Origin of the sequence: Exiguobacterium sp. s145 (genome assembly GCF_018618835.1) — a bacterium.
Lineage (GTDB): Bacteria > Bacillota > Bacilli > Exiguobacteriales > Exiguobacteriaceae > Exiguobacterium_A > Exiguobacterium_A artemiae.
Genome location: NZ_JACSMV010000023.1, coordinates 1 through 50,542 on the forward strand (window position 1 = coordinate 1; position 50,542 = coordinate 50,542).

Consider the following 50,542-nt stretch of genomic DNA (forward strand, 5'->3'; position numbering starts at 1 on the left):
AATGGGAGACCACGAAAATGTCTTAACTGGAAAACTGCATACGAGGTCTTCACGGAAGAAGTGTTGCACTTAATTTGACAAACCGTCATGTAAAAAAGCTGTTCCTTCATTATATGAGGGAACAGCAACGTGAGCACCTATTGAATTTCTAATCGAAGGTCGCCCATCTTTGTCCAACCGGCCATCGTCGTCATGCGGTAAAAGACGAGCGTCAAGACACCGGGAAGGACGACGCCGGTTGCAAAAAAGATCAGGAACGCATTAAAACCCTGATTAACGAAGATGTTGAGTGGGGCAATCATTGAATTTAATCCGAGACCCGCAAGTTCATAAGGGACTTCAAGTGAAAGAACAAGTGTGGCGATGGGTGCCGAGATCATCGCGGCCAGGAACGGAGCGACGACAAGTCTTGGATTCTTAACGATGTTCGGAAACTGAACCTTTGGTGTGACGAAGAACGAAGCAATCAAACCGCCGGGATCTGTTTGACGATATGCCATCAATGTAAATCCGACAAACTGAGCTGAACAACCGATTAAAGCAGCGGCACTGGCGACCGGGTCGAGTTGAAGGGCGATTGCGAGTGCAGCCGATGAAGCGGGTGACATCAATAAGACACTAAAGATAAGAGCAATAACAAGTGATGTTGCAATCGGTGAAGACTCGACGGACGCAGTAACCATTGCGCTGAATCGTGTGAGGAGAGGTGTTGTGACGGCAGCGGCACCAAGACCGGTAAAACCGCCGGCGAGAACAGCACTGACCGGGATGACCATCATGTCGAATTTTGTTTTCCCTGTCATCCGTTTTCCGACGAAGACGGCCACAGCAGCTGCGAGTAACGCACTGATTGGTTGACCCGGTACGAGGACAAGACCGGCATCCGTCGGTTGAAGTGCGGCTCCGCCAATCGTCGCGGCAATCATCGCACTGAATAAGACTAAGGTGTTTCCGCCAAGCTGATAAGCAATTCCGGCTCCGAGTGCGGGGGCGAGTAAGACTTTGGCGACGCCGCCGATTGTCAGTAACATTTCAATATGTAAGAGATTTCCGAACGTCTCAATCAATAATCCTACCCCTAACGTCACTAACACGGCATTTGCCATCCCGGCAGATACTTTCACCATTCGATCCATCGCATATTCTTTCAACTCACTCATCCTCTCTCTATTTCGCTTTGCCATGAAAAAAACCTATCCGGTATCGGATAGGCGCCAGTATTCCTGCGGGCGCCTCATTCGATGCATCGAAAGGAGGGCCCAAAATCAATTCCGAAAATCAGCGGAAAAGGTTTCAGTCCCTCGAGCATAGAATAATCAGTCGGCCAGCAATGTGGTTTACATACATAAAGTGTATTCCCCTCTCCGTGAATTTTTCTAAGCCTAACACGGGTAAGATGAATAATCAATATTTTCTGACAATTTATTTTTCGTGATTTTTGAACTTAAAATCAGGGGAAAGATAAGAATGGCATAAGTTGAACATTGGAGGCGGTTTCATGAAATTTGCAGTCATTACGGATATTCACGGCAATGCAACGGCATTAGAAGCAGTTTTAAAAAGAATAACGGAAGAAGCAGATGTCTCAGAAATTTTCTGTCTCGGAGATTTGATTGGCATCGGACCACAAACGAATGAAGTCATCGAAATTGTGCGATCGACACCACACATGACGACCATCAGCGGAAATCATGACGAAAATGTCCTTGCGTTGATCCATAGTCAAAAATATCCGGATAGTTACCGTCATGCGAAAAACCATCATCAATGGATTGCCGATCAGTTAACACCGGACAATCAACGTTTTTTGGAGCAGCTCCCAAGAACCGTCCGAAAAACATTTTCGGAACAGGAAGCATTGTTTACACATTATGCGTATCTGGATGAAACAAAAGCGATTGGAGAGGAACCGTTGGCAGATACGGTGGACGGAACAGAACAATCCCTGCCCGAGCTCTTTAAAGGCGAGCAGGCGAGTCTGATTTGCTTTGGGCATCATCATCCGAAACAGTTGGTCCGGGCGATGGGGATAACTTACCTGAATCCGGGGGCGCTAGGCTGTCAGCCGGAAGCTGTAGCACCATTTGCGGTAGTCGAACTGAACAGCGGAGAGTGGAACGTGAATGTCATTGAAGTGAAGTACGATGACCGACCGTACCTTGAAGCGTTTAATGCGGCACCGATGCCGGAAAAAGAACTGTTGCGTAAACTGTTTTTAGGCGGAAGAACATGAAAAAACGATCCGCTTGAATAAGCACGGATCGTTCGATGGATGACACATGTGATTATAAAAAACGGCTTACAAGAACGAGCATTAAAGGGACGGCGATAAGTAAAATCCCGATGATCCGTTTCGTCCGGCTTCGTTTCCATTGAAAGGCAAGCGCAAGGAAAGGGGATACAAGAAATCCGATAAATAAGGTGATCAATGTTAAAATGAAAAACAGAAAATCTGTTTTGGAGCTGGTGCGGGTGTACGATTTCCACATATCAACGAGCGATACAATGACGTAGACCAGCAAAGCTAACGTGAACAGAAAATTGGACAGTAAAAGCTGGGACAAATAAAACACTCCATTCAAGTACGAGTAAGGATCGATCACGCAAAAACAGCCTCTCCATTCATCGAGAGGCTGTTTTCATTATAACAATTTTAACATCGCTTGACTGATTGTTTTTAAATCAAGCGGTTTCCCAATCAGCGGCCATTCAGAAATCAAGGCAATATACGTCTTGAACAGTAAGAACGCAGTTACTTCGACCGGAACGGCCGGAGAACGTTTTTCAAGTTCCAACCGTGTTTCCAGCAGATTCTTTATATATTCGACGATATGCTGCTCGATTCGAATCCGTAGCTCCGACATCTCCTGAAGTTTCAGTGTCTGGGTTTCTTGTGTGATTTGTAAGATAAACAGATGCTGCTGTTGATGATTGACAATGGCATCAATCATCGCCTGTTTATTTTCTTCGACAGAAGCTGTCGTCGTATAGGCGTTTTCCGCTTCTGCTTTCATCTCCTGCAAGACCCGTGTGACGAGGGATTCAAACAAATCAAGTTTACTTTCAAACAATTGATAGACAGTTGGTTTTCCAACATGAGCTCGTTTGGCAACCCGTTCGATGGTCGTTCCTTTATATCCGAGTTCTGAAAAGCAGGACATCGCTGCATCTAAAATGAGATGTTCTTTATCAGACAGTGTCATGGCGTTTTCTCGCTTTCGTTGAGAGTAAGATTCGTTTTCCGCCTAAAGCACCAGCGAAGCTGATAACAAGTGCAGAAAACAGAATCAAACCAAGGATTTGTCCGTTTGTGATGAGTGTGTCAGTAACGCCGATTCCAAGTGCCTCACGGAAACCTGTGACTGAATATGTCATCGGCAGGAAGCGGTGAATCGATTGGAAAAAGCTTGGTGTCATTTCGACCGGGAATGTTCCGCCGCTGCCGCCAATTTGCAGTAACAACAGTAGGAAGGCGCTGAATTGTCCGACCCGACCAAAGAGCATTGTTAACGTAAAGAGTAACGTAATGAAGGTCATACCTGTTAAGGCGGCAAATCCGTACAGCGCAGGCGTACTTGCGACATCGGCATCGAGTACATAGACGATAGCGACGGAAGCCGCAATCCCTTGTAGCGCACCAATCGGTAAGATGATCGATAGTTTACCGACGAGGAAACGCCATGTTAATGTCTCGCCGTGTTCAGGACGGATCTGGTAAACGGAAGAGAACATCAACGCACCGGCGAATAAAGCGATGCTGAGAATGTAAGCTGCAAGACCGGATCCGTAGTTGTTGACGGTTGAATAATCGTGTTCTTTTAAGACGACGGGCTCAGCGAGCATATTATCCCGGGCATTCGATGGTTTCACAGTCGCATCTTTTGCCCCTTTACCGAGTTCCGTTTTCAATGTGTTGGCTCCGTCTGCAAGTTTAGAGTTACCGTCTGCGAGACGCGATGCTCCGTCTGTCAGTTGACCGGCACCGGAGGAAATGGCAACGGCACCGTCCGATAACTGTCCGAGACCTGAGGTCAATTGACCGGATGCTGTACTGGCATCGTTCGCACCGGTTGCCAGCTGTTGTGCCCCAGCTGTTAACTGGCTGCTTCCGGCAGCTGCTTTATGCACGCCGTCTGTATAAGCCGTCAAACCTTGCGTGAGCGTGCCTTGTCCTTGTTCGAGACTTTTTGCACCGGCAAGTAGTTGAGTTTGTCCTTGCTCTAATTGTTTTGAACCAGCAAGTAGTTGGGTTTGTCCTTGTTCTAATCGTTTTGAACCGTCAAGCAGTTGTGCTAGCCCACCATCGAGTTGCGAAACAGCAGAAGCGATACTTTGACCACCAACTGCAAGCTGATTGATTTTTTCTGTGGCGTCATTTGCTTGAGCAAGACTGGCATCAAGAGCAGATTCTTGCTGTGCTAAATTTTGAACGTTTTGTTCCATCGTTGCGATGGATTGAAGCAAAGCACCTTTTTCTTCTTCCGTTAACGTTTCAGATGAAGCAATGACGTCCTTGATGCTCGCGACGTTTGCTTCAAGCGCTTCACGACGTGAACTCAACTCTTGTTTCAGCGTATCCGCTGCCGCGTTGACTGCTGCCAGCGAGGCATTGGCTTCTTGAGCCCGGGCGTTCAATTGGTCGAGACCGGCTGTGAACTGTGGCAAGTTCTTGTCGAGCTTCGACGCACCGGCCGAAGCTGTTTCGAGACCTTGACGGAGTTCCGTCGATCCGGCAGCTGAACTCTCGAGACCTTGACGAAGTTTCGTCGATCCGGCAGCTGAACTTTCGAGACCTTGGCGAAGTTTCGTTGATCCGGCCTGCAAATCGGCTGAACCTTTCATTAACTTCCCGCTGTTGTCATCGAGTTGATTGAGGCCGCTCGATAATTCACCAGATTTCTCAGCTAGTGTTTGTGTTCCACCGCTTAATGTGTTGAGACCGCTTGTCAGCTGAACGGAACCGTCTGCGGCTTTTGTTAAGTTTGTGGACAACTCATTTGTCCCGCTCGTTAATTTACTGAGATTCGTCGTCAGTGTTTTGGCGCCATCTGTTGTTTTCTTCGCTCCGTCCTCGAGTTTCGCCGAACCTTCGGATGCATCTTCGAGTCCTTTGGCAATTTTTTTAAGGGATCCGAAAATCGCACTGCTGTATTGTTTCGTGACGGATTTACGGATTTTTTCGTTTAATTGTTTGGCAGCGGCGCTGGAAATCTGCGTACCGGAATAGTTTTTGGCCGGATTCAGATAATACTCCAGCTCAATTTTTTTCGGGTGATCGTCGAGTAACGTAGTCGCATTATGAGAAAACTTCTTCGGGATGACGACTGTCATGTAAATATCACCGGCGCGAAGCTTTTTAGCCGCATCTTTGCGTGAGAGATACTGCCAGTCAAAGTCATCATTTTTTTTCAGTTTTTTGACGAACTGATTTCCGATGTCAATTTTTTCTCCTTCGAACTTCGTCGCCTTGTCTTCATTGACGACTGCGACCTTGATGTTTTCTGTCTTACCATACGGATCCCAGAAAGCAGATAAAAAGATCGAGTTGTAAAGAAACGGGACGAGGATAAGTGCAAGAATCACGATGATCATCATCGGGCTTTTTAATTTTTTCCATTCTGAGCGAAACATAAATCAAATCTCCTTCTTGAAACTAAAAACTAATTTAAGTTTCTGGTTTTTATGAGATTTACTTTACGCTCTTTTAGGAAGGAAAGCAACTACTTAAGTCGATGAATTTCTGATATGAAGAATTGTTTCTCTTTTGTAATCATTCCAGACGAAAAACGCATCCAACCAATAAAGGAAGGATGCGTTTAGACTTAGGGAATCAATAAAATTTTTCCGGTGCTCTGACGGCTTTCCAAATAATCATGAGCCCGTTGTCCGTCCGAGAGGGAGAAGATAGTCGGAGAGGCGATTTGCAGTTGACCGGATTCCAACCAACTGAACAGTTCACCGGCCCGACGGATACGTTCTTCACGAGTCGTCAGGACGTTCCATAAGTCCCCGCCGGTCAATGTTTTCGAAGTGTCCATCAGGAACCGTGGATCAACTGAGACCGGATCCCCGCCGGCCATGCCGTAAAAGACGACTGTTCCGTGGATTTTCGTCACTTCGAAACTGTTCATCAACGTCGATCCGACCGATTCGTAGACGACATCGACGCCACGCTGATCCGTCAGTGTTAAAATCTGTTCGACCCAGTTATCCGAATATAAAAAGACATGTTCGGCACCGGCTTGTTTAGCGATATCCGCCTTTTCCATCGATGACGTTAAACCAATCGGAATGGCTCCGTGTAATCGGACAATCTGTGTCAACAATTGACCGACGCCACCGGCTGCTGCGTGGACCAATACCAAATCTTTCGGCCGGATGGTATAGCTGTCCCGTGTCAGGTAGTGCGCAGTCAAACCTTGTAATAGAACGGAAGCCGCTGTTTCGTACGAAACAAAATCCGGTAAAGGAATCACTTTATCGACGGGTGCGGCAACGAATTCGGCATTCGCGTTCGGGACGTCGGCAAAGGCTACCCGTTGCCCGACTTGAAGATCAGTCACAGCAGCACCGATTTGTGTGATGATCCCTGAACCCTCGTAACCGAGCAGGTAAGGCGGCGTGCCTTCCAAATGATAATTGCCTTTCCGGCGGTAGATGTCGGCAAAGTTTAATCCGATAGCCTTCATTTCAATTAATACTTCATTCGACTGGATTTCAGGAGTCGGGTGTTCTTCGTAATGCAGTACACTTGAATCTCCGAAGGTACGAAATGTGAGAGCTCGCATAGTAAATACACGTCCTTTTTAGTAGTTGTCAAAGGTAGTATAATTCACTTAAGCAGAAAATCCTTTTCATATGCGTTAGAGTAAGGAAAAAGAAGGTGACACTATATGAAACAAATCCTGCTCGGTGGGATTCATTTTTATCAAAAAGTGATTTCACCGATGAAACCGGCGACCTGCCGATTTTATCCGACCTGCTCGCATTACGGAAAAGAAGCAATCGAGAAACACGGTGCCTTAAGGGGCGGTTATTTGACGACCCGTCGTTTGTTACGTTGCCAACCGTTCCATCCGGGCGGACTCGACTTTGTACCGGAGACATTTGACTGGAAAGCGCCGTTACAACGGGAAAACCCGGCAGAACATCAAAAGTAATTCAAAAAGAGTCTGAGCTCGTTAAACGAGTTCAGACTCTTTTTTTGAATGTTACAGATCACCGGTTAAAAATTGTGCTTTTCCTAAACCGAAACTCCAGTCAGCTGCATCATTCTCGACGATTGAGACCATCAGATCAGCAGGCGAGAGTCCACATACAGCTTCCAACCGTTCAGCCAGTAAACGATAGAGTGCCTGCTTTTTCTCCTCTGTCCGTGTTTTACTTGTCACGCTGATAACGACGACTTGATTGGAACGTGTCAACCCGAGTCCGGTATCCTCAATGATCATTTCGTTCGCTTTATGCGTATGAACGATTTGATAACGATCCCGTTCCGGTACGTCAAAAGCTTCCAGCATCGCCTCATGGGCAGTATCGAGTAAAAGTTTCAGTTCTTCATCCGAGCGCCCTTCAATGACATCAAAACGCAGTAGTGGCATAGTCATCTTCCTTTCTATCTATATGTAGAAGTACGGGAAACCCCGTACTTCATATTTAAGCTTATCTTATTCAAAGAATGGTTTGTACTGACGGCGTTCGTGCATGACAGACAACCACTGCACAGTCGAGAATTCTTCAAGGACCCATTCTCCGTTGAAGCGGCCGAGACCTGAGTCTTTTTCGCCGCCGAACGGCATATGCGGCTCATCGTTGACGGATTGGTCATTGATGTGAATCATGCCTGTTTCGACTTGAAGTGCAAATTCTGTTGCGCGTTCAATTGAAGAACCGTGAACAGCACCGCTTAATCCGTAAGGAAGTGAGTTGGCGAGTTCAAGTGCCTCTGCGTCGTCTTTAAATGGAATGATGACAGCGACTGGTCCGAAGATTTCGTTTTTAGCAAGCGGCATATCGTTTGTAACGCCTGTTACGACCGTAGGAGCGATGACGTTTCCGTCTGCTTCACCGCCGACACGGACTGTTGCACCCGCTGCTTTAGTTTTTTCGATTTCTTCCATGATGCGGTCGACTTGCGATTGGTTGATCAACGGTCCGACTTGTGTGCGTCCGTTTGATGGATCACCAAATTGAAGTTCTTTGACACGCGCAACGTATTTTTCAACGAATTCATCATGAATGGATTGAGCAACCAAAATCCGGTTCGTCGACATACAAATTTGACCTTGGTGATAGAACTTGCTGTAAACCGCTGATTCGACGGCACGATCAAGATCAGCATCGTCCAGTACGACGAATACATTGTTTCCGCCGAGTTCAAGCGCTGTCTTTTTCAAGTGTTTTCCTGCAAGTTCACCGATGTGACGGCCGACTTCAGTAGAACCCGTGAATGAAATCAAACGTGGAACCGGATGCTCGACGATGGAGTCGCCGATTTCTGATCCGCGACCGACGATGACGTTTAAAACACCTTTTGGTAAGCCGGCTTTTTCAAAAAGACTGGCGAAAATCAAACCGCCTGAAACCGGTGTATCAGTTGCCGGTTTGACGACGACCGCGTTCCCGATAGCGATAGCTGTTGCGATTGAACGGACAGCAAGGTGGAACGGGAAGTTCCATGGGCTGATGACGCCGATGACACCAAGCGCTTTCCGGTAAATCCGGTTTTCTTTGCCAGGTACGACAGACGGACGAATTTCGCCGTGCATCCGTAATGGGAAAGTAGCAGCTTCTTTGACGATCAAGACAGAGGCAAGGAACTCGCCTTCAGCTTTAATGCGTGTACTGCCGGACTCCTTAATCAGCCAATTGACGATTGTTTCTTTTTCTTCGTACATGACTTTTAAAAATTCTTCAATCAATCCTTGGCGTTTCAGTGTCGGCACTTTTGCCCACTCTTTTTGGGCGACTTTGGCAGATTGGTAAGCATCATCCAAGTCATCGTTGTTAGCTGCTGAAATCTCAAACAGCGTTTCGCCCGTGAAAGGATTCGTATTTGTCATATTGCTGTCACTTGCGCCTTTGCGCCACTGACCGTTAATGAAAATTTTAGTGAAATCTGTGTTGAGTGTTGATTCAGTATGCTCTGACATAGCTTTTCATCTCCAATTCGTTTTGATAACACTTAAGTTATTCACGTTATGTGAAGAAGTAAAACACAAACCGACACTTTCACAAAGTGAATTGACTCGGCGGATTTTAATAAAGATGCCTGAGGACGTTTTACTAGATGAAGAAACAGGAATTAAAAATATATCGATATATTAGAGTGGAGTGGATGGAATGTGCAAAAGCTGAAATTGGTTTACCGGGAAACGAATTGGTGGTGGCCGCTCCTTTATGGGGTAGGCGGAGCAGTGTTGACGGCGGTTGTTCTGATGGTGGATTTGTATGCAAAAGAACTGTTTCCGAATGACTGGAAAACAACACTCGGTTTGGCTCAGACCATTCACAGTGCAGTCTTTACCGGATTATTAACGATGATGACATTTACGTTCTCGACGATTTTGGTCGTCCTGACAACCTATTCCTCACAATTTTCTCCCCGTACCTTACCGAACTTTATTGAAAATCGACAAGTTCAACATATTTTCGGGATTTTTATCGGAACCGTCACGTATTCGATTACGATGTTGTTCTTCATGCGACCGTCATTGAAAGATAGTGTCGTCGCTTCTGCCGTCGCCGTTATCGTTGTGTTAATCGCGGTCATTGCCTTTGTCGCATTCGTGCATATCGTCAGTCAATCGATTCGGGTCACGACGCTACTCGATCGTTTACATGAAGAAGGCTGTACGCTGATTGAAGAGCATGTGGAAGCGATAAACGGAGGTCAGTATCAATTGGTGCCGGAAAACCGGTCGACGTATTCATTCGGACTTACCGCTCTACAAACCGGTTATTTACAGGCAATTGATTATGAATTACTGATGAAGTCAGGTGAACGCGTCGCGATTGAGGTGACGATCGGAAGTTACGTCACGCAAGGACAACGGATCGGCAGTGCCGAAAAAGAGAACGTGGAACAAGGAATTCTTGTCGGCCCAACGCGTTCGGCAGAACAAGATTTTGCGTTTGTGATTCAAAAGCTGTCTGAGGTGGCACTTCGGGCGATTTCACCCGGTATCAATGACCCGAATACAGCACGCCATGCGATGCGGCAAATCGGTGATTTATTCAGACGGTACACCATGCTTCCGGACGGTAATCTCCTGGTCAACGGGGAAGGGTCGGTGACAGTCAAGCGGCTCGCGTTTTCTGAACTGTTGTACTTGACGTTTTATCAACTGCGGCATTACGGCGAAGAGGATATTTCAGTCCTTTCGACGATGCTTGAGTCACTTGAAATCATGAAACGGAATGCTTTACCGGAACATAGAGCGAGCATTGACCGGTTCATTCCATTTGTCTGCTCGGAGGTCGACTGGTCGGCATTAAACGACTGGGACCGTCAACATTTGGAGCAGGCTCAAAAAAGGGCACTTTCATGAAACCAGTCGCAGCTTTTTAACGTAATCAAGAGAAGAAAGAACAGCAGAAAGTAGGAGATTGGCATGACTATCATATTATGGAGTTTGATTGCAGTCTGTTTTTTGGCTGCGTTCGCAGGACTTGTCTATCCTGTCATTCCAAGTGCACCGTTACTCATCATTGGATTTTTGATTTATGGATTTGGATTCGGTTTTACCGAGTTGACCGTCAGTTTCTGGGTCATTCAAGCTATCTTCGTTATCCTGTTATTTACCTTAGATTATTTGGTCAGCTCTTATACCGTTGATCGACGCGGCGGTTCACAGGCCGCAAAAATCGCGACGACCGTCGGTTTGATTGCCGGTCCCTTTATCCTGCCTGGGATTGGATTGTTGATTTTCCCGTTCGTCTTTGCGATTTTAACGGAAAAAATCATCAGTAAGAAAACATGGAAGGATTCTGTTTCAATCGGAATCGGGACTGTGTTGGGCATTCTGTCTAGTGCCTTATTAAAAGGGATCGCCATGCTGTTAATGATTGTCGTATTCATCCTGTATGTCGTGTAAGGGAAAAGAAAGATTATCTGCAAGTACACATTTTCCGAGAGTTCCGTTATAGTATGAATATGAAAAAGTAGAGAAGCTTGTTCATTAAAAACAAGCTTCTTTTTGGTGGAGAAGACCGATGAGAAGCTGATCGGCTTAATTTAAATGGAGGTGAATCCCCTTAGTTTGGGGAAACGATTGGACAGTACACACGCAGTGGAGACATTCGATACAACAACGATTATCATTCGGCTTTTGATTATTGCACTTTTAATTGTGCTGACCGCTTTTTTTGTCGCAGCAGAATTTTCAGTTGTCAAAATGAGAATGTCCCGAATCGATCAATTGATTACAGAAGGCAGTAAAACCGCGAAGACGGCGAAAAAATTATTAGACAACCTGGATTATTATTTATCTGCCTGTCAGCTCGGGATTACCGTGACGGCCCTTGGACTGGGTTGGTTAGGCGAATCGACGGTCGGTGCGATTCTCGCGATGGTATTCAAGGAGATTGCACTTCCGGAATCCGTCTCGACGGTCGTTTCCTTTACGTTAGCCTTTTCCGTCGTGACATTTTTACACGTCGTCCTCGGGGAACTGGCACCGAAATCACTGGCGATTCAAAAAACGGAAGCCATTACGATGTTGCTTGCCCCGCCGCTTTATTGGTTCGGGAAAGTAATGAAACCCGTCATTTGGCTGCTCAACGGCTCAGCACGGGTCTTCTTGCGCCTGTTTGGTGTCGAACCCGTTGGTCATGAAGACGCTCACTCGGAAGAAGAAATCAAAATCATCATGACACAAAGCTACAAAAGCGGTGAAATCAATCAAACTGAGTTGTCGTACATGCAAAACATCTTTTCGTTTGATGAACGGATCGCGAAAGATATCATGTTGCCGCGGACGGATCTGATTACGATCTCAAACGATGCATCGATGGAGGACATCATTGCCCTTGTTGAAGAATACCAGTTCACCCGGTATCCGGTTGCAGAAGAAGGCGACAAAGATAAAATCTTAGGATTTATCAATGCGAAACAATTGTTCACGGATCATATGGCGAACAAAGGGAAAGCACTGAGCTTCTATGTGCACAACCTGCCGATTGTATCGGAATATTCTCCGTTACAAGACGCGATGCTGAAGATGCAGGTCGAACGTACACCGATGGCGCTTGTCATCGATGAGTACGGTGGAACAGCCGGCGTCATCACGATGGAAGATATCCTGGAGGAAATCGTCGGTGAAATTCGCGATGAGTTTGATAAAGATGAAAAAGCGGACATCGAACAGATTCATGAGCGCTTGTACCGGATTTCAGGTCGTGTCTTGATTGACGACTTGAACGAACGGTTTAATCTCGGAATTGAAGAAGAAGACATTGATACAATTGGCGGCTGGGTCATGGCACAGGATACGGAAGTATCGAGCGGTCAGGAATTCCGTTATAAAAACCATACGGTCAAAGTCATGGAAGTCGACAATCATCAAGTTAAATCGATTTATCTACAGTTACCGGAAAAAGAACCGGTGACGGAAGAAATCGTTTGAATGTAAGACGGAAGACTACACTTCGGTGTAGTCTTTTTTTGTGAAAAAGAACACCTTTCATTGTTTATTCTTGTCGAGACAGTGGTAATACAGTTTATGTGGCCGAAACAAGCTACTAAAATTAGCGGATAAAGGGGTTCTTATTCATGACGAAAACAATTCTTACTTCACGTGCAACTGCAGTAGGGGGACGCGATGGAAAGGTCGCCTCTGACGATAACGTAATTAATTTAGATCTTGTCATGCCAGGTACGAAAGGCAAAGAAGATATTCCTACTTCAAATCCAGAACAATTATTCGCAGCAGGATACGCTGCATGCTTTGACGGGGCATTCAACCTGATGGCTCGCCAAGATAAAAAACGTGTTGAGACACGTACGAATTCTGAAGTCAGCTTACTTGAAGACGAAGAAGCAGGCGGCGTCAAAATTGCTGCTAAACTTGTTGTCGAAGTAGTTGGCGTAACAGAAGAAGAAGCACAGGACTTGCTGGAAAAAACGCATCAGTTCTGCCCGTATTCAAAAGCAACACGCGGCAACATCGATGTGGATTTGTCAGTAAAAGTCGTGGATTCTTTAGACAACTAAAATTTTATCCTCGTTGAAGGAGGGGAAGCAGATGGCTCCAAAAGAAACGGAACGACCAAACGAACAGTTTGAAGACGAACGAAAACGTTTGACGGACAAGGAACGTGAGCTTTCACCCGAACAACAGGAAGAAGTATTAAAAGGAAAAGACGAGATGCCGGACGATCCGGTTTCACCGCGAGACCGGGGAATGGACAAGTAACAAAAACTTTAATTTGGGGGATGAGCAACAATGGGTAAAAAAGTAGCAGTCGTGCTTGCTGATCATTTTGAAGATGTCGAGTTTACAGGTCCTGTCGATGCGTTAAAAGAAGCGGGTCATGAAGTAACAGTCATCGGAACAGAAAAAGGTGCAGAACTCGTCGGGAAACAAGAAGAAGCAAAAGTAACAGTCGATGTAACGATTGATGAAACATCTTCTTCAGACTTTGACGCACTATTGATTCCAGGCGGTTTTTCTCCGGACTTACTCCGTGAAGACGATCGTTTCGTCACATTTACGGAAGAGTTTGATACATCTAAAAAGCCAATCTTCTCAATCTGTCACGGTCCACAATTGATGATTAACGCGAAAATCGTCAAGGGACGCAAAATGACAGGATATAAATCGATTCGAATCGATTTAGAGAATGCGGGAGTGTCGTATGAAGACAAGGAAGTAGTCGTCGATGACAACTTCGTGTCGAGCCGTCAACCGGATGATATTCCGGCATTTAATCGCGAAATGCTAGCTAAATTAGGATAACTGCTTAAAGTGAAAATGAGCGCCCGCTGACTTCGATCAGCGGACGCTCATTTTTTAGTTTTCCGGATAATCACAAAGTTCCGTAATGACCCCATGCGAATGACGGGGGTCCATATAGATTAATCGTCGGCCGAGCGGAGTTTGACGGTAGGTGTCCTCTAAAAATGTAATTCCCCGTTGTTTTGCTTCCAAAATGGCTTGGTCCAAATCATCAACACGATAGGCAATATGATGAACGCCTTTTCCCCGTTGTTTTAAAAAGCGGGCAATCGGACTTTCCGGACTTGTCGGAGTCAACAATTCAATATGCGCATCTTCAAATTCAATGACAGCAATATTAGACGCAACCCCCGGTGTCGGATTGCTGTACTCACGAATTAACGTTCCTCCTAAAACGGTCGTATAAAACGTAATCGCTTCCTGCATATCCCGAACAGCGATGCCGGTATGATCTAAATACATAACAGTTCCTCCTTTACTTCGATAGTCATAGTGTGTCAAACTCTTTTCCAACACGCAATGAAGAAGATCCGGTTGGGGTGTCTGGATAGGAGCGAAAAGAGAACTTATCCAAAATGACATCTCACTGAAATATAATACAAGGAAAATGAATGCTATAATCAAAAACGTTCTTATAATTTTTAAAAAGTATTACTAAATTTAAATATCATCACTCGATTACTTATATAAACTACACAGAAAAAGAGGGAATACTACATGAAAAAAACGTTCGCGTCGCTCATCGTTTCGGCACTTATTCTTTCATCGACTCCTCACTTCGTAGCAGCAGATGACTTAAGTGAACAAAAAGCTAAAAACGAACAGAAGCAACAAGAAAATGCCAAAACACAAAAAAACTTAGAATCGTCCGTTAATCAAGAAGGACAAAAAATTTCCAAGACTCAGCAAGAAGTTAACCGCTTGGACGAAGCATTAAACGAAAAAATGTTTGCAGTTGAAACAAAAGACCGTCAGATCAAAGCAACTGAAGCAGAAATCGTTGAACTTGGAAAGCAGATCGAAAAGTACAAAGCGAAATTAAAACGCCAAGAAAAACTGCTTGGTGACCGTCTTCGTGTCATGCAAGAAAATGATGGGAACTCCATTAAATGGGAAGAAGTCATTTTTGGATCAAAAGATGTCGGGGATCTGGTCAGCCGCGTTTTAGCGGGGAAATCCATCTCACAACAAGATGATAAAATGATTACCGATTATCAAAACACACAAAAAAAATTAGCAGCTGCTCAACAAGAATTAAAAGATAAAAAAGCAAAACTTGTGACGGAGAAACAAGAGTTGAAACGTCAACAAGCGGAACTTGAGCAACAGCTCAAAGAACGTAACAAACGCTTAAAAGAACTCCGGAAACAGAAAAAGAAATTTGAAACTCAGTTGATGGATGCAAAAGAAGTACAACAAATTTTGATCGCGCAAGAGCAAGCAATTGCAGCTGAAAAAGCAGCTCGCGAACGTGAAGCACGAATCGAAAAAGAGCGTCAAGCGCAAGCGGCACGTGAAGCAAAAGCACGTGCAGAAGCACAGGCAGCACAAGCAGCAGCGGCTCAAAAAGCAGCAGCTGAACAACAGGCGGCAGAAGCAGCCGCTGCTAAAGCAGCAGCCAAAGCGGAACAAAAATCGTCAACACCTGCTACGTCGACGAAACAATCTACGCCATCTGTGACTGTGCCGAAAGCAGCACCGGCACCAACACCGGAACCGGCAGCACCAACACCTGCTCCATCATCTTCTTCTATGTTTATTCACCCGACAAGTGGATCAATCACACAAGGATATGGTTCAGCAAGCGGTTCGAACGGTTATTCTTTCCACAATGGAATTGATTTCGGAGCGCCGGTCGGTACGCCGATTGTTGCAGCAGCAACAGGAACGGTTATCACTGCATCAAGTGGTGGTCCGTACGGTAATCATGTCATGATCGCACACCAATTAAATGGAAAAACATATACAACGGTTTACGCGCATATGAGTTCATTAAATGCACATGCTGGACAACGTGTCAGTCAAGGACAACAAATCGGTGCCCTTGGCAGCACAGGGAATTCAACAGGCCCGCACTTACACTTTGAAATTCATGTAGGTGGTTACAGCTACAGTGCTTCAGGACCGGCGAATTCTGTAAATCCAATGTCGATGTTATAATTACGGAAAAAGCGATTGCTATGGCAATCGCTTTTTTTTGTGTGTCTTGATCAAAATGAAAAATGTTATATTACAAAAAAACGCTTTCACTTGAAACATAAATGAAATTTTACTGAAACTATTACGATGCTATAATCAATCTCAGACATAAATACTTTGAATTAACTACTTTTCAAATAAGAAATCATACATAAGTGAGGAAATGAGACATGTTAAAAAAATTGTTGTCAACGGTATTGTTAGGAGTGTTGCTCGTATCAACTGCGCCGACTTCTGGTCATGCTGCAACGATTAAAGAAAAGAAATCTCAAAATGCGACAGAACAGCGTCGATTGGAAAAAGCCATTAAAAAGCAAGAAGCCAAAATATCGGCGGAACAACGCGAAATCAATAAAATTGATGCAGCGATTAATGAAAATATTTTCCGGATTTCCGAAAAAAATAAGCAGATTAAACAACTAAACCTTCAGATTGAAGATCTGGAAGCGGAAATCGTCCGCTATGAAATCATGCTCACACGTCAAGAAGAGTTGCTCGGAGACCGGTTACGTGTACTTCAAGAAAACGACGGTAATTCGATCAAATGGGAAGAAGTCATTTTTGGTTCGAAAGACCTGGGGGATTTATTCAGCCGTGTCATGGCCGGTAAAAAAATCGCCGAACAAGATGATAAAATGATTTCTGCTTATTTGGAAACACAGGAAAAGCTGGCGGAAATGAAAAAGAACCTCATCACTAAAAAAGAAGAGCGTGTTCAAGAAAAAAAATCATTGCTCATTCAAAAGAAACAATTAAAACAACAGATGAAAGAACGGAGCGCAACCCTGAAAAAATTACGTAAAGGGAAGACGAAGTTTACGACAAAACTGTTGAGTGCCAAAGAATTACAGGCGACTTTAGAAGCTCAAGAAAGAGCGATTGCGGCAGCAAAAGCAGCAGCGAAAGCCGCCGCAGAAAAAGCGGCGGCCGAAAAGGCAGCAGCGGAAAAAGCAGCAAAAGCAGCAAAAGAAGCAGCAAAATCAAAGCCTGAATCAAGTGAATCAACGGTTGTTCCGACTCCTGTCAGCAGTGGACCGACCGGATCGGCGAAGTTTGTTCGTCCGGCTTCGGGTGGTGTCTCACAAGGATTCGGACCGGCCAGTGGAGCGAACGGTTATACTTTCCATAACGGTGTCGATTTCAGCGGACCTGTCGGATCGCCAATTCGTGCGGCGGCTTCCGGAACAGTCATTACGGCCTGAAGCGGCGGACCTTACGGGAATCACGTCATGATTTCCCATTTCCTTGACGGTCAAGTGTATACAACGGTGTACGGTCATATGAATTCGTTATCGGTTTCAGCAGGTCAAACGGTCACTCAAGGTCAAAGGCTTGGTACTCTTGGGAGTACGGGTAATTCGACAGGACCGCATTTGCACTTTGAACTGCATATTGGTGGATATCAATATAGCGCGTCAGGACCTGCTAACACGGTTAATCCACTTGGATACTTGTAAAAACGAGCTTCGGCTCGTTTTTTTGATGGTGCTGTGATACAGTGAAAAAGAATTTAAATTACGAGCAACTAGGGGAGCTGGAGGAGTCCGGCTGAGAGGAAAACCATTCTGTTTTCGACCCTGTCACCTGAACTGGATAATACCAGCGTAGGAAAGTTGAGATCGAAGACATGATTACTTTAACCGGTGAACCTGGTTATTCATGGCGTCGTCTGCTTTTTTACAGCGGACGGCGCTTTTTGTTGTCCGTTTTCTCCTTATTTGCTCACGGGAAAGTGAGGAATTGGAATGAAACACGTATTAACGATCGCCGGATCCGACTCCGGTGGCGGAGCGGGAATTCAGGCGGATTTAAAAACATTTTCAGCACTTGGTGTATATGGCATGAGTGTCATCACGGCGATTACGGCACAAAATACATTGGGTGTTCAAGCGGTTGAAGACGTCTCTCCCGAACTTGTGGAGGCACAGTTAACCTCGATTTTTTCAGATATCCGTGTCGATGCCGTCAAGATTGGAATGGTTTCTAATCAGGAAACGATTCAAGTGATTGCCCGACAACTGGAAAAGTATCCTCTGCCGATTGTTCTTGATCCGGTCATGGTCGCAAAAGGTGGCCATGCTTTGTTACAACCGAATGCGGAACAGGCATTGCTCGAACAGCTGTTACCACTTGCGACCCTTGTGACACCGAATATTCCTGAAATCGAGCGGATGATCGGTGGAACCGTCCATTCACTTGCTGATATGAAGCAAGCAGCGGTCAAGCTGATTGAACGACAAACAGGAGCTGTGTTGCTCAAGGGCGGGCATTTGGAAGGGCAAGACGCCACTGATCTTTTATATACGGACGAACGGTATGTTGTCTTTGAACAAGAACGGATTGAGTCCCGTCATACGCACGGGACAGGCTGTACGTTGTCCGCTGCTATCGCTGCCAACCTGGCTCTTGGTCATTCACTGGAAGACAGCGTCCGTTATGCGAAACGTTATGTGACCGAAGCGATTCGTCACGGTTTTGCTCTTGGACACGGAATTGGACCGACACATCATTTTCATGAACTTTGGAGGGATACACATGCTACGACGCATCCATGATAAAAAACCATTAATTCATCATTTAACGAATACCGTCACGATCAATGATTGTGCTAATATGACACTTGCGCTTGGAGGATCTCCTGTCATGGCAGAGGACCTGCTCGAAGTCGAAGAGATGGTTGGTCTTTCAGACGCCGTCGTGATTAATACAGGAACCATCAATCCGGACATGCGCAAAGCACAGCTGCTAGCAGGGAAAACGGCTAACCGGCTGGGGAAACCGGTCATTTTGGATCCGGTGGGCGCGGGAGCCACGACATTAAGAACGGATTTTATGAAACAACTGATGGAGGAAATCACCTTTACGGTCATCAAAGGAAATGCTTCGGAAATTAAAACGTTGCTTGGACAGGCTGCTCGAACGAAAGGGGTCGATGTGGCGGAAGGAGAATCACTCGATCTTCAAAGTGTTCACGCCTTCGCTTCCCAGACGAAACAAGTCATCGTCGTCACCGGACCCGTTGATTTTGTGACAGATGGAGTCCGTCAACATCATTTGGACGTCGGAACAAAACGACTCGGCCAAGTGACGGGAACAGGATGTATGACCGCTTCCTTGATTGCGACTTTTTTGGGAGCAGGATACGATCATTTCGACGCAGCTGTATTTGGGACGTACGCCATGGGAAAAGCAGGGGAAACGGCCGGAAATCGTCCTGGTATCGGCAGTTTTCGGACCGGATTGTTTGATGCGGTCAGTCTGATGACAGAGGAAAGTTTGCCGGAGGTGCAGATGAATGGACAGTGAATACTTGATTTATGCAGTGACGGATAGACGTCTGCACCCGCATCTTCCCTTGGAGGATGCTGTCGAAGCAACGATTAAGGGCGGTGCAACGATTGTTCAATTACGGGAAAAAGAGATGTCGGGTAAGAATTTTCTCGAATCAGCCGTTGTACTGAAGGATCTGACTGCCAGTTATAATATTCCGTTGATTATCAATGACCGGATCGATATCGCTTTATTAGTCGAAGCGGGCCTGCATATCGGTCAAGATGATATTCCTTTAACGGAAGCACGTCGATTGTTACCGACGGCGACGATCGGTGTTTCCGTTTCAACGGTCGAACAGGCTGTGGCAGCAGAGCAGGACGGTGCAGATTATTTAGGAGTCGGGTCACTTTTTCCGACGGCGACGAAACAAGATGCGACATTCATGTCACGTGTGACATTAGAGCAAATCAGGAAAGCCGTTCGCATCCCGTTAGTAGGCATCGGTGGAATTAGCGAAACAAATGTATCGTTACTTGATTCTCTCGTAGATGGATATGCCGTGGTGTCCGCTTTGTTTGCCAATCCGGAAATTGAACGAACGACGAAAAAGTTTAAACAGACCGTCGAACAAGTGCGTCAGAGCGTTTCAGACAGGGTATAATCCTTCTAGAGGTGATGGTCGTGAAATGGCAGTCTGTTCGATTTCGAGGACGATGGATTCGATATAAAATCGAACCGCAAATCATTCGAGTCGAAAATCGCGGGAAATATCATTTAGGGGCAGCTCTATTTCCTTTCCCGAATCGTTATTCCTATCAACTGGCGGTCTTATTAAAGAATAAATACCAGCAACAGTATAAACGTTCCTTACTCATTCAAACGAGTTCCATCGCAACGGAAATCTGGGGACACACACATCTGGACATTTTTTACCGGATGCTGCTGCCGCTTCCGTTACCCCGTTTTTTACGGAAACGTTACCAGGAGCGTTTGAAAAGTACAGGTGTGATTGATATCGGTGTACGTGCCGTCGATTCCAATCGTATCGTATGGGATATCGGAAATTTTTTGGGCGGTTGGTTCTTTTATGCCGTCTCAAGACGAAACCGTGACAAATGAACAGGTCTGCTTTCCGCTTTGGATGAACGGGAAGCAGACCTGTTTTGTTTTTCGATGTTCAGTTACCGGATTTAAAGGAGTCAGTCGTTGGAGTCTTGGAGTGATTTCCTTGCAATTCATTTGAAACGATGGTGGAATTAAAGGGAAAGAGGTGATGACTGTGGATGCACCACGTTGTGAAACGATTGCGATTGATCAGGTACGTGCGCAAGAGATTGAGCAAGTCGTCGATACGATTCCGACGACAGATATCGGAAAGTTATTCAAAGTCCTGTCAGATGCCACGCGTCTGCGGATTGCTTACGCCTTAACGGTAGAAGAGGAACTTTGCGTCTGTGATGTCTCGGCTTCGGTAGATTGCTCGATTGCAACAGCTTCTCACCATCTCCGCACCTTGCTGAAACAAGGTTTGGTGAAATATAGAAAAGAAGGTAAGGTCGTCTACTACTCGTTGGACGATCACCATGTCTCATCGCTCGTCCATCTGGCCATGGAGCATGTAAACGAGGGGAAAGCGTCCTCATAAGTCTGCTCCATCACAAAAACAAACACGCATCGTTCTTACGGACGGTACGTGTTTGTTTTGTTTTCGAGAATTGGTTTGGACCGGTGAAATAAAATAATGGTCGTTGCGATTAACAAAAAAGCTAAAATGGATAAGCTGAAGCACATCCGTTTATATTCTGCCGTCATTTCAGTAGTCAATTCCAGTTTTTGCTCCAGATCACGATATAATTTGTCTTTGATCTGCGACAGATCTTCAAGAATTGTTTGAGTCGTTTGAGTCGTTTGTTTCGCCAACTTTTTCGCACGTTGCGGATGATCTGTTTCGTAGACGGTAAACACCTCTTGAATCTCTTCTTCCCACGCATTGTTGCGTGACAATAAATCTTTTACTGCCCCGGGGGTCTGATTGGAGGAATTCAGTAATCGTCGTAAATCATGAACTTTAGAGGTGGAAAAATAGTATTGTTCGATGTAACGATCATCTTCGTATAATAGCAGTCCCCGAACAGCATTCGCCCGGTCGCGATTATGCTCTATCAGTTGGTCCACTTGTTTAATCATTGGAATGTCCTGTGTATGCATCTCTGCCGTCAGCTTCGAAATCGTACGATACCCGCTGAGAGCGTAGAGGAGGGGGATCGAGGCAAACAGGCTGACGACTAGAATAAGGATGATGCGGTGACGCCATAATTGATTCATACAATTCGTCCTTTTTTTTACAAAACGTAATGTCATTAGCTTAACCACTATTTCCCAAAAAGTGAAGGATTCTTCAGAAAAATGTGGAACATTTTCTTTGGATTCGCGTATTATACACAAAAAAACCGCTACAACGAGTGTAGCGGCGACAGAATTAAGGCTATTAAAAAGAATAGGAATGCTCTTTATAGTTACCGAAGACCGTGTGAATTTCAGAAAATGTAACAAAGGCATTTGATTCGACGGAGGAAACAATTTCCTGAAGCTTAAGAATTTCATTGTTCTGAACAACGACATAGACCATCTTTTTCGTTCGTTTCGAATATCCGCCGCGGGCATCGAGAATCGTTACACCGCGCCCAAGTTCTTTTGTAATGACATCATTGATTTCATCGGCTTTTTCACAAATGATGATACATTGTTTAGAAGCAGAGTAAAAACTGTATACTGTCTGAAGTGCTTTTGCTCGAACGAAACTCATGATTAAAGCATACATGACATGTTTTAAATCAAACACGAACCAGACAAGTACATAGATGACTAAATCCTGCATTAAAAAAATACGCGGAAGCGGCCAATTGTGGAAGCGGGCATAAAAGAACTTTCCAAGAATATCAAGACCGCCAGTCGAGGCGCCACCAAAGAAGATTAAAGCCATTGCCAAACCGGAGACAAGTCCGGCAAAAATGGAAGCGACCAGTGGATCATTTAAAGATTCCGGAACGATTTGAGTCGGAATCCAGTCAATCAGGAATGATGAAGCCAAGACGATGAGACCGGATAAAAACATAAAACGTTTTCTCAAAAAACGAAATCCTAGTAAAAAAAGTGGAATATTCAAGACCAGTTGTGTCAAGCCGATTGGCGTGTGGAATAATTCCTGAACAATAAGTGTGATTCCCATGATTCCGCCGGATCCGATATCATTCGGCGATAAGAGAAGACTGATGTACAACGAGTACAGCAACGTCCCGATCAAGAGGAAACCGATTTTCTCTGTACGTTTTTTCTTTGCGGGCTGTTTAGTTTTCATGTTGATTGATGAGTAATCTCATGCTCCTCCTCCATAAAGTATCTGCCTGCAAGAGTACGCTGATATGAGGATTAATTCAACCCCTGTTTTGAAAAAAGAACAATCAAACCATCTGTTTTTCAGAAAGGAGACCATTTTTTTGAAAAAAATCATACTGGTCATTCTCTGCATTGGACTCGGATTATCGGCAGGATCATGGTTTGTTCTGAATTTACAGCAGCCACCGGAAGAAGAGCGTTTTAAGGATGGTCAGGTGATTGCGCGTCATGTCGGGATATCGGTTTCCAATACGGCTGCGATTGAAGAGCTAGTTAAGCAGTTGCCATTTTCCGAAGCGTTGACTGCTGTATCGATAGAGGGGACGTCCGTGAAGATGACATACGAACCGGCCGGAAAAGAACAGGCGGACTGGACAGGCAGTAATGAAAAGACGATCCGGTCTGCTGGCACTTCTTTTCTCGAGAGCCGATTATCCAAGCTGATCATGCATCATACATTAGCACTTTTTTTAAGTGTCTCTGATTTATCTGAACTTCAAATCCGTTACACCGACACAGTTTCTGACGTCACGTTTGAGACGGACCGACAACGGATTGAAGACTATACACCGCGGGATATTGAACGGGCTACTTCTTCCGCAACCAGATTTAACCGCGTCGTTGTCGAAGACTATGTACTGGTCGAATCCAGACGGTCGGTATTCTTTAAAAAATTTGAGGATGCGTTGCAAATCCTTCCTTCAAACTAGTTGTATTCACCAAGAAAAGGCACTTTTCACAAACTTGACACAATGGTATCGTTTACATCCTGCTCTTTTAATAAAACGTTAAATAGTGTCTATTCATGACTTGAACATCTTATAAGATGGAAGTATGATAATAAATGAACAGACATTGTGAAGTGTTGAACAAAAGAAAGCGGGGTTTCTACAATGAATGAAGTAGAAGCATTAGAAGGGTTAAGAAAAAAAGCTGTCAAATCGACACAAATGCTACGGATGCGTCCGCTGGAATATTTGGTTCGAGCGATGTTAGCTGGAGTATTCATTGGTTTTGCCATCATATTTACACTCAAAGCAATCAACGGTTTATATTTAAATGAATCACCGGTTACGACGCTTGTCGGTGGATTGACATTCGGTGTCGCACTCGTCTTGATCGTCTACGGCGGAGCAGAATTGTTTACCGGAAACACCATGTATTTCACGACGTCGACCATGCGTGGTTTTACTTCGAAAATGGATACATTGAAAGTATGGACACTATGTTTTATCGGAAACGGTCTTGGTGGACTTGCCTTCGCCTTACTCTTTTCACAGACAGGAATTATCCAGGAGCTCGGAATGGAGAACTGGTTGTTTGCTGTTTCCGAAACGAAAATTCATCATACGACATGGGAGATCTTCACACGAGCCATCTTCTGTAACTGGATGGTCTGTCTAGCGATTTTCATTCCGAAAAATATGAAAAACGAACTGGCACAAATCATGATGATGATGATTTTAGTTGCTGTGTTCTTTGCCTCCGGTTTTGATCACGTCATTGCCAACATGGCCTTGTTCTCACTGGCTTTAGTCGTTCCGCATCCGGAAGCGATTTCCTTTGCCGGTGCGATCCATAACCTGGTTCCGGCATTGCTTGGAAACATCATCGGCGGAGCATTGTTCATGGGGATGGTTTACACATGGCTTAATAAATCAAAGCTGGAAGTAGAACAGTCAAACGAACAGGCAGCGACAATCAACATCGCTTCCAAACAAAAAGCTTAAAAATCGTTAAGGACGTCGTTATAAAAACAAAAAAGAAGGATTCGATGAAAAATCGGATCCTTCTTTTTTGATGTCTGTCATTATTCGAGATGTTGAAAACGATCGACATCTGCTGCTAGTTCTTCATAAATGGCTTCGACGATTTGAGCATCATCGAACAGGCCTAAAATATTTTCATCGGACAGGGCATCAACCGGAGACGTGAAGTACAAAACGGCCGTCAATAAAAGTTGTTCCTGTTCTGGTTGCATTTCGAAACGTTTGTTGTACAAAGCACGTAACATCTCGAGCAACTGCTTGAGCTGGAAGTAAAGAACAAGTTCTGCTTCGCGTTCGACATCCGAGCCGTCCTCAGAGGCAAGATCTGTCGTCAATCGGGCTAATCCGAGTTCCCCTTGAATCAATAAGTCTTCTTGCGCTTTTGCATTTCCGACCGCGTTTAACGCTTGGCGGTGAAAATAGGTGTAAGCGGATTTAAAATCGCCTGGTGTAAATTCCATCATCAACACTCCTTCTGTATCTCTAGTTTCACCTTATTTCTTGCAAAATTGCAACTATTTCGTGAAAATAAGAGTAATAGTTGAAAGGGGATTACATAATGCCGACTCAAGAACAATTAAAAAAATATGCCGCACTTGCGGTACGTACAGGAATTAACCTGCAAGCCGGTCAGCAACTCGAAATTCGGGCGGGGATTGAAAATGCACCGCTAGTCCGTGAAATCACACGCGTTGCCTACGAAGTGGGCGCTTCGAATGTCTACGTCCAATGGTCAGATGACGAAATGACGAAAATCCGTTACTTCGACGCACCGGAAGATTCATTTGATGCGTTCCCGGACTGGCTGAAAGCCCGCTTTGATCAGTTGGCAGAAGAAAAAACAGCCTTCCTGTCCGTTGTCAGTGAAGATCCTGACTTATTAAACGGCGTCGAATCCAGCCGGATTGCCCGGGCGAATAAAGCTGCAGGGGTGGCATTGGCAAATTGGCGTAAGTTCGTCATGAGCGATAACGTCAGCTGGTGCGTCATAGCCGCGCCGTCAGATGCCTGGGCGGCAAAGGTATTCCCAGACTCGGAACACGCTGTAGAAGACCTGTGGGAAGCTATCTTGAAGGCGACACGTGTCGATCAGGACAATCCGGTCGCGGCGTGGGAGCAACATGATGCGAACCTGCGGACGAAAGCAACCTTCCTGACAGAAAAGAAATACAACAAGTTGCATTATTCAGCACCCGGAACGGAACTGACGATTGAACTGCCGGAGCGTCACGTCTGGTTAGGTGGCGGCGGACCAAACGCGGATGGTGTTGACTTCATCGCCAATCTGCCGACGGAAGAAGTATTTACGTTACCGAAGAAAACAGGCGTCAACGGTCATGTTTCGAGCACGAAACCGCTCAGCTACAGCGGGAATCTGATTGATGAATTCACATTATGGTTTGAAGACGGAAAAATCGTCAAAGCCGAGGCAAAACAGGGGCAGGCAGCGCTTGACGAACTCATCTCATTGGATGAAGGCGCCCGTTATCTCGGAGAAGTGGCCCTCGTACCTCACCACTCACCGATTTCAGATTCGGGTATCTTGTTCTACAATACGTTATTTGACGAAAATGCTTCGTGTCACTTGGCAATCGGTCGTGCGTATTCAACATGTCTCGAAAACGGTCCGAGTTTATCAAATGAAGAATTGGCGGCACAAGGCGCAAACGATTCAATGACACACGTCGATTTCATGATCGGTTCAGGTCAGATGTCGATTGACGGTGAGTTGTCTGACGGGACACGCGAACCATTGATGCGTGACGGAAACTGGGCAATCTAATGCAGGAATTTTGACGGAAAGAAAAACAAGGGAGCACCCGGGCAGAATTAACATGCCGCGGTGCTCCCTTGTTTAGTTCGATGGGATGAACAGGAATCAAGCTTCTTCGCCGATGATTTTTACTTCCGGCTCCAGTAAGATACCGAACTTTTCCTGGACGGTTTCCTGAACGTGGCGGATGAGCGAGATGTAGTCGGTCGCTGTGGCATCCTTGATATTGACAATGAAACCAGCGTGTTTTTGTGACACTTCCGCGCCACCGATTCGTGCACCTTGCAAGCCGCTGTCTTGAATCAGTTTACCGGCAAAATATCCTTCCGGACGTTTGAAGACACTCCCGCATGAAGGATACTCGAGAGGTTGTTTCGTCTCACGTTTATGCGTCAGATCGTCCATCATTTCCTTGATTAAAGCAGGTTCGCCTTCTGTTAATGAAAAACGTCCTTCGAGAATGATGTACTCTTTTTTCGAAAAACAGCTTGTCCGGTACCCGAGCTCAAGTTCTTCGTGTGAGATGTTTAACAGCTCACCTTTACGTGTCAAGACCGTTGCACTGTGGAGGCAGTCTTTTACTTCTCCGCCATAGGCACCGGCATTCATGATGAGTGCGCCGCCAATCGTTCCCGGGATACCGCAGGCAAACTCAAGACCGCTTAAGGCGTGGTCGTAGGCGATACGTGAAGCCTGGATGATGGCCGCACCGCTCTGCGCGATCAGTTCATGTCCTTCAACCGAAATATCCGTTAATTTTTCAAAGGATAAAACGATGCCGCGGATACCGCCGTCGCGGACAACGAGATTCGAACCGTTTCCAAGCATCGTCAACGGGAGGTCATGTTCATAGGCATACCGGACAGCGAATGCAGTTTCTTCGTATGTCGACGGGATGAGGAATAAATCTGCCAGTCCACCCATCTTGGTGTACGTATGGTTTTTTAAGGGTTCATTAATTAAAACAGCTTCTTTTGCAATACCTTCATATAATCCAGCTAATAATTGCTCAGTCATCATGTCTCAGTCCTTTTTCATAAATTCCATTCAGCCAAAAAACGCTCAAAATATATTTTACACTAATTCCGTGATTGATGTTTAGCATACTGTTCCCAAAATACAGAGTTGACAGATAAAAAGCAAGCTGTTCGTGAAGAATGTAATCGAATCAACATGTAGATGTTGTTTTCTTTTTATAAAAAATGAGCGGATTGTGAATGAATAAAAGTAAAAAAGGGAAAATTAAAGAAACGACTGTCATCCGGAAAGAGGGGATTTAAATGGAAAGTGAACGACTGGAAATGCGACCGTTCGTAGAAGAGGATTTTACGTTTTATAAAACCCTTGTTCAAAATGAGCAGGTCATGCGTTACATCAACGGCGGTGTCGTCTTAGACGAGGATAAGGCGCGGAGTTGGTTTGAGCGTCAACTGGATCGCTACAAGGATGAGCGGCAAACCGGATTTTTATTGTTAATCAAAAAAGAGACGAATGAACCGATTGGATTTGCCGGACTGCTTTTACAAACAGTCGATGGAATCGAGGAACTCGAAGTCGGCTACTGGTTGACGCCGATTCATTGGAAAGTGGGATATGGCCGGGAAGCAGCCAAACGACTGATGCGCGAAGCATTCGAGCGGGGACATGACCGTCTCATTTCCATCATTCATCCGGAAAATCATTCTTCGCAAAATGTTGCGCGGGCGAATGGGTTACAATGGGAAAAAGACACGTTGTTCAACGGAATTCCGGTCGTTATCTATTCCTGCCGGTTGTCCCGATTGTTCAGAGGTTGAATTTAGAAGCCAAGAGGAGCGAATCAGGTATGTATCAGACAAAGTGGATGGGGTTCAATGAGTTGGATAATACAAGCTTGTATCAATTATTGAAATTAAGAACAGATATATTTGTCGTGGAGCAGAATTGTCCGTACCCGGAACTCGATAACCGTGATCAAGATGCCCTGCATGGTCTCGCATATGACGGCGAACGTTTGATTGGTTGCCTGCGCATTTTGCCGAGGAAGTCGTCAGGCGCCGTTGCAATCGGTCGGGTAGCGGTCCAAACGGATTACCGGTCAAACGGCGTAGCAAGAAAACTGTTGAACGAAGCGATTACTCACATCGAGAAGCAAGGGGAATCATTGATTGATCTCCAGGCTCAGGCACATTTGAAACGGTTTTACGGTTCCTTTGGTTTTAAAGAAACGTCCGATGTCTATTTAGAGGACGGAATTCCTCATCTAGACATGCAAATGAACTTGGGGGAAGATTCAAAAAGACTTCAGGAATAGGACGTACGAACCGATGAAGAGAGCAGGAAGAACTTTGTCTGGAGGTGAGTCAGTCATTGAAAAAAGTACTGGTCATTCTCGCGTTAAGTTTGATTGGCGTATTGTCGTTTGCTGTCGGAATTTCCTACGCTGAACTTCAAAGTAGTCAACGCAGTGCAGAAGAACAGTTGACGAAGATGTTGCAGACACAGCACAACATCGATAAAACGTCACTACTGGAAGTGAAGGCTTCTTTTTCCATTCAACATCGTCAAGTGATTAAAGTACGTTTGCGCGGTGAACCGGCAATTACTTATGAATTCATTCAGCCTAAACAACAGATTGAATACAGCGGCTCGGTTGGAACCAGTGTTGAAAAAACCGGAAAACAGGATGAAGCATTCCGGAATTCACATCTCCAGTTAAGTAAAAAATAAAAATCTTGGTGCTTCTTTCTCCATAAAGAAGCTGCCAAGATTTTTTTTGAGCCTTTCAAGACGATTCAATATTGCGTACACTACGAAGAGAGACATCATGCAGGGGGACAATAATTTATGAAAAGATTTGTTAAAAACGAAGCCATCGCTCCGGCGCTGAATGCTTTTCTTACACTTGAGAACGAAGCCTTTCAAACATATAATCAATTGCTGACAGCACAGGAGCGGCAAGCTTTGAATTTTGTCGGACGGGCCGTCGCGCTTCAATCGGACAAACATCTCGCGTTAGCTCTTGAGACGAAACAGCCGTTGATTGAGATGGACCGTTTACTGATGAAATTGACGGAAATCGAGCAGGGCGCGCTGCTGTTTCGACAGTTGCTTGCATCCGGTCTCGATCTGAATCAACTTATCACAGTCGAAGGTCACCGGTCGCTTGTCAGACAGCCGTTATCTTTTCCTGTAGGCTTGTATACAGTCTATGACCACGTCTTGTTTCAACTTGCCGTCGATTCGGGGTTGGACCTAAACTACACAACGACATTGCAACGGAGTGACCGTTTTCTTGAAACGGATGAAATCAATACCCTGGACATCGTGTTGTTGTTGACGCATGAGCAGGCACCGGATGAACAGAGTCTTCCGTTGTTTCAACATCCGGCGACAGTCGGTCTGGCAGAACGGCTCCAACGAGCGAAGTTTGAAAGCCTGCAATCCATCATTGAGAACACCCGGTATGTTACAACATTTCGATATGCCAAACATTTTCCGCTTTTTTATGCGATCGTCGGTCGTCAGACGGAACAATTCCCGAAGATGCTAGACGATGTTTTGATGGAACAAAATCAGGAGGAAATTCTAAAGGATGCCTTATTGGCATTTCATAATCATCAACCGGGTCTTGCAACAAGTATGGGAACGGATTATTACGAAAGTTTATTTGTCATCGGCGACCATTTAAAGCGGCAGGCGGGTATCGATTTCAATACGTTGGATGATCAATATATACTCAGCGAATACTCGGAAATCGTTCAACGGTTACGTAGTTAACGAAACCGGTTCACAGGAATAACGGTGCCAATTCGAAAAAATTTGAATATCACAAAAAGTTGTCGGTTGATACAGGCGAAGAGCTTCTTGATGGGTCGAAAAACAATACACTTCAAAAGATAAGATATTTTTCTTATGTAATTTCATTTGGAACGTATCGAGAATCCGGCGCCCGTATCCCTGGTTTTTTAATTGGGGTAAACACGTGATTTCCAAAAGGCGGACGACCTGCTTATGCTGTTCAATCAGAAGGGTTCCAACAACAGTGTTCTTGTCGTAGACGAGGTAGGGCAGGACACCTTGATCGACTAAATAATCGAGATGGATAGCATCATAAGGGAAAAGAAAGTCGGAATAACGGATTGCGTCATTGCGAATCGTCAAGAACAACTGACGGTTGCGCAAGGAAAGTGGTTTAAATTGAACGGAGACGGGTCGGCCACGCGTCAGACCAATCAGCCGAAATTGTTCACAGGACAAAGAGTACCCTAAAGCGTTCCAGGTCGTGATGAATCCAAAGTCGTTCGGCGGTATGATTTGGACATCGATATGACGGGGAGAAAACGAGAGTGCCTGCAAATGGACATGGTGAGCGAGAATTTGAAACGCCTGTAGATCGGTATAGGAAGCATTTAAAAGTTGAACGGTATGTTCGAAAACATGAAATCCGAGAGTTGCCTGGACATGATCTTCATGCCAAATCGTCCATTGCTGGTGTTCGATCGGTGGGTAGGAAAATGATGACGGGGAAGACGGAGTGGTACGGAGTAAGCGATGGACCAAACGCCGTTGTGGATGAGATAATTGGTCGTACGATAAAATGTTCAACACGTGCACGTCCTTTCAGAAAAAATGAAAGCCAGTGCATTTAGTATAACAAAAAATATGGTATTTTAATGTATTAAATTGAAATTAAAGGTAAATAATCAGGTGGTGATGAGATGACGAGACTACTGATGGCGACAGGTCTTTTTTTGATCCTGATCGGTATGAATCCTGTTCACGCACAGGAAATTGAAAAAAAAGAAACGACAGTCCGGCAATCTACCACATACGGCAGTTACGGGACGATGGATGAGATTATCACGGATCAAAAGGAACCGACATATGACGGATTCGACTCTCCAAACGATATGGCTTTTTTATTCGCCTGCATTGCTTTGCTTGCGACAGTTGGATTAGGAATCGTAAATGCGACAGATTAAAGAAAAAGACGATTAGTTCTCGGGACTTGCCGAAGAACGTTTCGTCTTTTTTTGCAGGGATTTCAGCTTAAAAGTGAATATGTTTACGTCGTCCGACCCGTTCAATCCGATCATGTTCATCCTTTAATCCGGCTTGTTCAAGCAAACTAAGATAATACCGGAAGGGCGTCGAACGATGTGAGAAATAAGGAATATACTCCGTAAACAACATCGTTTCAGCACGTTCGAGTTCACGTAAAGCGATCAGCGCATGCAGTTCGGCAAAACGGATTTCTTGATACAAGACCAGCATGTCCGCATCGACACGAACTTTCGCCCGGAGTTTTTTGGCATGCGTGTTTAATAAGGCAACATAAGCCTCCCGTTCACTGACGTCCGTACAATGTGTGAGGACGGCGAGGAAGAGGTCGCTTCGTTCCGTGTCGACATCGATCGGTACCTTGACGGCAGTATAGATGGCGCGTTGCATCCAAGTCTGATCCGATGCGTCCAGTTTGTAATAACCGACCAGTTCTTCGAACAGTTCGACTTGTGTGACCTTAATCAATCGGAAGGGATCGTTACTTAAAAAAAGCGGTTCTTCTCCGGCGGCTGAAGAAAGTAAAAAAAAGAATTCCTCAAAAACAACCCGTGTGCCATTTTTTCGACCGATATAATGGCGCAAGTGTTTCAGCAGGCGTTTTGCCGTCACGTACCAATTTTTTTGTTCGCGGACGGAGACCAGCTCATTCGGCTCCAAGTACTGTAAATCATATGCGAGTTGAATGAATTGTTCTGTTTGCTCGATCGCCTGTTCGACAGTCGGTTGATCCTGTTCTTTCTGTAATCCTTTATACTTCGCAAACTGGGATAACATCAAATCAAGATCTTTTTCTTCGATGACTTGTTTCGGAAGTTGACGATAGATTTCTACGATGATGTCGCGAAGGGTCGTATCGCCATATTGTTCAAGTAAAAGACGCAGTTTACGAATTCTCATGATCGCCCTCCTTCGACAAAAAAGACACAATAGTAGTTCTATCCTTTTCCCGATTTTTTTAAGAAGTAATCGGCAGTGCATGGAATTCAAAAATGATTGTTTCGGAACACGGGTAGCTAACATTTGCACTTCCGGAAAGGTTTGCCTATCGTTAAGAGAATCATTAACAAAAAGGAGCGATTATTCATGAATGAAACAATCGAACATTTACTTAACCACCGGTCTATCCGTAAATTCAAGCCTCATCAATTAGATCAAGAGACAGTCGAAACGCTCGTCCGTTCGGCCCAGTCTGCCTCTACGTCTTCTTATCAGCAGGCCTATGCCATCATCGGCGTGGAGGACGAAGCACTGAAACGCCAATTGGTCGATGTAGCGAGCGGTCAATCTTACGTCGCTGAGAACAGTTACTTTTTCGTTTTTTGTATCGACTATCATAAACACATCCTGGCAGCGGAAATCGCATCCGGTTCCGTGGACCGGACGGTCGAAACGACGGAAGCCTTGATTGTCGGTGCGGTCGATGCCGGTTTAGCCGCCCAAAATCTAGTCATTGCAGCGGAATCGTTAGGATACGGCACCGTCTATATCGGTTCATTACGAAATGATGCTGCCAAAGTGAGTGAACTGTTGGGCTTTCCGGATCATGTCGTTCCGTTATTTGGAGTCGCAGTCGGTATTCCCGACCAACAGCCGGGGAAAAAACCCCGCCTTCCGATGGATGCGGTCTTCCACCGGAATACGTATACTAATGACGACACGATGCGTGAATTGTTGTCGCAATATGAAGAAGAAACGTCTACGTATTATGGAGAACGAACAGATGGACGCCGGACGGAAGGATGGATCTATCAGATGGCTGCTTCGATGAAGGAGCCGAAACGGACGTATATGCGTGACTTTTTACAGGAAAAACACTTAGCCCGAGATTGATACGGAGGTAACTTATGGAAGAATTTCATTCAGGACGTTCCCGTTTAGAGCGCAGACGTCAGGAAGAATTGCGTGAATCAGAGAAGATGGATCAGGAGAAAGTATCCCACGAATCCATGGATCAAAATCATGAAAGCGAACGATCTGCCAGTCAACGGTATTTAGATGAGCCGTCGGAAAGAACGCCTGCCTGGAAAGAGGTATCAAGACCATCTGCAAAGCGCTTGCAGGCCGGAGCCGGAATCATCGTGCGTTCAGGAACAAGACTGGCGAGTATGGCCTTGAATCGTTTCAGCCAACGTCGTGCTTCAAGGAGCAACAGAACGAAAGAGCCGGTGCGTGAAGCAGAAGCTGAACAGCGGTTGAAAAAACAGCCTGTTCCGAAAAAGAAACGTCGCTTCAAGTCAAAGCTGTTCGGTTTATTATTACTCGTCCTGATTGCAGCCGTTCTTTTTAGTTCACAACCGTTTACGTTTCTTCTGATCGGAAGTGACGCCCGGCCGGGAGAATCATTACGCAGTTCGAGATCAGATTCACTGTCCGTCATGCAATTCGTACCGCTCTCACGGACGATTCAATTGACGTCGATTCCTCGTGATACGTATACGCCGATTGCCTGTGAAAACGGCAAAAAGGATAAGATCACCCATGCCTTTGCATACGGCGGCGAAGATTGTACGAGCAGTGCAGTCAGCGGACTTCTCGATCAAGACATTGACAGTAAGATTGTCATTTCATTTGACAGCTTCATCGGATTGATTGATGAAATCGGAGGAGTCGATTTAGTGTCGACAGGAACGTTCTCGGAACAAGATGCGAGTGGAAAAGCCAATCAGTATTCGTTCCAAAAAGGAAAAGAATATCACATGGATGGGGCAATGGCGTTAGCCTATTCCCGTCACCGTAAAACGGATACAGACGTGGCACGGGCAAACCGACAGTCGGAAGTCATCCAAGCCGTGGCGACACATTTGATGAAACCGACGGGATGGTTGAGTATTCCCGGCGCACACCGGTATATGAAGGAAGAAATGAATCTCGATGTCAGCGTCCGTCAGATGATGACGGCGGGGCTATCGCTCGCGTTGTTCTCGAAACGGGAACACCTTGAAGTCGAAGGTGTCAGTGAGCGGATGAATGGTATTTTCTATGACTTCCCTAAGGAAAAAGAATTGAAGGACTTGCGTGCGAAACTCGACACGACGTTTTATGGGACACTAAAAAACGATTAATTTTTCAAAACGGGTTTGTTCTTTCTCGAACAGTGGAAATTAGTAAAGGTGACTAAACTATCGAGGAGGGACCTATCATATGAAAGTATTAGTTGTAGGTGCATCAGGTACAATCGGAGCTCGTGTCGTCAAGTCGCTCGCTAAAGGTCATCAAGTCACGGTTATCGTCCGCCATCAGCATTTAGTGGAACGATTTGAAAAACTTGGTGTTAAAGCGCACTATGTCGATATCGAAACAGAACTCGAAAAAGTCATCGAACAGGGTGTTTCCGGTCAAGACGCTGTCATTTGTGCAGCGACAGCCGGTGTTGACGGGGAACCGACTGAAATCGAGTTACTGGACCGGACGGTTGCTTTAAAAACGATTGATGCTGCGAAAAAGGCGCGTGTTCGTCATTTCGTCCTCCTCAGTGCCTATGGTGCTGATCGTCCGAACCAATTTAAAAAAGAGATGTATCCGTTCTACGCTGCCAAAAATGCAGCCGAAGAACAGATTGAACATAGTGGACTCACATATACGATCATTTGTCCGGTTAACATCGTTGACGGAGAAGGACGCGGATTGATTGAGGCCGATGAAGACTTGAAGGATGTCAAGGAAGCCACGATTTCCGAAACGGATGTTGCTTCCATCCTGGTCGCAGCCGTCGACAATCGGGCACTCTTTAATCGCCGACTGGAAGTCAAAGAAGGTAAAACCACATTAAACGAAGCACTTGGCGGAGATGAGGCGGTTGGCAGCGTTAAAGATAACCGTCAGGTCAAAAAACAATTACCGCGTTATAATTAATGAATGAAACGATATGAAAATCGTTGACAGGAGTTGGAGAACATCCGATTCCTGTTTTTTTTGTACGTCAAATATATTTCATCCGAGCGGAAAAAAAGTCAGCACCAGTCTGCCTTTTTTGTCACAAATCAAGCGGGCGATTCTGCTACACTACATACATAGAGGAGTGACGAAATCAGTGAAAAAATATGTAGTGTATCTGATGGCGGCAATCATCATTTCGGGAATTGCCTATACAAGTTACAGCGCCTATCAGACGAAACAGGACCAACAACAAATGAAAGCAAAACAACAAGCAGAGGGTGGACTTGAAACAGGAATGAAAGCGCCTGACCTCGAAATAGAACAAGACGGTCGAATGATTCATTTGTCTGATTTAACGGATCAGCTCATCGTCATTAATTTTTGGGCAACCTGGTGCCCCCCTTGTCAGCAGGAAATACCGGAATTAAATGCCTTTGCCAAATCGACATCAATCCCGGTGTACGGTATCAACGTGACGACTGCGGAAAGACGGTTGAGTGATGTAAAACAGTTTTTGAAAAAAACGCCTATTACGTACTCGGTACTTTATGATACGAAAGGACAATCGGAAAAAACGTATCAGTTAGTGGCGATGCCGGCGACTTACATTATTGATCAAACAGGGACGATTGTCGGAAAACATGTCGGACCTGTTACGCAAGAGATGCTGAAAGAGATGGTACGGAAGATCGGAGGATAACCGGATGGAATTATATTGTGCGGTATGTACGTATCGTCAAATCATTGAAATCGGTCAGCAGGAAGAGTGGAAAGGATTTCCGTCGGTGTTGACGTATGGGATGGAAAGTTATGCATCAGCATTGCCTTTTTTATTTGTTCCACCGTATCAAGAGCCGCTCGTCAGTCGCCAAAAAATTGATGACCGGATACGGGCCGAGTTGATTCGGACGTACCATGCCCATATTGAGGAAATTGAAGACGGATGGGTACCGCATCAATATGATGTCTTTCAGTGTTTGACCTGTCAGCAAATCTCCACCCGGTTTTGGTGCGCCTTGTTTTTGAAAGGGGCAATTATTGAACCGGTCCATCGTTGTGAACAAGATAATTCTGTTTTGGTTCGACTTTCTTTGGATGAACTCACCCAAACGCCCTGTCCAAGCTGCGCTGAACAGACGCTCCAGATTCGTTAACAGACAAAAGCCATCTGTCGCAAGAAACGACTATTCGAGACAACGTGTCTGCTAGTCATTTTAAGCGGTCAGATGGCTTTTTAAGTGTCAACCCATTTGCCGAAACGAAAACGTTTGAAAGGAAGACTGGGTAGAGTTAGTTGCATCAATTGAATAATTAGATCCGTCGAATAATATTGTATCACCAAGCCGTGCTTCAGTAGGCAAATAGCGGCGTGGGATGAAACTTGAGCCATTCTCCCAGAGAAGAACAGCATATTTGCCATCAAGCCGTTCCAGTGTGCCACGTTTGATCATAATCGAACTCCTCCTACAAAATTACATCGAACGCATCCTTAGGATCAGGTGCAAGTTTCTCTTTTTATAATTCGCTGTAATTTTTTAATCTTATGTTTGGTATATTCCCATTTCCTTTTGAATTTACACATGTTTATTTGCAATTGCTGAATTCTGTACAATATTTGTCAAACAAAGTGAAAAGAAATATATTTCCAAGCAATCTTCAAGAAAAAAGCTCCTTTCAAAAGTAAACAGTTTTTCTTATTTCAACTGTCTACTTTTTGAGGAGCATATCACTGACAGCGCAACATGCGCTTTTTCCTGTAGGAGTGGCGGAAACAAGTGATTCCTATTTAAACGAGATCAAGGTGGCAGAATGATCATCTGCCACCTTGATTTTTGAAGGGACTGACTTTTGAGTCAGCCCCTTCAGGAAATCCGTCGATTAAGCTGCCAAATCTTTTGCGGCTTGTTTGGTAGGGCGGGTAAAGGCAAAAACAAAAGTGAAGAAAGGCGACAGTAACAAGAAAAAGGCGAATGGAACATACGCAGTAACTGGGACACCGAGTGTCGAGGCGAAGAACGCACCGGATACACCCCAAGGAATCAACGGATTCACAAGAGTTCCACCGTCTTCGAGAGCCCGTGAGAGAAAACGCGGATCAATCGAACGGTCTTTAAAGATCTGTTTAAACGCTTGACCGGGTAACAGGATAGACAAGTATTGTTCACCGGCCATGAAGTTGACGCCGATTGAAGCGAGTGCAGCCGATGAGATGATGCTGCCGTCCCGTTTTAATTTTGAAACCGTGTTTTCGATAATGACATCGATGACGCCAATTCCACGAAGGACACCACCGAAAGCTAGGGCAAGCATGACAAGTGAAACGGACCACATCATCGACTGGAGACCGCCTTTGCTGACGATACTTGCGACCGTTTCGTTGGCTGTTTCAATCTTTAATCCGTTTTGGATGACGCTCATCCATTGTCCGATGTTCCAGTTGCCTTGTGTTAATCCAGTCAACAGGAGACCGCTCAGGACGCCGACAATCAGAGTCGGAACGACGGGTGTTTTACGTAATGCAAGAATCATTACGAGTAACGGTGACAGCAGTGTCCATGGTGAGAGATTAAACAGACGCGTCAATTCCTGTTGGGTGGAGCCGATAGTTTGTGAATCAATCGAACCGTCTCCCCGTCCGAAGATAAAGAACAGAATGAACGTGATTGTAATGGCAGGAATTGTTGTGCCCATCATAAAACGAATATGATCAAAGACCGAGACATTGATGATTCCAGGTGCAAAATTTGTTGTATCGGATAAAGGGGACATCTTATCTCCGAAACAGGCACCGCTGATGATGGCACCGGCGGCAAGGGCCGGATTGACACCAAGTGCGACTGCGATTCCCATCAAAGCAACACCGACCGTTCCGATTGTTGTAAAGGAACTCCCGGTAAACGTCGAAACAATCATCGTAATGATTAAAGCACTTGGTGCGAACCATGTTGCAGAAAGTGTTTCCAGTCCGTAGTGAAGGAGTGTCGGAACAGCTCCGCTCATCATCCAGACGGCAATCGTCATACCGACAAGCAACATGATTAAGATCGGTTTGATGGCTTCACGAATTCCGTTAATCATATGTTGTTCAAGTTCTTCATAACGGAAGCCGCGGACAGCGGCACAGGCAACGACAAAAATCAAACTGGATAAGATAGCGAGATGCGGTTCGGCTTTGGCACCGAATATGACGGATAATAAGATAATGATACTAATTCCTAGGACAGCTGCGGATTCACGAAAAGACATACGCATGCTTCCACCTCCTTAAGTTCTATGTTGCGTTTATGCTTGTTTGCTTTTACGTGTGAAAGTAAAGTGAAGAACAGTTGTTATGTTAAAGGATATGAATTCATTCGTCAACTATCTAGATTCCACTAAAAACGACAAGATAAATAGAAAATGTGACGAAAATTTGTCGTAAACGCTTTCTTTTTCGGCAAAAATCTTGCACAATAAGAAATAAGAGATGTCGATTTTGTGAACAGGAGGAGATACATATGTTTACTGCAATTTTTGTCGTAGTCATTGCGTTAATGGGAGCCAGTGTTTACGGAATTGATCACATGGTCGCTCAACGGGCGGAAAAAAGATAATTTCATTTCGGATAAAAAAAGGCTTTAATCAGTCACATCTATTGAGATGTCATTGATCAAAGCCTTTTTTCTATGTTTAAAATAAATAAAAATTCATTTGACAGTATAAATATACATATGTTTAAATCGAATTATCATTTAAGGGCAAAGGGGTTTCGACGATGAAATGTACGATTGTAGGTGCGACCGGATATGCTGCGATTGAGCTGATACGCCTGATTGAATTACATCCTCATTTGGAAATCGTCTCATTGATCAGCGATTCGCAAACCAATCAGGAAATGAATGATTTATACAGTTTCATGAATAATAAACAATTTCCTGTACTGACAGCATTTTCACTGGAACAAATTGAAGCGGTGGAAACAGATCTTTTATTTTTAGCGACGCCGAGCGGAATTTCCACGAAATATCTGAAACAGCTGGATGACTGGAAAGGAACGGTCATCGATTTGAGCGGAGACTTGCGTCTTGAAAAATCATTGTATGAAAAATGGTATCCCCATGAAGGCGTCGATGCGGTTCTCCAGAAAAAAGCAACCTACGGACTGACGGAATGGAAGCGGGAGCAAATCAAGGACAGTCGTTTAATTGCCAATCCGGGTTGTTATGCTACGGCTGTCTTACTTGGGTTATTACCGTTATTAGAAGAGCGGGTGATTGATCCGTCGCAAATCATCATTCATGCGAGCTCCGGCTTGTCGGGAGCAGGAAAAACATTGACGGAACAAACACACCACGTTCGATCAAGCGAAAATGTCCGATTGTACAAAATGAACCAACATCAACATATTCCGGAAATCGAATCGATTGCTGAAGACATCACCGGACAACAGATCACCGTGTCACTTGCTACGTATCTCGTGCCACTCAACCGTGGCATCATGGCGACGATGACGTTGCAGCCCCTCGTTGAAAAAACGGAAGCCGAGTGGCGGACATGGTTCATTGAAAAATATAAGCAGGAATCCTTTATCCGTGTTGGACAAACGGATCCGGAAATCAAATCGGCAGCCGGAAGCAACTATTGTGACATTTCGGTCTATCTGGATACACGTACGGGAAGACTGACGGTCGTATCCGTGCTGGATAACATGCAAAAAGGCGCAGCAGGACAAGCGATTCAAAATGCCAATGTCATTGGCGGATATCCAGAAACACTAGGTCTGACACAACAGCCATTCTTTATATAGAGGGGACCATGAATATGTTAAATATACAACTGACATCACCATTGACCGTGACGACACCAAAAGGATTCAAGGCGACGGGAGTTCATGTCGGGCTCAGACGCAAACGGAAAGATTTAGCTCTTTTATTATGTGAAGCGGGTGCCGATGCGGCAGCTGTCTACACGACCAATCAGGTCCAGGCTGCACCGATTACTGTAACGAAAGAGGCGATGGCGAAATCGGGTGGAAAAGTCCATGCCGTTTTAGTCAACAGCGGGAATGCCAATGCCTGTACAGGTCAGCTCGGACTCGAACATGCCTATGCTTCCCAACAAGCCATTGCCGATCAGTTTCAATTGGCACAGGAACATGTCGTCATCGCTTCGACCGGCATCATTGGACAGCCGCTCGCAATCGATACGTTACTTCAAGGAATTGAACAGCTACAGCCGGATGAAGGTGAAGAACAAGCCGATGATTTTGCCCTGGCTATTTTAACGACCGATACCGGTACGAAGACGACCGGACGTCAAATCTGGTTAAACGGCGAGTTGGTTTCGGTCTGCGGAGTGGCCAAAGGTTCGGGCATGATTCATCCGAATATGGCGACGATGCTCGGTTTTTTAACGACGGATGCCTCAATTCCTTCACCGTTACTACAGGACATCTTGAAGTCTGCGGTCAACCGGACGTTTAACTGTATCACCGTCGACGGTGACAGTTCGACGAATGACATGGTGATGATTCTTGCAAGTGGAGCCGCACAAACACAGCCGCTTCAACCGGAGACGGACGAAATCGAGCAGTTCCAACAAGCGGTCGAGGAAGTATGTCAAGATTTAGCGAAACAAATTGCACGTGACGGAGAAGGGGCGACGAAGCTGATTGAAGTCAACGTCCATGGTACGGCGAACGAATGGACTGCCCGGAAAATTGCCAAACAGATTGTAGGGTCTTCCCTCGTGAAAACAGCGATTTTCGGTGAAGATGCGAACTGGGGCCGGATCATCGCAGCGGTCGGCAGTATCGATGAACCGATTGATGTCGGACAAATTGATATCCGGATCGGTTCCCAGTGGGTTCTGCGTCACAGCATGCCGATTTTATTCGACGAATCGTTGGCTTCCCGTGAACTGGCGCAAGAGGTTGTGGAAATCGAAGTGAATTTAAATCAAGGACCTGCCAGCGGTCATGCTTTCGGTTGTGACTTGACGTATGACTATATCAAAATCAATGCGAGTTACCGGACATGACGAAACGTAAATTGATCAAACTGGGCGGAAGTGTCTTCGAACAGCTGGACCCGCGTTATTACGAAGAATGGGGTCAGTGGCTTGCCGAGAAAAATGAATTGATCATCCTCCACGGTGGTGGACCGGCTTTATCGGCTTATTGCCGGGACATGAATATTAAAGCGGAATTCAACAACGGGATCCGGGTGACGACAGAGCAGGTTCTGCTGGGAGCGGAACGGGTGCTTGGAGGAGAAGTGCAATCAAAAATCGTCTATGCATTGAATGAAAACGGGCTGCCGGCAATCGGCTTGACGGGAATTGACGGAGCCAGTATTCGGGGGGAGCAGCAACCGACGTTCGGAGCAGTCGGAGAAGTGACACAGATTAATCCGAAGTTATTTACGACATTGATGGCATCGGGATTCCTTCCTGTCGTCACCTCCCTGATTACAGGGACGGAAGGGACGTTGAATTGTAATGGGGACACCTGTGCGATTGCTGTAGCGAAAGGACTCGCTGTCGATGAATTCGAACTACTGACGGATGTATCTGGTGTCCGGCTGAATGGCACCTTCCAGTCAGAGGTGACGGTCGCGGAACTGGAGGAGGGAATCGAATCAACGGAAATCAACGGAGGAATGATTCCGAAAGTCGAAGCCGTCATCGAAGCGGTCCGACAAGGGATACATCAGGTCAAGATTCGTTCCGGACACGACGTGACGAGCCAAGGGACACGGATCAAGGAGGAAACCAATGAGCGCTTTACTACCGACGTATTTACGTCATGACATTGAATTGGTCGAAGGGAACGGATCGTTCGTACAAGACAAAGCAGGCAAAAACTATCTGGATTTCGTGATGGGAATTGCCGTCTGCAACACCGGTCATCGACACCCGCATGTGGAACAGGCGTTACAAGAACAACTTCAAAAATTATGGCATGCGTCTAATTTATTCATGAGCAGTAAACAGGAACGTGTTGCCGCGATGTTGACGGAAAACAGTCATTTGAGCCATGTGTTTTTTTGTAACAGCGGGACGGAAGCGAATGAAGGGGCATTTAAGCTGATTCGGAAATGGACACAGAAAAAAGAAATCCTGACGTTCAGTCAGTCGTTTCATGGAAGAACCTTTGCCATGATGGGAGCAACGGGTCAAGACAAGATTAAAGCCGGGTTCGGAGAAATGGTTCCGGATTTCAAGCATCTGACCTTTAACGATTTTGACAGTCTTGAAATGATTACGAATCAGACGGCTGCCGTTTGGCTTGAAGTGATTCAGGGAGAAGGCGGTGTCATCGTAGCGGAAAATGCCTGGTTGGAAGCGTTGATGGAGAAAGCTCGACAGTATGATGTGAAGGTAGTCATCGATGAAGTCCAGACAGGAATCGGAAGAACCGGATCCCGTTTCGCTTTTGAACAGACGCCGCTAAAGCCGGATATCATTACCGTGGCAAAAGGTCTCGGAAGCGGATTCCCGGTCGGAGCCATCATTACAACACCGGAAGCAACGGCTGTTTTCACACCGGGTACCCACGGATCGACGTTCGGAGGGAATCCGTTGGCAATGGCAGCGGCAGAAGCGACACTGGACGTCTTGCTAAACGAGCAACAAATGAAACAAGTTCAACAAAAAGGACTTTATTTGATGCAACAACTGAAGCAATTGCCGGAGACGATGGTCGTTGATGTGCGGGGACGCGGACTAATGATCGGAATTGAATTTCATGAACCGGTTTCATCCCTGATTACAGCGTTGCAACAAGCCGGAATGCTCGTCGTCAGCGCGGGACCGAATGTCATTCGGTTGTTACCTTCATTGTGCGTCACGGAACAGGAGCTTGATCTCGCGGTCGAAAAAATCAAAACAGTATGTCAACAGGAGGTCATGATGTGAAAGGAACAGGGGCATTAACATTAGCGGATGGACACGTATATCCAGGTGAATTGATTGGTTCCTCGTCCGTTCAAGGAGAAGTTGTATTTTTCACGGGAATGACCGGTTATCAAGAAGTATTGACCGATCCTTCCTACCGGGGACAAATCATCGTTTTTACCTACCCGCTCATTGGACAATACGGAATTTCAGAACAGGATTCAGAAAGCCGTCAGATTCAAGTATCCGGTGTAGTCGTTCAGACCTTAGCGAACAACGGATTACGGTCAGACTTGGCGGATTGGTTGGCAGCATCGGATATCCCAGTTTTAACACAAGTCGATACACGGGCATTGGTCCATCATTTACGCAATCAGGGGGATCAGATCGGTATCCTCACATGCGGGACATCATCTGTTGAGGAACAGTCGAACTTGATTGCCACTGTCTCGACCAAACAGCCGGAGATTTATCCAACCGATTACGAGGCCGGACATATCGTGTGTCTCGATTACGGGGTGAAAAAATCGATGATTGAAGCCTTGCAGGAGCGTCAGATGAAAGTGACGGTCGTGCCGTTCGATACACCGAAAACAGTCATCGATGAATTAAAGCCTGACGGGTTACTTTTTTCGAATGGACCCGGAGATCCGAGCCAACTCGATCACTTGATTCCAGAAATCAAGAAACTGGCACTTGCCTATCCGACGCTTGGCATCTGCATGGGGCATCAACTGATTGCCAAGGCCTTCGGATGTCGAATCGAAAAGCAACACCATGGTCACCGCGGGGCAAATCATCCGGTCCGTCAGTTGAAAACCGGACGTGTCTTAATGACATCACAAAATCATGGTTATGTCGTTCAAGCGGACAGCGTGCAAAATTCTGAACTGAACGTCGCTTATGAACATATCAATGACGGCTCGATTGAAGGACTGCTTCATCCGACGCATCCTATTTTGACGGTTCAGTTTCACCCGGAAGCTCATCCCGGTCCACTGGAAGCGATGGTGATATTTGATCAATTCGTAGCGGGCATCTTAAAGCAGGAGGTAGCATATGCAGGAAGTTAAAAAAGTCCTGGTCATCGGATCAGGTCCAATCGTGATTGGTCAAGCAGCGGAATTTGATTACTCGGGTACACAGGCATGTCAGACACTTCGGGAAGCGGGATGCGAGGTCATGTTGATGAATTCGAATCCGGCTACGATCATGACGGATCCCTCAACAGCGGACCATATCTATATCGAAGCAATGACGCTTGAAAAAGCGACAGCCATTATCAAACGTGAACGCCCGACCCATTTACTGGCAACAGTCGGCGGCCAAACCGCCTTGAACCTAGCACTATCGCTCGAAGAAGCAGGAGTACTGGATCAGTATCAAGTCAAACTGCTCGGGACATCCCTTGAAACGATCCGAGACGGGGAAGACCGTGAACGATTTAAACAGCGGATGCTGGAACTGGATCAACCGCTCCCGATCAGTCAGACGATCGAGACGTTGGAGGAACTGGAAGGGTTCATAGAAAAAGCGGGCGTCCCGCTTGTTGTCCGTCCGGCGTTTACGCTCGGTGGAACCGGTGGCGGGATTGCTCAAACAAAAGAAGAAGCCCGTAAACTTGCGGCGAATGGACTTCAGGCCAGTCCGATTTCACAATGTCTCGTCGAAGCCAGCATTGCTGGTTATAAGGAAGTCGAGTACGAGGTGATGCGGGATGCCTTTGATACGACAATCATCGTCTGCAATATGGAAAATATCGACCCGGTCGGCGTGCACACGGGAGATTCGGTCGTCTTTGCACCGATCCAGTCGATCTCTGATAAAATGAATCAAATCTTACGGACGGCATCGCGGGAAATCGTTTCTGCGCTCGGTGTCGTCGGTGGCTGTAATATCCAATTTGCAATCCATCCGACAGAACAGACCTACTATGTCATTGAGGTCAATCCCCGCGTCAGTCGGTCTTCTGCTTTAGCCTCCAAGGCGACGGGATATCCGATTGCAAAATTAGCGACCCGTCTTGCGCTCGGTGAGCGTCTTGATGACTGCATCAATCCGGTGACAAAGGAAACGATGGCCAGTTTCGAACCTGTCCTGGATTATGTCACGGCTAAAGTGCCCTGTTTCCCGTTTGATCTTTTCCCGGGAAGTGACCGGTCGCTCGGTACACAGATGAAGGCGACCGGAGAGAGCATGGCAATGGGCAAGACACTCGAGGAAGCCTTGCAAAAAGCATGGCGGGGTGCCGGAATCGAACAAGCGCCGTTATATCCGAATTGGATGAAGCAGGCCGATACGGAGGTCTTGTGGCAGGAAGTCAATCAAATCACGGATCGCCGGTTATTGGCCATGCTGGCATTGCTCGATCGAAAAGCGGCGACGCACGAAGAATTGGCTGAAAAAACGCAGATCCAGTCTCTGTTCCTCACGACGCTTGAGACATTGATCCTGATGCAGGAATCATTGGATCTGGAATCCAAAGAATCGCTTCAACAGGCAAAGCGATTCGGATTTACAGACCAGCAGATCGCACAGATTACCGACGTTCCACTTGAAGTCGTGCAACAGCAACGGAATACTTTTTTAATTCAACCAAGTTTTCAAATGATTGACACTTGTGGGGCGGAATTTTCAAGTCTGACACCGTATTTTTACGGCAGTTGGTCCGGCCGAACGGAAGTGACTCCGTCGAGCCGGAAAAAGGTTGCCGTTCTCGGCGCCGGACCGATCCGGATCGGACAGGGAATTGAATTCGATTATTGTTCGGTTCATGCTGTTCGTGCTTTACAGAAAGCCGGTTATGAAACCATCATGATCAACAACAATCCAGAAACCGTCTCGACCGACTTTGAAGTGGCGGACCGTCTTTACGTTGAACCGCTGACGATTGAAGATGTTGTTCATGTACTGGAAGCAGAACAATGCCGGCAGGTGCTTGTCCAGTTTGGTGGACAGACAGCCATTACGCTTGCTGCAGAACTCGAACAGTTAGGATACCAGCTCTTAGGAACGACAGCCGACACGATTGACGAAATGGAAGACCGTGATCGTTTTTATCAATTCTTGGATCGACTTCAGATTGACCGTATACCGGGTCAGGAAGTGTCGAACGAGGAAGAATTGACGGCAATCGTCAAGGAACTGGGGTATCCGCTGATGACCCGTCCATCGTACGTCATTGGTGGAAAAGGAATGCACCGGTTAACGACAGCAACCGATTTAGAAAAACTATTGCCGGAAATGGTGTTTCCGATTTTGGTGGATGCCTATATCGAAGGACACGAGTTCGAAGTCGATTGTATTTCAGACAAGACGACGACCTACGTACCGGTCATCATGGAACAAATCGAAGCCGCCGGTGTTCACTCCGGCGACTCCACGATGATTTTGCCGCCTGTCTCAGCTCCGGCAAGCTTACAGGATGAAATCGAACGGATTGCGCAAACAATCGGTCAACATCTGGATTACCAAGGTGCCTTCAACATCCAGTTCGTCGTAAAAGATCAAACCGTCTACGTTCTGGAGATTAATCCGCGGGCTTCGCGTACCTTGCCGATTGTCTCGAAGGTGACGGGACAACCATTGCTCGAGTGGGCGGTTCAAGCCGCCATCGGGATGAAAGTTGAAGTCTTGCCGGCAAACCGGTTGACGTTACCGTTCCATGCGGTCAAGACACCGGTATTCTCGACGCTGAAGCTGCGTGGTGTCGATCCGATGACCGGTCCGGTCATGCGTTCGACCGGGGAAACATTGCAGTGGACGGAAGCGGGACTTGCCAAAGAACGGTTCGTCTTCGACCAGACGACTAAAACAGCGATGGCCAAGCGAACGCTTCGAATCTGTGGAGCGGGAACAGACGCGTGGTCAGAAGGAGCGGCAGTTCAGCCGGATACCGAGTTTGATACGTGTCTTGTGTTCTTCTCGAAATCAGAATCAGAACGGGAACAACGGGAAAAAGCGCTGGCCCAAGGAGCGATTGTCATTACTGAAGAACATCTTGCCCGATACTTCGAATCCGTCCAAACGATACCGATGTGTACCGTTAAGCCGTTATCCGAATGGACGACACAAAAGGAGCGAATCCAATGACGACTACACAACGATTAAAGCATTTGCTGACACTGGAAGAACTGACAGCAGAAGGACTGACCGATCTATTGGAACTGGCGAAAGATGTTAAAGCTTCTCCAGCGACATATGCCCAAACACTTGCCGGAAAAAAAGTCGCGTTGCTGTTTGAAAAAGCATCGACGCGGACACGGATTTCTTTTGAGGTCGGTGTCGTCGAATTGGGAGGATATCCGGTCGTCTTAAACGGATCGGATATGCAGATTGGTCGCGGAGAGTCCCTCAGCGATACGATTCAAGTCATGAGCCGTTATGTCGACGCCTTGATGATCCGGACATTTGCACATGAAACGGTCGAGACGTTGGCAGCGCACGGAACGATTCCGATCATCAACGGATTGACGGACCTTCATCATCCGTGTCAGGTCTTGGCTGATTTACTGACGATTGAGGAGCATTTTGGTCAACGGAAGGGAAAGATATTGGCTTATATCGGGGACGGAAACAACATGGCTCATTCATTGCTGTTAGGCGGCGCGTTAAGTGGAATGACCGTTCGAATTTGTAGTCCGGCTGCTTATGCACCGGATCAAACGATTATTGACCAGGCGAAGATGCTGGCACAACAATCCGGAGGACAGATTGAACAATATACGGATCCTGTTCAAGCGGTTGCCGGTGCTGATGTCATTTACAGTGATGTATTCGCCAGTATGGGTCAGGAAGAGGAGTCGGAAGCACGTCTCAAGGCATTCGAAGGCTATCAAGTGAATCAAACGTTGTTGTCGTCAGCAGCAACGGATGTGATTTTCCTGCATTGTCTTCCGGCGCACCGCGGGGAAGAAGTGACAGCGGAAGTCATTGACGGCAGTCACTCCCTTGTATTTGATCAGGCGGAAAACCGCCTTCATGCGCAAAAAGCTTTAATGATTGAACTGATTGGAGTAATGGATTAACAGAAAAGACAGGCTCTGTTCCTTTGTGGAAACAACAGCCTGTCTTTTTGTTTTAATCGTATTGCCGCCGGGCGAGTTGCTCGGTCTGTTCTTTCGTAATCTGGCGTTTATTTTTTTCGTGCAGACGTCCCATGAAGGACGTGCGTTGCCACGACGGCGACCAGTCCGACTCTTTGTGTGCACGTAAGGCCAAGATGTAGTCGTAACTCAAATGAAGCCGCTCAATCATTTCCGTGCGAACGTCACAAATATGACCATGTCCCGGAATAAGTAACTTTACCTCATATTCATAAATAAAGGATTCGAGTAATTCAAGGGTCGTTAAGTATTCACTCGAATCATGTTCAATCAACGGAATTTCGACGTCGGAGGCATAGTCACCACAGACAAGGAGATGAAGCGGCATGACGACAAAAGACAAATGGGTTGATTCATGACCGGGAGTCAGGAAAAAAATCAGTTTGGTTTTACCGATCGTCAACGTCGTTTCGAATTCTTCGATGACATGTGTGATATCCGGAAACAGAACGGGAGACTCGATGTAGTACTCGTCATTAAAGTTCTGCACTTCTTCAAGCGCTGCTGTCCGGTCGACATCCACGAAACGACGGGAAGCAATCGCAATTGCATCTTTAAAAGCGTAAGCTCCTAGAATATGATCAAAATGAGCATGCGTATACACGATATAGAGAGGCCGATCGTGCCGGATGATTTCCACATCACGGCGGATCGTTGCGATCTCGTCCGGTAACCAACCCGGATCAACGACGATCAGACAATCGGGAGTCTCAATCAAAGTCGAGGTCGTTTTCATTAATGTACTTTGGTAGACCATGACGCCGGGCATCTTCATTTGAATCATGAGAGTCCTCCTCTTTTCAGGATGTAACGTTTTATATCGAACTATACCCGAAAGCAGGGGAAATCTATCCTGGAGACAACAAAAAAGACGACTTGCAAGTTGCAAGCCGTCTGCCCTCGAAGGCATAAAAGTCATTGACCTATGTGTCGTGACCTATGTTATGTCATAAATTGGAGCGGGTGAAGAGAATCGAACTCTCATCATCAGCTTGGAAGGCTGAGGTTTTACCACTAAACTACACCCGCAAGAGTTGCTACATGAAATATAGTAGCATAGCAAAGCGTTTATTTCCATAACTTTTATGAAAAAAGGTAATTCTTTTGATTTTATGTGTACAATAATAAGAGCTAAATCGTTTACATGGGCTTCCTGTAACGAAAGTGAGTGGCTGAGGATGGAAAGAGGAGCGAATGACTGGTGAACAAAGTTCGAGTTTGGAGCGAACAGCTGATGGGAAAAGGATGGATGGCGACATGTCACCATCAAATCGATCGTTATCGCTTCACGACAGGAGAGTGGTTTCTGAACGCAAGCTTACTTGCCTTTTCAATCGAACAGGATGCAGATATGCTACCGGACGTGCTTCCGAACGAATTGAGGATCCCATTAGTATCTGAACGGATGAAACAGATGTTGGAGCGGCTGACACCGTTTTCCGTCCAATGTCTCCGTGTCCAATTGAAGACACGAACGGGACTCGTCAATTACTATCTCATCAATATTCTAGCGGTAAGACGGGTGGAACATCTACATAAGACGGAGATTTTCCGCACGCTTCGGAAAAAACAAGTCTACTTCATGACGGAGCGAATCATCAGTACCTCGCTTGGTCCCCACCACATCTTACGGGATGAACGTACGGAACGTATTTTCCTCTCGGATACGCTAGCACGGTGTTTCCAGCAACTGGCCGTGACCGGCATACATTTTGACGAGATAAATCGAATGGAGGAAATCATATGAAACAGTACACGGTCGATAATTGGATTACACTGCAATATCCAAAAACGTTTGAATATCAAGAAGAAGAAACATTCGTCAGTTTTTATTCGACAGAAGAAAACGCGATGGGAACATTACAATTATCCATCTATGAGTCGGATGCAGAAGAACTCACACCTTTTGAAGCGGCGGAACAGGAAATCAATTTACTGGTGGAAGAGTTTGGAATTGAACTGACGGGACCACTCGAAGCACGTCGGAACTCATCTAAAGAAGCACTTCTTGCTGTAGACGGAAAAGAAGAAGGCGTCTTCATCCGGATTTATGCCTACTCAGACGGAGAACGGCTTGTTCTATTGACGTATTCTGCAGATCGGGAATCGTTGGAACTAGAAGAAATCGAAGCGATGATTTTATCATTAAGCTGGATCCATTAAGGACAAAAACGGGGTGTCTTAGACTGACCTAGCAATATGAGACACATATAAAACACCTTGATTAGGCTGCCAGTACACCGTATTTTTTCGGTGTGAGGTAGCCTAATT

Annotated in this window: 54 protein-coding genes, 1 tRNA gene, 1 pseudogene and 1 riboswitch; of the genes and pseudogenes, 38 read left to right on the forward strand and 18 right to left on the reverse strand. The window is 45.9% G+C overall.

Features of this window, described 5'->3' with window-relative positions:
• Nucleotides 1-137: 137 nt before the first annotated feature.
• On the reverse strand, nt 138-1,160 hold the full coding sequence (locus KNQ07_RS13810) for a PTS sugar transporter subunit IIC (RefSeq protein WP_041261459.1): 1,023 nt from the start codon (nt 1,158-1,160) through the stop codon (nt 138-140).
• Nucleotides 1,161-1,498: 338 nt separating this feature from the next.
• Here KNQ07_RS13810 and KNQ07_RS13815 point away from each other — a divergent pair, with 338 nt between their 5' ends.
• Entirely contained in the window at nt 1,499-2,233 is a 735-nt protein-coding gene (locus KNQ07_RS13815) for a metallophosphoesterase family protein (RefSeq protein ID WP_214767287.1), read from the forward strand.
• 52 nt (nt 2,234-2,285) lie between these two features.
• Here the strand turns inward: KNQ07_RS13815 and KNQ07_RS13820 are convergent, their stop codons facing one another.
• From KNQ07_RS13820 to KNQ07_RS13835, 4 genes are all read right to left on the reverse strand, one after another.
• Complete coding sequence (locus KNQ07_RS13820; RefSeq protein WP_147269821.1) at nt 2,286-2,564, reverse strand: hypothetical protein; 279 nt, start codon at nt 2,562-2,564, stop codon at nt 2,286-2,288.
• A gap of 78 nt (nt 2,565-2,642) precedes the next feature.
• Entirely contained in the window at nt 2,643-3,203 is a 561-nt protein-coding gene (locus tag KNQ07_RS13825) for a TetR/AcrR family transcriptional regulator (protein ID WP_214767289.1), read from the reverse strand.
• Nucleotides 3,190-5,631, reverse strand: coding sequence for a YhgE/Pip domain-containing protein (locus tag KNQ07_RS13830; protein ID WP_214767291.1), 2,442 nt, complete (start codon nt 5,629-5,631; stop codon nt 3,190-3,192). Before KNQ07_RS13830 ends, KNQ07_RS13825 begins: the two co-directional genes overlap by 14 nt.
• Before the next feature lie 191 nt (nt 5,632-5,822).
• On the reverse strand, nt 5,823-6,788 hold the full coding sequence (locus KNQ07_RS13835) for a quinone oxidoreductase family protein (RefSeq protein ID WP_214767293.1): 966 nt from the start codon (nt 6,786-6,788) through the stop codon (nt 5,823-5,825).
• Between the two features lie 105 nt (nt 6,789-6,893).
• On the opposite strand from KNQ07_RS13835, the gene yidD reads away from it, so the two are divergent.
• Nucleotides 6,894-7,160, forward strand: coding sequence for a membrane protein insertion efficiency factor YidD (yidD, locus tag KNQ07_RS13840; RefSeq protein ID WP_214767295.1), 267 nt, complete (start codon nt 6,894-6,896; stop codon nt 7,158-7,160).
• A gap of 51 nt (nt 7,161-7,211) precedes the next feature.
• Here yidD and KNQ07_RS13845 read toward each other — a convergent pair whose 3' ends face one another.
• A complete protein-coding gene (locus KNQ07_RS13845; protein ID WP_012369434.1) occupies nt 7,212-7,601 on the reverse strand; it encodes a tautomerase family protein in 390 nt (129 codons plus the stop codon).
• Between the two features lie 66 nt (nt 7,602-7,667).
• Nucleotides 7,668-9,152 (reverse strand): aldehyde dehydrogenase family protein, encoded by a 1,485-nt coding sequence (locus KNQ07_RS13850; protein ID WP_214767297.1) that lies wholly within the window; start codon nt 9,150-9,152, stop codon nt 7,668-7,670.
• A 192-nt stretch (nt 9,153-9,344) separates the two neighbouring features.
• On the opposite strand from KNQ07_RS13850, the gene KNQ07_RS13855 reads away from it, so the two are divergent.
• From KNQ07_RS13855 to KNQ07_RS13880, 6 genes are all read left to right on the forward strand, one after another.
• Nucleotides 9,345-10,550: a DUF2254 domain-containing protein gene (locus KNQ07_RS13855; protein WP_214767300.1), complete on the forward strand. Its 1,206-nt coding sequence runs from the start codon at nt 9,345-9,347 to the stop codon at nt 10,548-10,550.
• 63 nt (nt 10,551-10,613) lie between these two features.
• A complete protein-coding gene (locus KNQ07_RS13860; RefSeq protein ID WP_214767302.1) occupies nt 10,614-11,096 on the forward strand; it encodes a DUF456 domain-containing protein in 483 nt (160 codons plus the stop codon).
• Between the two features lie 144 nt (nt 11,097-11,240).
• On the forward strand, nt 11,241-12,626 hold the full coding sequence (locus KNQ07_RS13865; protein ID WP_012369438.1) for a hemolysin family protein: 1,386 nt from the start codon (nt 11,241-11,243) through the stop codon (nt 12,624-12,626).
• Nucleotides 12,627-12,772: 146 nt separating this feature from the next.
• A complete protein-coding gene (locus KNQ07_RS13870; protein WP_012369439.1) occupies nt 12,773-13,213 on the forward strand; it encodes an Ohr family peroxiredoxin in 441 nt (146 codons plus the stop codon).
• 31 nt (nt 13,214-13,244) lie between these two features.
• Nucleotides 13,245-13,415 (forward strand): hypothetical protein, encoded by a 171-nt coding sequence (locus tag KNQ07_RS13875; protein ID WP_012369440.1) that lies wholly within the window; start codon nt 13,245-13,247, stop codon nt 13,413-13,415.
• A gap of 30 nt (nt 13,416-13,445) precedes the next feature.
• Nucleotides 13,446-13,958 (forward strand): type 1 glutamine amidotransferase domain-containing protein, encoded by a 513-nt coding sequence (locus tag KNQ07_RS13880; protein ID WP_012369441.1) that lies wholly within the window; start codon nt 13,446-13,448, stop codon nt 13,956-13,958.
• A gap of 54 nt (nt 13,959-14,012) precedes the next feature.
• Here KNQ07_RS13880 and KNQ07_RS13885 read toward each other — a convergent pair whose 3' ends face one another.
• Nucleotides 14,013-14,420, reverse strand: coding sequence for a VOC family protein (locus KNQ07_RS13885; protein ID WP_012369442.1), 408 nt, complete (start codon nt 14,418-14,420; stop codon nt 14,013-14,015).
• A gap of 255 nt (nt 14,421-14,675) precedes the next feature.
• Between KNQ07_RS13885 and KNQ07_RS13890 the strand changes: the two genes are divergently transcribed.
• The 8 genes and pseudogenes from KNQ07_RS13890 (at nt 14,676) to KNQ07_RS13920 (ending at nt 21,075) form a co-directional block, all read left to right on the forward strand.
• A complete protein-coding gene (locus tag KNQ07_RS13890; protein WP_214767304.1) occupies nt 14,676-16,118 on the forward strand; it encodes a murein hydrolase activator EnvC family protein in 1,443 nt (480 codons plus the stop codon).
• A gap of 209 nt (nt 16,119-16,327) precedes the next feature.
• Complete coding sequence (locus KNQ07_RS13895; RefSeq protein ID WP_251139559.1) at nt 16,328-17,359, forward strand: murein hydrolase activator EnvC family protein; 1,032 nt, start codon at nt 16,328-16,330, stop codon at nt 17,357-17,359.
• Between the two features lie 21 nt (nt 17,360-17,380).
• Nucleotides 17,381-17,614: pseudogene (locus KNQ07_RS16155) on the forward strand (M23 family metallopeptidase); the annotation flags it as partial.
• Nucleotides 17,615-17,674: 60 nt separating this feature from the next.
• Nucleotides 17,675-17,785: riboswitch (TPP riboswitch) on the forward strand.
• 117 nt (nt 17,786-17,902) lie between these two features.
• Nucleotides 17,903-18,712 carry a bifunctional hydroxymethylpyrimidine kinase/phosphomethylpyrimidine kinase gene (gene thiD / locus KNQ07_RS13900; protein WP_214767306.1) on the forward strand — a complete coding sequence of 270 codons (810 nt, stop codon included), beginning with the start codon at nt 17,903-17,905 and terminating at the stop codon, nt 18,710-18,712.
• A complete protein-coding gene (gene thiM, locus KNQ07_RS13905) occupies nt 18,693-19,463 on the forward strand; it encodes a hydroxyethylthiazole kinase (protein WP_214767308.1) in 771 nt (256 codons plus the stop codon). The genes thiD and thiM overlap by 20 nt, the downstream gene beginning before the upstream one ends.
• Nucleotides 19,453-20,091 (forward strand): thiamine phosphate synthase, encoded by a 639-nt coding sequence (gene thiE / locus KNQ07_RS13910; protein WP_012369447.1) that lies wholly within the window; start codon nt 19,453-19,455, stop codon nt 20,089-20,091. The genes thiM and thiE overlap by 11 nt, the downstream gene beginning before the upstream one ends.
• Before the next feature lie 14 nt (nt 20,092-20,105).
• Nucleotides 20,106-20,549: a hypothetical protein gene (locus KNQ07_RS13915; protein ID WP_251136039.1), complete on the forward strand. Its 444-nt coding sequence runs from the start codon at nt 20,106-20,108 to the stop codon at nt 20,547-20,549.
• A gap of 160 nt (nt 20,550-20,709) precedes the next feature.
• Entirely contained in the window at nt 20,710-21,075 is a 366-nt protein-coding gene (locus KNQ07_RS13920) for an ArsR/SmtB family transcription factor (protein WP_214767312.1), read from the forward strand.
• Nucleotides 21,076-21,110: 35 nt separating this feature from the next.
• Here KNQ07_RS13920 and KNQ07_RS13925 read toward each other — a convergent pair whose 3' ends face one another.
• Both KNQ07_RS13925 and KNQ07_RS13930 read right to left on the reverse strand, forming a co-directional pair.
• Nucleotides 21,111-21,755 (reverse strand): CHASE3 domain-containing protein, encoded by a 645-nt coding sequence (locus KNQ07_RS13925; protein ID WP_214767314.1) that lies wholly within the window; start codon nt 21,753-21,755, stop codon nt 21,111-21,113.
• A gap of 163 nt (nt 21,756-21,918) precedes the next feature.
• Nucleotides 21,919-22,788, reverse strand: coding sequence for a YitT family protein (locus KNQ07_RS13930; RefSeq protein ID WP_214767316.1), 870 nt, complete (start codon nt 22,786-22,788; stop codon nt 21,919-21,921).
• Nucleotides 22,789-22,927: 139 nt separating this feature from the next.
• Between KNQ07_RS13930 and KNQ07_RS13935 the strand changes: the two genes are divergently transcribed.
• Together KNQ07_RS13935 and KNQ07_RS13940 are read left to right on the forward strand one after the other, a co-directional pair.
• Nucleotides 22,928-23,536 (forward strand): hypothetical protein, encoded by a 609-nt coding sequence (locus KNQ07_RS13935; RefSeq protein ID WP_012369452.1) that lies wholly within the window; start codon nt 22,928-22,930, stop codon nt 23,534-23,536.
• 183 nt (nt 23,537-23,719) lie between these two features.
• The gene (locus KNQ07_RS13940) at nt 23,720-24,556 is read left to right on the forward strand and encodes a formate/nitrite transporter family protein (RefSeq protein WP_012369453.1); all 837 of its coding nucleotides are present in this window, start codon (nt 23,720-23,722) and stop codon (nt 24,554-24,556) included.
• Nucleotides 24,557-24,636: 80 nt separating this feature from the next.
• Here KNQ07_RS13940 and KNQ07_RS13945 read toward each other — a convergent pair whose 3' ends face one another.
• On the reverse strand, nt 24,637-25,056 hold the full coding sequence (locus tag KNQ07_RS13945) for a hypothetical protein (RefSeq protein ID WP_251139561.1): 420 nt from the start codon (nt 25,054-25,056) through the stop codon (nt 24,637-24,639).
• A gap of 98 nt (nt 25,057-25,154) precedes the next feature.
• Here KNQ07_RS13945 and KNQ07_RS13950 point away from each other — a divergent pair, with 98 nt between their 5' ends.
• The gene (locus tag KNQ07_RS13950) at nt 25,155-26,378 is read left to right on the forward strand and encodes an aminopeptidase (protein WP_214767320.1); all 1,224 of its coding nucleotides are present in this window, start codon (nt 25,155-25,157) and stop codon (nt 26,376-26,378) included.
• 96 nt (nt 26,379-26,474) lie between these two features.
• On the opposite strand, the gene murB is transcribed toward KNQ07_RS13950, so the two are convergent.
• Nucleotides 26,475-27,389 (reverse strand): UDP-N-acetylmuramate dehydrogenase, encoded by a 915-nt coding sequence (murB, locus tag KNQ07_RS13955; protein WP_214767322.1) that lies wholly within the window; start codon nt 27,387-27,389, stop codon nt 26,475-26,477.
• Nucleotides 27,390-27,649: 260 nt separating this feature from the next.
• Here murB and KNQ07_RS13960 point away from each other — a divergent pair, with 260 nt between their 5' ends.
• The 4 genes from KNQ07_RS13960 (at nt 27,650) to KNQ07_RS13975 (ending at nt 30,128) form a co-directional block, all read left to right on the forward strand.
• The gene (locus KNQ07_RS13960) at nt 27,650-28,165 is read left to right on the forward strand and encodes a GNAT family N-acetyltransferase (RefSeq protein ID WP_012369458.1); all 516 of its coding nucleotides are present in this window, start codon (nt 27,650-27,652) and stop codon (nt 28,163-28,165) included.
• Nucleotides 28,166-28,194: 29 nt separating this feature from the next.
• Entirely contained in the window at nt 28,195-28,662 is a 468-nt protein-coding gene (locus KNQ07_RS13965) for a GNAT family N-acetyltransferase (protein WP_214767324.1), read from the forward strand.
• Between the two features lie 56 nt (nt 28,663-28,718).
• On the forward strand, nt 28,719-29,078 hold the full coding sequence (locus KNQ07_RS13970; protein ID WP_012369460.1) for a hypothetical protein: 360 nt from the start codon (nt 28,719-28,721) through the stop codon (nt 29,076-29,078).
• Nucleotides 29,079-29,195: 117 nt separating this feature from the next.
• The gene (locus KNQ07_RS13975) at nt 29,196-30,128 is read left to right on the forward strand and encodes a hypothetical protein (RefSeq protein WP_214767326.1); all 933 of its coding nucleotides are present in this window, start codon (nt 29,196-29,198) and stop codon (nt 30,126-30,128) included.
• Here KNQ07_RS13975 and KNQ07_RS13980 read toward each other — a convergent pair.
• On the reverse strand, nt 30,117-30,959 hold the full coding sequence (locus tag KNQ07_RS13980) for a GNAT family N-acetyltransferase (RefSeq protein ID WP_012369462.1): 843 nt from the start codon (nt 30,957-30,959) through the stop codon (nt 30,117-30,119). The two genes, KNQ07_RS13975 and KNQ07_RS13980, sit on opposite strands and share 12 nt — an antisense overlap.
• Nucleotides 30,960-31,069: 110 nt before the next feature.
• Here KNQ07_RS13980 and KNQ07_RS13985 point away from each other — a divergent pair, with 110 nt between their 5' ends.
• Nucleotides 31,070-31,333 (forward strand): hypothetical protein, encoded by a 264-nt coding sequence (locus tag KNQ07_RS13985; protein ID WP_012369463.1) that lies wholly within the window; start codon nt 31,070-31,072, stop codon nt 31,331-31,333.
• 67 nt (nt 31,334-31,400) lie between these two features.
• On the opposite strand, the gene KNQ07_RS13990 is transcribed toward KNQ07_RS13985, so the two are convergent.
• Nucleotides 31,401-32,312, reverse strand: coding sequence for a hypothetical protein (locus KNQ07_RS13990; RefSeq protein WP_214767328.1), 912 nt, complete (start codon nt 32,310-32,312; stop codon nt 31,401-31,403).
• Between the two features lie 186 nt (nt 32,313-32,498).
• On the opposite strand from KNQ07_RS13990, the gene nfsA reads away from it, so the two are divergent.
• The 5 genes from nfsA (at nt 32,499) to KNQ07_RS14015 (ending at nt 36,445) form a co-directional block, all read left to right on the forward strand.
• Nucleotides 32,499-33,245, forward strand: coding sequence for an oxygen-insensitive NADPH nitroreductase (gene nfsA, locus KNQ07_RS13995; RefSeq protein ID WP_214767330.1), 747 nt, complete (start codon nt 32,499-32,501; stop codon nt 33,243-33,245).
• 14 nt (nt 33,246-33,259) lie between these two features.
• Nucleotides 33,260-34,477 carry an LCP family protein gene (locus tag KNQ07_RS14000; RefSeq protein ID WP_214767332.1) on the forward strand — a complete coding sequence of 406 codons (1,218 nt, stop codon included), beginning with the start codon at nt 33,260-33,262 and terminating at the stop codon, nt 34,475-34,477.
• A gap of 79 nt (nt 34,478-34,556) precedes the next feature.
• Nucleotides 34,557-35,267 carry an SDR family oxidoreductase gene (locus KNQ07_RS14005; RefSeq protein ID WP_012369467.1) on the forward strand — a complete coding sequence of 237 codons (711 nt, stop codon included), beginning with the start codon at nt 34,557-34,559 and terminating at the stop codon, nt 35,265-35,267.
• Nucleotides 35,268-35,445: 178 nt separating this feature from the next.
• Nucleotides 35,446-35,991 (forward strand): TlpA family protein disulfide reductase, encoded by a 546-nt coding sequence (locus KNQ07_RS14010; RefSeq protein ID WP_012369468.1) that lies wholly within the window; start codon nt 35,446-35,448, stop codon nt 35,989-35,991.
• Nucleotides 35,992-35,995: 4 nt separating this feature from the next.
• A complete protein-coding gene (locus tag KNQ07_RS14015; RefSeq protein ID WP_214767334.1) occupies nt 35,996-36,445 on the forward strand; it encodes a hypothetical protein in 450 nt (149 codons plus the stop codon).
• An 87-nt stretch (nt 36,446-36,532) separates the two neighbouring features.
• Here KNQ07_RS14015 and KNQ07_RS14020 read toward each other — a convergent pair whose 3' ends face one another.
• Nucleotides 36,533-36,742 carry a DUF3006 domain-containing protein gene (locus tag KNQ07_RS14020; RefSeq protein WP_012369470.1) on the reverse strand — a complete coding sequence of 70 codons (210 nt, stop codon included), beginning with the start codon at nt 36,740-36,742 and terminating at the stop codon, nt 36,533-36,535.
• Between the two features lie 427 nt (nt 36,743-37,169).
• The gene (nhaC, locus tag KNQ07_RS14025; RefSeq protein WP_214767336.1) at nt 37,170-38,543 is read right to left on the reverse strand and encodes a Na+/H+ antiporter NhaC; all 1,374 of its coding nucleotides are present in this window, start codon (nt 38,541-38,543) and stop codon (nt 37,170-37,172) included.
• Between the two features lie 502 nt (nt 38,544-39,045).
• On the opposite strand from nhaC, the gene argC reads away from it, so the two are divergent.
• The 7 genes from argC to argF are packed head-to-tail and all read left to right on the forward strand — an operon-like array spanning nt 39,046 to nt 48,193.
• Nucleotides 39,046-40,077, forward strand: coding sequence for an N-acetyl-gamma-glutamyl-phosphate reductase (argC, locus tag KNQ07_RS14030; protein ID WP_214767338.1), 1,032 nt, complete (start codon nt 39,046-39,048; stop codon nt 40,075-40,077).
• 14 nt (nt 40,078-40,091) lie between these two features.
• The gene (gene argJ, locus KNQ07_RS14035) at nt 40,092-41,309 is read left to right on the forward strand and encodes a bifunctional glutamate N-acetyltransferase/amino-acid acetyltransferase ArgJ (RefSeq protein ID WP_285801140.1); all 1,218 of its coding nucleotides are present in this window, start codon (nt 40,092-40,094) and stop codon (nt 41,307-41,309) included.
• Complete coding sequence (argB, locus tag KNQ07_RS14040) at nt 41,306-42,079, forward strand: acetylglutamate kinase (protein ID WP_214767341.1); 774 nt, start codon at nt 41,306-41,308, stop codon at nt 42,077-42,079. Before argJ ends, argB begins: the two co-directional genes overlap by 4 nt.
• The gene (locus KNQ07_RS14045; RefSeq protein WP_214767343.1) at nt 42,045-43,187 is read left to right on the forward strand and encodes an acetylornithine transaminase; all 1,143 of its coding nucleotides are present in this window, start codon (nt 42,045-42,047) and stop codon (nt 43,185-43,187) included. The genes argB and KNQ07_RS14045 overlap by 35 nt, the downstream gene beginning before the upstream one ends.
• Nucleotides 43,184-44,239: a carbamoyl phosphate synthase small subunit gene (locus KNQ07_RS14050; protein ID WP_214767345.1), complete on the forward strand. Its 1,056-nt coding sequence runs from the start codon at nt 43,184-43,186 to the stop codon at nt 44,237-44,239. The genes KNQ07_RS14045 and KNQ07_RS14050 overlap by 4 nt, the downstream gene beginning before the upstream one ends.
• Complete coding sequence (gene carB, locus KNQ07_RS14055) at nt 44,226-47,258, forward strand: carbamoyl-phosphate synthase (glutamine-hydrolyzing) large subunit (RefSeq protein ID WP_214767347.1); 3,033 nt, start codon at nt 44,226-44,228, stop codon at nt 47,256-47,258. The genes KNQ07_RS14050 and carB overlap by 14 nt, the downstream gene beginning before the upstream one ends.
• On the forward strand, nt 47,255-48,193 hold the full coding sequence (gene argF, locus KNQ07_RS14060) for an ornithine carbamoyltransferase (RefSeq protein ID WP_214767349.1): 939 nt from the start codon (nt 47,255-47,257) through the stop codon (nt 48,191-48,193). Before carB ends, argF begins: the two co-directional genes overlap by 4 nt.
• A 52-nt stretch (nt 48,194-48,245) precedes the next feature.
• Here argF and KNQ07_RS14065 read toward each other — a convergent pair whose 3' ends face one another.
• On the reverse strand, nt 48,246-49,055 hold the full coding sequence (locus KNQ07_RS14065; protein ID WP_214767351.1) for an MBL fold metallo-hydrolase: 810 nt from the start codon (nt 49,053-49,055) through the stop codon (nt 48,246-48,248).
• Between the two features lie 171 nt (nt 49,056-49,226).
• Nucleotides 49,227-49,300 (reverse strand) — tRNA-Gly (locus KNQ07_RS14070).
• A gap of 172 nt (nt 49,301-49,472) precedes the next feature.
• Between KNQ07_RS14070 and KNQ07_RS14075 the strand changes: the two genes are divergently transcribed.
• Nucleotides 49,473-50,018: an imm11 family protein gene (locus tag KNQ07_RS14075; RefSeq protein ID WP_261966374.1), complete on the forward strand. Its 546-nt coding sequence runs from the start codon at nt 49,473-49,475 to the stop codon at nt 50,016-50,018.
• Nucleotides 50,015-50,434: a hypothetical protein gene (locus tag KNQ07_RS14080; RefSeq protein ID WP_214767353.1), complete on the forward strand. Its 420-nt coding sequence runs from the start codon at nt 50,015-50,017 to the stop codon at nt 50,432-50,434. Before KNQ07_RS14075 ends, KNQ07_RS14080 begins: the two co-directional genes overlap by 4 nt.
• Nucleotides 50,435-50,542: the final 108 nt, after the last annotated feature.

Bases quoted from the DNA above. Each gene is read 5' to 3' on its own strand.
- KNQ07_RS13810 (WP_041261459.1), bottom strand. From the start codon at position 1,160: ATGAGTGAGTTGAAAGAATATGCGATGGATCGAATGGTGAAAGTATCT.
- KNQ07_RS13815 (WP_214767287.1), top strand. From the start codon at position 1,499: ATGAAATTTGCAGTCATTACGGATATTCACGGCAATGCAACGGCATTA.
- KNQ07_RS13825 (WP_214767289.1), bottom strand. From the start codon at position 3,203: ATGACACTGTCTGATAAAGAACATCTCATTTTAGATGCAGCGATGTCC.
- KNQ07_RS13830 (WP_214767291.1), bottom strand. From the start codon at position 5,631: ATGTTTCGCTCAGAATGGAAAAAATTAAAAAGCCCGATGATGATCATC.
- KNQ07_RS13835 (WP_214767293.1), bottom strand. From the start codon at position 6,788: ATGCGAGCTCTCACATTTCGTACCTTCGGAGATTCAAGTGTACTGCAT.
- yidD (WP_214767295.1), top strand. From the start codon at position 6,894: ATGAAACAAATCCTGCTCGGTGGGATTCATTTTTATCAAAAAGTGATT.
- KNQ07_RS13845 (WP_012369434.1), bottom strand. From the start codon at position 7,601: ATGCCACTACTGCGTTTTGATGTCATTGAAGGGCGCTCGGATGAAGAA.
- KNQ07_RS13850 (WP_214767297.1), bottom strand. From the start codon at position 9,152: ATGTCAGAGCATACTGAATCAACACTCAACACAGATTTCACTAAAATT.
- KNQ07_RS13860 (WP_214767302.1), top strand. From the start codon at position 10,614: ATGACTATCATATTATGGAGTTTGATTGCAGTCTGTTTTTTGGCTGCG.
- KNQ07_RS13865 (WP_012369438.1), top strand. From the start codon at position 11,241: ATGGAGGTGAATCCCCTTAGTTTGGGGAAACGATTGGACAGTACACAC.
- KNQ07_RS13870 (WP_012369439.1), top strand. From the start codon at position 12,773: ATGACGAAAACAATTCTTACTTCACGTGCAACTGCAGTAGGGGGACGC.
- KNQ07_RS13875 (WP_012369440.1), top strand. From the start codon at position 13,245: ATGGCTCCAAAAGAAACGGAACGACCAAACGAACAGTTTGAAGACGAA.
- KNQ07_RS13880 (WP_012369441.1), top strand. From the start codon at position 13,446: ATGGGTAAAAAAGTAGCAGTCGTGCTTGCTGATCATTTTGAAGATGTC.
- KNQ07_RS13885 (WP_012369442.1), bottom strand. From the start codon at position 14,420: ATGTATTTAGATCATACCGGCATCGCTGTTCGGGATATGCAGGAAGCG.
- KNQ07_RS13890 (WP_214767304.1), top strand. From the start codon at position 14,676: ATGAAAAAAACGTTCGCGTCGCTCATCGTTTCGGCACTTATTCTTTCA.
- KNQ07_RS13895 (WP_251139559.1), top strand. From the start codon at position 16,328: ATGTTAAAAAAATTGTTGTCAACGGTATTGTTAGGAGTGTTGCTCGTA.
- thiD (WP_214767306.1), top strand. From the start codon at position 17,903: ATGAAACACGTATTAACGATCGCCGGATCCGACTCCGGTGGCGGAGCG.
- thiM (WP_214767308.1), top strand. From the start codon at position 18,693: ATGCTACGACGCATCCATGATAAAAAACCATTAATTCATCATTTAACG.
- thiE (WP_012369447.1), top strand. From the start codon at position 19,453: ATGGACAGTGAATACTTGATTTATGCAGTGACGGATAGACGTCTGCAC.
- KNQ07_RS13915 (WP_251136039.1), top strand. From the start codon at position 20,106: ATGGTCGTGAAATGGCAGTCTGTTCGATTTCGAGGACGATGGATTCGA.
- KNQ07_RS13925 (WP_214767314.1), bottom strand. From the start codon at position 21,755: ATGAATCAATTATGGCGTCACCGCATCATCCTTATTCTAGTCGTCAGC.
- KNQ07_RS13930 (WP_214767316.1), bottom strand. From the start codon at position 22,788: ATGAAAACTAAACAGCCCGCAAAGAAAAAACGTACAGAGAAAATCGGT.
- KNQ07_RS13940 (WP_012369453.1), top strand. From the start codon at position 23,720: ATGAATGAAGTAGAAGCATTAGAAGGGTTAAGAAAAAAAGCTGTCAAA.
- KNQ07_RS13945 (WP_251139561.1), bottom strand. From the start codon at position 25,056: ATGGAATTTACACCAGGCGATTTTAAATCCGCTTACACCTATTTTCAC.
- KNQ07_RS13950 (WP_214767320.1), top strand. From the start codon at position 25,155: ATGCCGACTCAAGAACAATTAAAAAAATATGCCGCACTTGCGGTACGT.
- murB (WP_214767322.1), bottom strand. From the start codon at position 27,389: ATGATGACTGAGCAATTATTAGCTGGATTATATGAAGGTATTGCAAAA.
- KNQ07_RS13960 (WP_012369458.1), top strand. From the start codon at position 27,650: ATGGAAAGTGAACGACTGGAAATGCGACCGTTCGTAGAAGAGGATTTT.
- KNQ07_RS13965 (WP_214767324.1), top strand. From the start codon at position 28,195: ATGTATCAGACAAAGTGGATGGGGTTCAATGAGTTGGATAATACAAGC.
- KNQ07_RS13975 (WP_214767326.1), top strand. From the start codon at position 29,196: ATGAAAAGATTTGTTAAAAACGAAGCCATCGCTCCGGCGCTGAATGCT.
- KNQ07_RS13985 (WP_012369463.1), top strand. From the start codon at position 31,070: ATGACGAGACTACTGATGGCGACAGGTCTTTTTTTGATCCTGATCGGT.
- KNQ07_RS13990 (WP_214767328.1), bottom strand. From the start codon at position 32,312: ATGAGAATTCGTAAACTGCGTCTTTTACTTGAACAATATGGCGATACG.
- nfsA (WP_214767330.1), top strand. From the start codon at position 32,499: ATGAATGAAACAATCGAACATTTACTTAACCACCGGTCTATCCGTAAA.
- KNQ07_RS14000 (WP_214767332.1), top strand. From the start codon at position 33,260: ATGGAAGAATTTCATTCAGGACGTTCCCGTTTAGAGCGCAGACGTCAG.
- KNQ07_RS14005 (WP_012369467.1), top strand. From the start codon at position 34,557: ATGAAAGTATTAGTTGTAGGTGCATCAGGTACAATCGGAGCTCGTGTC.
- KNQ07_RS14015 (WP_214767334.1), top strand. From the start codon at position 35,996: ATGGAATTATATTGTGCGGTATGTACGTATCGTCAAATCATTGAAATC.
- KNQ07_RS14020 (WP_012369470.1), bottom strand. From the start codon at position 36,742: ATGATCAAACGTGGCACACTGGAACGGCTTGATGGCAAATATGCTGTT.
- nhaC (WP_214767336.1), bottom strand. From the start codon at position 38,543: ATGCGTATGTCTTTTCGTGAATCCGCAGCTGTCCTAGGAATTAGTATC.
- argC (WP_214767338.1), top strand. From the start codon at position 39,046: ATGAAATGTACGATTGTAGGTGCGACCGGATATGCTGCGATTGAGCTG.
- argJ (WP_285801140.1), top strand. From the start codon at position 40,092: ATGTTAAATATACAACTGACATCACCATTGACCGTGACGACACCAAAA.
- argB (WP_214767341.1), top strand. From the start codon at position 41,306: ATGACGAAACGTAAATTGATCAAACTGGGCGGAAGTGTCTTCGAACAG.
- KNQ07_RS14045 (WP_214767343.1), top strand. From the start codon at position 42,045: ATGAGCGCTTTACTACCGACGTATTTACGTCATGACATTGAATTGGTC.
- carB (WP_214767347.1), top strand. From the start codon at position 44,226: ATGCAGGAAGTTAAAAAAGTCCTGGTCATCGGATCAGGTCCAATCGTG.
- argF (WP_214767349.1), top strand. From the start codon at position 47,255: ATGACGACTACACAACGATTAAAGCATTTGCTGACACTGGAAGAACTG.
- KNQ07_RS14065 (WP_214767351.1), bottom strand. From the start codon at position 49,055: ATGATTCAAATGAAGATGCCCGGCGTCATGGTCTACCAAAGTACATTA.
- KNQ07_RS14080 (WP_214767353.1), top strand. From the start codon at position 50,015: ATGAAACAGTACACGGTCGATAATTGGATTACACTGCAATATCCAAAA.